The organism is Streptomyces sp. NPDC028331, from assembly GCF_055565775.1.
In genome coordinates this window covers 220999-277650 of the sequence record NZ_JBVHTR010000002.1, presented here as the reverse complement: position 1 = coordinate 277650, position 56652 = coordinate 220999, and the positions used below count along the sequence as shown (strand labels likewise).

Sequence of the window (56652 nt, the reverse complement as noted above, 5' to 3'; positions counted from 1 at the left end):
CTCATACCCCCACTGTTCGGGGGACGGCCCGGCGCGGATACGGCGCCCGGAGCGCTCCCCGGATTCTCACCTGGGACGGGTAACGCAGCGGCACGGCCGCCGCCGTGCCGGAACAGCTACCCCCACCCCGGGCGTCGTACCCGACTGTCTCGCCCCCTGATCAGCACCGGCCCCCACCGGTGCTGTTCACAGGGTAGGGCCGCCGGCCTGGAGCGGAAGGGCATTTGCAGAACTGGTCGGCCGACGCGTTTATGGTGAGCCGCATGTTTCGTATCGAGACAGAAGTCGACAAGGGGCGGCGGGATCAGCTCCGGGCTCGGCTGCGCGAGACGAACACGGCGGCGTCCCCGGTGCTGCGCGCCCTGCGCGGAACCCCCGCGGAGCGTGATGTCCCACTCCATGTGTGGGCGCTGGACGGGGCGGGGGACCTGGCGGGCGGCCTGGTCGGGCACACCTGGACCACGTGGCTGCACGTGGCGTACCTGTGGGTGGACGGCCGGCACCGCGGTGCGGGCCTCGGTACGCGGCTGCTGGCACAGGCGGAGCGGACGGCTCTGGTGGACCGCGGCTGCACGGCGTGCCGCCTGGAGACGTGGGACTTCCAGGCCCCGGTGTTCTACCGGAAGCAGGGCTACGAGGTGGTGTGCGTGATCCCCGACTATCCGCCGGGGATCACGGAGTACACGCTGACGAAGCGACTGCGCTGACCATGCGCGCGGTCCGATCCGCATCGCGCGCGTGTCGCCCGTCGGCCGCGCCGGCGGCGGGGTCCGAGCCGCCGGCGGCCACGGGTCAGCTCAGCCGGCGTGCGCCGGCGGCGGGGTCCGAGCCGCCGGCGGCCACGGGTCAGCTCAGCCGGCGTGCGCCGGCCGACGGTACCGCCGGGAAGACCCGGGGCGCCGCATAGCCGGCGGAGCCGAACGCCTCCTCGATCGCCTTCGTGATCGTGTCCGCATCGGAGGCCTCCGTCAGGACGATCGCCGAGCCGCCGAAGCCGCCGCCCGTCATCCGGGCGCCCAGCGCGCCGGCGGCGTTCGCCGTGTCCACCACCAGGTCCAGCTCCGGGCAGGAGATCCGCAGGTCGTCGCGGAGGGAGACATGGCCCTCGGTCAGCACGGGGCCGATCGCCCGGACCTCCCCCGCGTCCAGCAGCCGCACGACCTGCTCGACCCGGTGGTCGTCGGAGACGACATGGCGCACATAGCGGCGCACCCGCTCGTCCGACAGGCGCGCGAGCGCGGAGTCCAGCTCCTCGTACGCCACGTCCCGCAGGTGCGAGACCCCGAGCTGCCGTGCGCCCTCCTCGCAGCCCTCGCGCCGTTCGGCGTACGCCCCGTCGCCCAGCGCGTGCTTCACGCGGGTGTCGACGACCAGCAGCGTCAGGCCCTTCGAGGCCAGATCGAAGGGGATCTGCCGGACGGACAGGTCACGGCAGTCCAGGTGCAGCGCGTAGCCGTCCGTGGCGCACGCCGACGCCATCTGGTCCATGATCCCGCAGGGCACGCCCACGAAGTCGTTCTCGGCGCGCTGGGCGATCCTGGCCAGCTCGGGACCGGTCAGACCGAGCTCGTACAGGTCGTTGAGCGCGAGGGCGACGACCACCTCCAGCGCCGCCGAGGAGGACAGACCGGCGCCCGTCGGCACCGTGGAGGACAGGTGGACGTCCGCGCCGGTGATCGGGTGGCCGTCCTGGCGCAGCACCCAGGCCACACCCGCCGGGTACGCGGCCCAGCTCGTGTTGGTCAGCGGCTGCAGTTCGTCGACGCGCAGTTCGACGACCGGGCCCTCGATGTCCGCGGAGTGCAGCCGCAGCACACCGTCGCCGCGCCGCGAGACCGCCGCGACCGCCGTGTGCGGCAGCGCCAGCGGCATCACGAAACCCTCGTTGAAGTCCGTGTACTCGCCGATCAGGTTGACCCGGCCCGGTGCCGCCCAGACGCCCTCGGGAGCCGTCCCGAAGATCTCCCCGAAGCCCTCGCGTACGCCCACCTACTGCTCCCTTGAGATGTTCTGTGCGAACTGCCACGCGTCCGCGACGATCCCCGCGAGGTCCGCGCGGGACGGGTTCCAGCCGAGCTTCTCGCGGGCCGTGGCCGCGGAGGCGACCAGGACCGCCGGGTCGCCGCCCCGGCGCGGGGCCACGACCTCGGGGATCGGGTGCCCGGTGACCTGGCGCACCGTCTCGATGACCTCGCGCACCGAGAAGCCGTTGCCGTTGCCGAGGTTGCAGATCAGGTGTTCGCCGGTGGTGGCGGCGGCCAGGGCGAGCAGGTGCGCCTCGGCGAGGTCGGCGACGTGGATGTAGTCGCGGACGCAGGTGCCGTCCGGCGTCGGGTAGTCGTCGCCGAAGACCGAGATGGCGTCCCGCTTCCCCTGCGCGACCTGGAGGACCAGCGGGATGAGGTGGGACTCGGGGTCGTGGCGCTCGCCGTAGGCGCCGTAGGCGCCGGCGACGTTGAAGTAGCGCAGGGAGACGGCGCCCAGGCCGTGCGCGGCCGCCTCACCGGTGATCATGTGGTCGACGGCGAGCTTGGAGGCGCCGTAGGGGGAGGTCGGCGCGGTGGGGTCGGTCTCGGTGATCGGGGTGCTGACCGGCTCGCCGTAGGTGGCGGCGGTGGAGGAGAAGACGAGCTTGCGCACGCCCGCCTCGCGCATGGCGCCGAGCAGGGCCATGGTGCCGCCGACGTTGTTGTCCCAGTACTTCTCGGGCTTCACGACCGACTCGCCGACCTGCGAGAACGCGGCGAAGTGCAGCACCGCGTCGAAGGAGGGGTCGAGCCACTTGGCGGCGTCGCGGATGTCGCCCTCGATGAAGGAAGCACCGCCCGGCACGCCCTCGCGGAAGCCGGTGGAGAGGTTGTCCAGGACGACGACCTCGTGGCCGGCCTCCAGCAGGTGCTGCGCGACCACGCTGCCGACATAGCCGGCGCCGCCGGTGACCAGGTACTTCCCGCTCATGAACTCGCTACCTCTCTCAGTCGCCGGGCCGCGGCCTCCGGCGGCACGTCGTTGATGAACACGTTCATGCCGGACTCGGAACCCGCGAGGAACTTCAGCTTGCCGGAAGTGCGGCGAATGGTGAAAAGCTCGAGGTGGAGCGCGAAGTCGTCCCTGGTCACGCCGTCGAACTCGTCCAGCGTGCCGAACGGCGCCTGGTGCCAGGCGGCGATGTACGGCGTCGGAGGCTCACCCTCGCCGAAGATCCGGTCGAAGCGCCTCAAGAGTTCCAGGTAGACCTTGGGAAACTCTGTGCGCGCCGCCTCGTCCAGCGCGAGCAGGTCGGGGACGCGGCGGCGGGGGTAGAGGTGGACCTCGTAGGGCCAGTGCGCGGCGTACGGCACGAAGGCCACCCAGTGGTCGCTCTCCAGGACGATCCGCTCGTCGGCGAGTTCCCGCTCCAGGACCGCGTCGAACAGGTTCTCCCCGCCGGTCGCCTCCTTGTGGGCGGCGAGCGAACGGAGCATCAGGGCGGTGCGGGGGGTGGTGAAGGGGTACGCGTAAATCTGCCCGTGCGGGTGGCCGAGGGTCACGCCGATCTCCGCGCCGCGGTTCTCGAAGCAGAAGACCTGCTCGACGGCCGGCAGGTGGGACAGCTCGGCGGTGCGGTCGGTCCAGGCGTCCAGGACCAGGCCCGCCTGCTCCTCGGTCAGGTCGGCGAAGGAGGCGTTGTGGTCGGAGGTGAAGCAGACGACCTCACAGCGCCCGGAGTCGCCGGCGAGCGAGGGGAAACGGTTCTCGAAGACGACGACGTCGTACGTCGAGTCCGGGATCTCGCTCAGCCTGCCGTCCCGGGAGGGGCACAGCGGGCACTCGTCGGCCGGCGGGTGGTAGGTGCGGCCCTGCCGGTGCGAGGCGATGGCGACACGGTCGCCGAGCAGCACGTCGTGGCGGATCTCGGAGGTCGTGACGGTCCGCTCCAGCGGCCGGTGGTCGACCGCGTCCCGCACCACGTCGTCACGCAGGTCGTAGTAGATGAGCTCACGACCGTCGGCCAGCCGGGTCGAGGTCTTCTTCACGTTGGACTCTCCATTCGAGCCACTCACCCTTCAAACATAACCCAACACACCAAAACACAAGTCATCACCAGCGTCAACGTCACAATCGAACAAAGACCACCATCAGAAGTGTTCAAATATCGAACGCGGAGGCGTAGGTTTCCGAACTGATTGGTACACGCAACGAAGCGAGCACTCATGGAAACCCCCACATATCTGGCAGCCGGGCTACGACTCCCCACGAACGGGCTCGACTACACGATCCTCGGGATCTACTTCGCGGTCGTCCTGGGCATCGGGTTCGCGGCCCGCCGCTCGGTGAAGACCAGCCTCGACTTCTTCCTGTCAGGGCGCTCCCTGCCCGCCTGGATCACCGGCCTGGCGTTCATCTCGGCCAACCTGGCCGCCACCGAGATCCTCGGCATGGCCGCCAACAGTGCCCAGTACGGCGCCTACACCGTGCACTGGTACTGGATCGGCGCCATCCCGGCCATGGTCTTCCTGGGCCTGGTGATGATGCCGTTCTACTACGGCTCCAAGGTCCGCTCGGTGCCCGAGTTCCTGCTGCTCCGCTTCGACAAGGGGGCGCACCTGCTGAGCTCGGTCCTCTTCGCGTTCGCCGCGATCCTCATCGCGGGCGTGAACCTGTACGCCCTCGCGATCGTCGTGGAGGCGCTGCTGGGCTGGCCGCAGTGGGTGGCGATCGTGGTCGCCGGCTTCTTCGTGCTCGCGTACATCACCCTCGGCGGCCTGTCGTCCGCGATCTACAACGAGGTGCTGCAGTTCTTCGTGATCCTCGCGGCCCTCATCCCGATCACCGTGCTCGGCCTGAAGAAGGTCGGCGGCTGGGGCGGTCTGACCGACAAGCTCACCAAGACCCACGGCCACGACTTCGTCACCGCGTGGGGCGGCACCGGGATCGGGCACGCCAACCCGCTGGGCGCCAACTGGCTCACCATCGTCCTCGGCCTCGGCTTCGTGCTGTCCTTCGGCTACTGGACCACCAACTTCGCCGAGGTGCAGCGCGCCCTGTCCGCGAAGAATCTCTCCGCCGCCCAGCGCACCCCGCTGATCGCCGCGTTCCCGAAGATCTTCATCGTGTTCCTGGTGATGATCCCGGGCCTGGTGGCCGCCGTCCTGGTCCCGAAGATCGGCACGCCCGGCTCGTCCCTCCAGTACAACGACGCGATCCCCTACCTGATGCAGGAGCTGCTGCCCAACGGCGTCCTCGGCATCGCGGTGACCGGTCTGCTGGCGGCCTTCATGGCGGGCATGGCGGCCAACGTGTCGTCCTTCAACACGGTGTTCACCAACGACATCTGGGCGAAGTACGTCGTCAAGGACCGCGAGGACGGCTACTACGTCCGCTTCGGCCGCCTCATCACGGCGATCGGCGTCCTCGCGTCGATCGGCACGGCGTTCCTGGCGTCGTCGTTCTCCAACATCATGAGCTACCTGCAGACGCTGTTCTCCTTCTTCAACGTGCCGATGTTCGTGGTGTTCATCGTCGGCATGTTCTGGAAGCGCGCGTCCGCGAAGTCCGGCTTCTGGGGCCTGCTCGCCGGCACGGTGACGGCGATGGTCAACTACTTCGTCGTCTACAAGCACGGCATCATCTCCATCCCCTCCGACCAGGGCGCCAACTTCGTCTCCGCGATCGCCGGTTTCGTGGCCGGCGCGGTCGTGATGGTCGCGGTCTCGCTGTTCACCAGGCCCAAGCCGGAGGACCAGCTCCAGGGCCTCGTCTACGGCACCCGGTCGCCGGGCATGGCGGAGCCGCCCGCCGCGGGCGACGACGCCTGGTACCGCAGGCCCGCCCTGCTCGGCTGGGGCGCGGTCGTCCTCGCCGCCGCCTGCTACATCCCGTTCTCGCTCTGACCGCGGAGGATTGACCGACCATGTCCGAGTACTCCGAACACGACGTCCAGCGCAAAGTCACCGAGCTGGAGGGCAAGTCCGCGACCGCGGCCCGCATCTTCGACCTGCGCCGCATCATCGGCGGCCTGTTCGTGATCTACGGCGTCATCGTGATGATCGCGGGCTTCACGGCCTCCGACGCGGCGATCCGCAAGGCGGAGGGCGTCAACATCAACCTGTGGACGGGCCTCGGGATGCTGATCCTCGGCCTGCTGTTCCTGCTGTGGCTGAAGCTGCGGCCGATAGCTCCGCCGTCCGTTGACGCGGGGGCGGAGGAGAGGCCGGAGTAGCGCGGCCACGCTTCGGCGAGCACCGGGGAACCGTGCGTCGTACATCGGCCGCGGGTGGGCCGTGGCCGGCCGCACGGTTCCCCGCGCCGCTCGGTCACTCGCTTCCGGGACGGACGGGCCCCGCCCGGTCCAGCAGGCCCGTTCGTGCGGCCAGGGCGGCGGCCTCCAGGCGGGAGCCCACGCCCAGTTTCATCAGGACGCGCTGGACGTGGGTGCGGGCCGTGGACGGGGCGATGCCCATACCCGCCGCGATCAGTCGGGTGTCCTCACCGTCGGCCACCCGGACCAGGACCTCGACCTCCCTCGGGGTCAGCATCTGCAACAACCGCTGACCCTCGTCGTCCGGCTGCGCGGCCGGGTTGAGCAGTTCGCCGAACGCCCCCTGGAGCAACTGCGGCGCCACGGCCGCCTCCCCCGCCCGCGCCTTCATGATGGCCCGCTCGACGCCCTCGATGCGCTCGTCATGGCGTACGTAGCCCGAGGCGCCGGCGGCGAACGCGGCCGCTATCCCGCGCGGGCTCGGCACCGGGCCGAGGACCAGCACCGCCACCTGCGGGCGCTCCCGCTTGATCCGCACCACCGGGTCGAAGGCGCCCGGCTCCGCGGGTGCCGCCGTGCCCAGCAGGCACACCTCCGGCGCCCTGCTGATCACCAGGTCCGCCGCCCCCGCGGCGGGCGCCGCGGCGGCGAGCACCCGGTGCCCCCTCAGCTTCAGAGCCGAGGCCAGCGCCTCGGCGAGCAGTCGGTGGTCGTCGACCACCATGAGCCGCACTCCCATCGAGCAACCCCCCAGTCCCCCCCATGGATGCCCACTATGGATGCCCACTGGCCCATAGGGACAGAAGCCCCCCGGCGCACCCCCCGTCCTTCATGCCCCCGGAAGCTACACGCTTGTTCGACATTGCGCTTCCCCTACCGCCCAGAAGTGCCCCGGATTACCGAAATCCAGCCCATTGGCGCCTGATGAGAGGTACGTGAAAGGCCCCGCCCCCGAACAGGTGCGAGGCCTTCGCCGTGCGCCGCGTACGCGCTACTTCGCGCCGAAGCCGAGCGCCGTGTACGACTTCTGGTCCGCCGTGAACGGCTTGCCGACCAGATCCTTGCCGAGGAACAGCCGGCCGTCGGTGTAGAGCAGCTCGGACGTCTTCGGGACCATGCTCATGATCGCGCTCAGCACGTCCCGGGTGGCCGGGGTCTCCAGCAGCCTGGTCTGCTTCAGGGAGCGGCCGTCGACCGAGAGCACCTGGGCGCCCTTGTCGTACGGGCCGCTCTTGTACGCCAGCACGTTCCCGCCGTCCATGCGGATCGGGAAGATGTCGTAGCCGTCACCGGCGTCGATCCGGTCGCCGGTGGTCTTCCCGGTGGCCAGCGAGAACGCGATGATCTCGTTGGTCCGGGCGCCCTCGGCGGAGCCGTCGTGGTCGTTGGTCGGCACGTACAGCTTGTCGTTGCCGACCGTGATCGCGTGGCAGTCGTGCACCTTGCCGACGCCGCAGTGGTGCTCGTATCTGCCGTCCTCCAGCGTGATCTTCGTCCGCAGCTTTCCGGTGTCGTCCAGCGAGAAGACGTCCGTGGCGCCGGAGGCGGTGATCCCACCCGAGTCCACGCCGAACACGACCGGCCTGGTGGAGATCACCTTGGCGTTGTCGATGCCCTGGGGGAGCTTGTAGCTCCACCTGGCGCCGCCCGTCCTCGGGTCGAGCAGCCGTACCTCGTACACCTCACTGCCGAAGGGGCCGCACTTGCGCACCGCGACGAGCTGCTCGCCGCCCGCGTAGCCGACGTCCGTGCAGGAGCCCCTCTCGTGCTGCCACAGCACCTTGCCGGTGGTCAGGTCGAAGGCGGCGCCGCCGTAGAGGCCCGCGCCGGCGGCGACCGTCGTGCCGCTGATCGACACCTCACCGAACATGACCGGCGCGCCCTCCGTGCCGACCGATCGGGTCCACAGCTTCTTCCCGGTGGCGACCTCGAACGCGGTGACGTCGCTGCACGGCTTGCGGTCCCGCACGTTCGTCCGTTTGCCGGACTCGGTCACCACCGCGGCGATCCCCGAGGAGCTGATCTCGGGTGAGCCCGCGCACGTCTGGCCGTTCAGCGGCAGCGTCCACCTGGTGGCGCCGGTGTCCGGGTCGTAGCCGACGATCTTGTCGATGCCGGCCTTGGCGTAGACGGAGCCGGTGAGCCAGGAGCCTGCGACGTTGTCGAGCTCCTGTCGGTCCTCGATCTGGGGCGCCGGGATCCGGAAGAGGACCTTGGCGCGGGCGTCGGCCGGGGCCTTCTCCTCGCCGGAACCGGAACCGGAACCGGAGCCGCCGCTGCCCTGGCCGCCGTCGGCCCCCGACGCGGTGTCGCCGCCCGTACCGGTGCCGGCGGAGCTGCCCGCGTACCAGGCCCCGACGCCGACGATCAGCGCGATGGCCGCGACCGCCGCGACGACGATCCACACCGTGGCGCCCGGTCCCTTGCGACCGCCGCCTGGGGTGAACTGCGGCGGTACGGGAGCCGTGGGCGGCTGCTGATAACCGTGGCCGGTGTGCGGGTTCGGGTAGCCGTATCCGGGCTGCTGGCTCGGGTAGCCGAATCCGGGCTGCTGGTTCGCGTAGCCGTGACCGAGCTGCTGCGGATACCCGTACCCCGGTTGCTGCGGGGGCGCCGGCTGCGGGTAGCCGTAGCCCGGCCCCTGGGCGGGCGGCGGTTGGGGTGCGCCGAAACCGCCCGGCGGCGGAGGCTGCGGGGCGCCGAAGCCTCCTGGCGGTGGCTGGTCGGGTGGCGGGGGCGGCTGGTGGGGAGGGGGCGGCGGCTGGCTCATGACGGGGGCACCTCGAAGGACACGTGGACAGCGGGCGGGGACGGGTGGCTCAGGGGCCGCTCACCTGCCGTAGGCCAGCATCAGCTTCTCCTTGGACCGGGTACCGCCCGTCAGCCGCGTCGTGGAGATGTAGAGGCGCCCGTCCACGTAGTCGATCGCTTTGGCGAAGAAGCCGCTCTCGACCTGCGCGGCACCGGCCGGGTTCCGCAGGAGCCTCGTCGCGGTGTGGCTCCCGCCGCCCGTCGCGATGGACACGACCTGCCCGCCCGCGTCGTACGACGGCTCGACGTACGCGATCAGGTGGCCGCCGTCCATCTTGAGCGGCAGCATCGGCTGGTCCGCAGGGGACTTCACCCGCCACTTCTCCTTGCCGGTGTCCAGGCTGATCGCAACGATCTCGTTCGGGCCGCTCTTCGCGTCGGTCGGCAGGTACAGGGTGCCCGCGTCGGCCACCGCGCCCGTGCAGTCCTGCAGGTCACGGTCGAGAACGGCCCAGCCGCACCGGGGTGCGAAGGCCTCGTCGACCTTGAGCTGGGAGCGCAGGGTGCCGTCGTTCCTCAGCGTGGAGACGTTCCAGTGGGTCTTGTCCTCGTCGGTGAGGTAGAGGACGACCGGGTCGACGGAGTAGGCGTGGGCGACCGACCAGCCCTTGGGGATCTTCTTGGTCCACCTGGCCCTGCCGGTCGTGGGGTCGAGCTCCTGCACCTCGTCGTGCGCGTCGGAACCGCCGGCGCCGCAGGAGGCGACCGAGACGAGCTTGGCGCCGCCCGCGAACGCGGTCGGGAAGCAGGCCGCGCCGTACCGCTGCTTCTCCCACAGCTTCCTGCCGGTGGCCACGTCGTACGCCAGGCCGGACTGCGCGCGGGCGACCAGCAGGGTCCTGCCCGTGATGGTCAGGTCGACGGCGAGCGCGCTGTCGAACAGGGCACCGTCGGCGATCTCCGCGCTCCAGCCCTTCTTGCCGGTGTCGAGGTCGATCTCCTGGATGTGGTTGCACTTGGCGCTGTTGCTCACGCCGCTCATGTAGGCGACGACGACCTTGTCGTCGGCCGTCTTCTCCTCAGTGGCCGCGCAGATCTTCTGCGGGAAGGAGATCGGGCTCCAGGCGGGGCCGCCGCCCGCGACGTCGTAGGCGAAGACCTGCTTGTACGCGGCCTTCACCGCCGCCTTGCCGGTGATCCACATACCGGGGGCGTCGGCGCCGTGACCGGGCGCGTCGGGCGCCTGCTCGGCCCACAGGACCCTGTCCTCGCCCGGCTTGCGGCCCTGGTTGAGGCTCTGGGAGTCGTCGCCGCCGCCATCCCCCGGGGCGCCCGGGGCCGAAGCGGTGGAAGACGGCCCGGAGTTGTGGTTCCCGTCCGCGGTGGGCCTCTTGTCCCCGCCGTCGCTGCTGACCGCGTACACGGTGCCGCCTATGAGGAGCAGCGCGGCCACGGCGGCCCCCACGATCAGCGCGGGCCTGCCCTTGAAGGGGTTCCCGGGGCCGCCTCCTCGGGGCGGGGCGGGCACGCCCGGGAAGGGGGGCGGCGGCTGCTGCGGGTAGCCGTGGCCGGGGTGGGGGGTGGCGTAGGGGCCGGGGTGACCGTAAGGGCCCGGCTGCTGGTACGGACTCGGCTGCTGGTACGGGCCGGGGTGAGGCCGGGACTGCGGGTAGCCGTATCCCGGCGGCGCCTGCGGGGAACCGTACCCCGGCTGCGGCGGGGCCGCCGGGGGCTGGACGGGGCGCGGCGGGGTCGCCTGCCGGGGATCCTGAGGGGGGCCGAAACCACCCTGCGGCGGCGGATTCTGCGGTGCCCCGTAACCGCCGCCCCCGGGCGGCTGGTCGGGCGGCTGAGTCATCAGCGCGTTCCCCCTCTTTACTGATGTGTCCCCACGCCCGTGGTGCTGGTTTTCCGCCACGCCGGTGGTGCTCAGGCTGTTCTCGGACGGACCTTTCTATCACCGGGACGTCCTCGAACACGGGGCCGGTCCTGCCCCTGTTCCCAAGGGAGGACCGGCCCGTGATGCCCTCGTTACGCGCCCTGACGCGCCCTCACGCGCTCTTCGCCGCGCCGCCGCGCCCGTGCGGCGCCCGGCGAACGCCTAGGCGTCCTCGGCCAGTTCCAGCCAGCGCAGTTCGAGCTCCTCCCGCTGAGCGGTCAACTCGCGCAGTTCCGCGTCGAGTTCGGCAACCTTCTCGAAGTCGGTGGCGTTGTCGGCGATGTGCTGGTGGAGCTTGCCCTCACGCTCGGCGATCTTGTCCAACTGCCGTTCGATCCGCTGGAGTTCCTTCTTCGTCGCGCGGGCGTCGGCGGCGGAGGCGGCGGCGGGTCTGGCAGCCGAGGGCGCGGGGGCCGCGGCCGCGGCGGCCTCCTCCATGCGGTGGCGCCGCTCCAGGTACTCGTCGATGCCGCGGGGCAGCATCCGCAGCGTGGCGTCGCCGAGGAGGGCGTAGACCTTGTCGGTGGTGCGCTCGATGAAGAACCGGTCGTGGGAGATCACGATCATCGAGCCGGGCCAGCCGTCGAGGAGGTCCTCGAGCTGGGTGAGGGTCTCGATGTCGAGGTCGTTGGTGGGCTCGTCGAGGAAGAGGACGTTGGGCTCGTCCATGAGGAGGCGCAGCAGTTGCAGCCGTCGCCGCTCACCGCCGGACAGGTCGCCGACCGGCGTCCACTGCTTCTCCTTGGTGAAGCCGAACGTCTCGCACAGCTGCCCGGCGGTCATCTCCCGCCCCTTTCCGAGGTCGACGCGCTCCCGGACCCGCTGCACGGCCTCCAGGACCCGCCAGGTGGGGTCGAGTTCGGCGACCTCCTGGGAGAGGTAGGCGAGCTTGACGGTCCTGCCGACGGCGATCCGGCCGCCCGCGGGCTGCTGCTCACCCTCGCTGCGGGCGGCGTCGGCCATGGCGCGCAGCAGGGAGGTCTTCCCGGCGCCGTTCACCCCGACCAGGCCGATGCGGTCGCCGGGGCCGAGCTGCCAGGTGACGTGCTTGAGCAGCACCTTCGGGCCGGCCTGGACGGTGACGTCCTCCAGGTCGAAGACCGTCTTGCCGAGCCGGGAGCTCGCGAACTTCATCAGCTCGCTGCTGTCGCGGGGCGGCGGCACGTCCTGGATCAGCTCGTTGGCGGCCTCGACGCGGAAGCGCGGCTTGGAGGTGCGGGCGGGGGCGCCGCGCCGCAGCCATGCCAGCTCCTTCCTGATCAGGTTCTGCCGCTTGGCCTCCTCGGAGGCGGCGATGCGCTCGCGCTCGGCGCGGGCGAAGACGTAGTCGGAGTAGCCGCCCTCGTACTCGTGGACCGTGCCGCGCTGCACGTCCCACATGCGGGTGCAGACCTGGTCGAGGAACCAGCGGTCGTGGGTGACGCACACGAGCGCCGAGCGGCGCTCCCGCAGGTGCTTCGCCAGCCAGGCGATGCCCTCGACGTCGAGGTGGTTGGTGGGCTCGTCGAGGACGATCAGGTCCTGCTCGGCGATCAGCAGCTTGGCGAGCGCGATCCGGCGCCGCTCGCCGCCGGAGAGGGGGCCGATGACGGTGTCGAGCCCCTGCGGGAACCCGGGCAGGTCGAGCCCGCCGAACAGTCCGGTGAGCACGTCGCGGATCTTGGCGTTGCCCGCCCACTCGTGGTCGGCCATGTCCCGGATGACCTCGTGGCGGACGGTGGCGGCCGGGTCGAGGGAGTCGTGCTGGGTGAGCACGCCGAGGCGGAGGCCTCCGGAGTGGGTGACGCGGCCGGTGTCGGCCTCCTCCAGCTTGGCGAGCATCCGGATCAGGGTGGTCTTGCCGTCGCCGTTGCGCCCGACGACCCCGATCCGGTCCCCCTCGGACACGCCCAGCGAGACGCCGTCGAGCAGGGCACGGGTGCCGTACACCTTGCTGACGTTCTCGACATTGACCAGGTTGACGGCCATTTCACTCCTGACGCGGGGATCGATCAGCCTTCAAGCGTAGAGCCTCCGGGGGAAGGGCCGGGGCGCGTGCGGATCGTCACTCTTTGTGGGGACGTGGTTCGTGATCGACGGCTACGGTGGGAAGACAGGCCGCAGGATCCCGTCCATGGGAGGAACCATGACTGCCGAGTCCGTAGAGCACCGCCACCACTGGCCGGTGCCGCCCCCGGACGGCTACACCGTGGACGACCTGTTCACACTGCCGGATCTCCCGCCGCACACCGAGCTGATCGACGGGAGCCTGGTTTTCGTGAGTCCGCAACGCCGCTTCCACTTCCTTGCGATCGACCTGCTGGTCAACGGGTTGCGCAGGTGCCTCACGTCCCAGTTCAGTGTCGAACGGGAGATGACGGTCGTACTGGATCGGCGCAACGGCCCCGAACCGGACATCTCCGTGGTCCGTGCCGAAGCGGTCACCGACAGGCGTCAGACCCACTTCAAGGCGGCCGACGTCCTGCTCGCCGTCGAGGTGGTGTCACCGGACTCCGAGGCCCGAGACCGCGATTACAAGCCGCACAAGTACGCCGCGGCGGGCATTCCCCACTTCTGGCTGGTCGAGATGGCGGGACAGGACGACCACCCTGCGGTCCAGGTGTACGAACTCGGCGAAGCCACCGGCACCTACGCACTGACCGGCATCCACCACGACCACGTCAAGGTCAGCGTGCCGTACGACATCGACATCGACCTGACCGCCATCGACAACCTCTGAGCCCTGTCCTCAGACGACCGTCGCCCCCGCCACCGGTCCTGCCGCCGTCCGCACCGACCTGCACGTGCCGGACGCTCGCAGGGCCGCTGCCACCTCCTCCGCCGCCCCGGCGTCGCGCGCCAGGAAGGCCGTCGTCGGGCCGGACCCGGACACCAGCGTCGCCAGCGCACCGGCCCCGCGCCCCGCCTCCAGCGTGTCCGCCAGTTCCGGGAACAGGGACAGCGCCGCCGGCTGCAGGTCGTTCGAGACCGTCGCCGCCAGCGCGCCCGCATCGCCCTTCGCCAGCGCTTCCAGCAGGTCCTGGCAGGCGATCGGCTCGGGGATCCGTACGCCCTCGTTCAGTCGGTCGAACTCGCGGAAGACGGCCGGCGTGGACAGCCCCCGGTCCGCCGTCGCGAACACCCAGTGGAAGGTGCCCCCCACCTCCAGCGCCGTCAGCCGCTCGCCCCGCCCGGTGCCCAGGGCCGCCCCGCCCACCAGGCTGAACGGCACGTCGCTGCCCAACTCGGCGCAGATCTTCAGCAGTTCCTCGCGGGACGCCCCGGTGCCCCACAGCGCGTCGCACGCCACCAGCGCGCCCGCCCCGTCCGCGCTGCCGCCCGCCATGCCCCCGGCGACCGGGATGTCCTTGGCGATGTGGATGTGCACGGCCGGATCCAGCCCGCGGCGTTCGGCGAGCGTCAGCGCCGCCCGCGCCGCCAGGTTCGTACGGTCGAGCGGCACCTGCGCGGCGTACGGCCCCGAGCAGGTGACGCGCAGCTCGTCGGCCGGGGTCACCGTGATCTCGTCGTACAGGCCGACGGCGAGGAAGACGTTCGCCAGGTCGTGGAAGCCGTCGGGGCGGGCACCGCCCACCGCGAGCTGCACGTTCACCTTGGCCGGGACACGGACCGTGACACTCACTTACTCGGACTCCCTGTGCTCGGCGATACGCGCGAACTCCTCCACCGTCAGCGACTCGCCCCTCGCCTGCGGTGAGATCCCGGCGGCCACCAGCGCCGCCTCGGCCGCCGCGGCCGAGCCCGCCCATCCGGCGAGCGCGGCCCGCAGCGTCTTGCGCCGCTGGGCGAACGCCGCGTCCACGACCGCGAACACCTGTTCCTTCGACGCGGCGGTCTTGACCGGCTCGGTGCGCCGCACCAGCGAGACGAGCCCGCTGTCGACGTTGGGCGCGGGCCAGAAGACGTTGCGCCCGATGGCCCCGGCGCGCTTGACCTCGGCGTACCAGTTGGCCTTCACGGACGGCACCCCGTACACCTTCGACCCGGGCGCGGCGGCGAGCCGGTCGGCGACCTCGGACTGCACCATCACCAGCGTCCGCTCGATGCTCGGGAAGGTGTCGAGCATGTGGAGCAGGACGGGGACGGCGACGTTGTAGGGGAGGTTCGCGACCAGCGCGGTGGGCGCGGGGCCCGGCAGCTCGCGGACGTGCAGCGCGTCGGAGTGCACCAGCGCGAACCGCTCGGCGCGCTCCGGCATGCGCGCGGCGATGGTCGCGGGCAGCGCCGCCGCCAGCACGTCGTCGATCTCGACGGCGGTGACGCGCTCGGCGACCTCGAGGAGCGCCAGCGTCAGCGAGCCGAGTCCCGGTCCCACCTCCACGACGACGTCGTCGGGCCGCACCTCGGCGGTGCGCACGATGCGCCGTACGGTGTTGGCGTCGATGACGAAGTTCTGGCCGCGCTGTTTGGTGGGGCGCACACCGAGGGCCGCCGCCAGCTCACGGACGTCGGCGGGGCCCAGCAGGGCGTCGGGGGTGGGGCTGCTCACGGGGCAAGCCTACGGGGCGGGGCCGAGCCCTCCGGCCGGTGGCACCGTCACCGGTACAGCCGCGGCCCGCAGTGCGGCCACGGGCTGGTCCCCTGGCGTGCGAACAGCTTCTTCGCCCGGAACGTCTGCTCCGCCGCGGAGGCGTCCTGCGGTCGGCCGGAGCCGCCGAGGCTGCGCCAGGTGCGCCGGTCGAACTGGTAGAGGCCGCCGTACGTGCCCGACGGGTCCACCGCGCCGGCCCGGCCGCCGGACTCGCAGGCCGCGAGCCCCCTCCAGTTCAGGCCCTCCGCGCCGTTCACCGTCTCCGGGCGCGATTTGGTGCCGACCCGTACGAGCTGGGTCTGCGGCTCCCGCACCACCTCGTCCCTGATCCGCCGTGGTCGCTCCCTGACTCCGTTGACGGTGCGCACGGCGTACGTGACCCGGCGCGCGCCCGCCTGCCCGGGGCGCGCGATCACCTCCGTGCCCTTGAGCAGGGTCGGGTCCTTGGTGCGGCGTACGTCGAACGGGATCGGCTCCTCGTGCACCTCCTGGGAGCCGCTCACCCGCAGCACGGTCACCGTCTGCCCGTCGCGCGGGAAGGTGTCCGGTGCCACGGACGTCGTGTCCTGCCGGTACAGGACGACCCCGGCCTGTGCGACGGCCTCGCGGACGGTCGCCGCGTTGGTCCGGATGGTGCGGGGCCGCCCGTCCGCGAGGACCGTCACGGTGCGCTCGGTGCGGACGTCCAGCTCGAGCCCGTCGCGGCCGATCTCCTGGGAGCGGGAGGTCGACACATAGGCGCCTTCGGGCCGCACCCCGAGCTGCTGGAGCGCGCTCTCCACCGTGGGCGCCGTCGTCCACACCTCGCGCCGGATGCCGTCGACGGTGAGCCACACCGGGCGGCCGTACCGCACGGCGATTTCCGCGCCGCTCGTGAGCGGTGTCCCGGGCGCGGGGGCGACCAGATCGTGCTCGCCCACCTTGACGCCCTGCTGGTCGAGCAGTTCGCCGACGTCGGCAGCGAAGGTGTGCAGGGTGCGGGTGCGGCCCTCCACGGTCAGCTCGACGGCCTTGTCGTTGGCGACGAACGCGGTGGTGCCGCCGGCCAGGAACGCCACGACGAGCACCTGGGGGATCAGACGGCGCACGGAGTCGGGGCGGGCGCCGCCCTTCCTGCCGCGCGCCGCGTGGCGTGCCTGGGTGCGCCCGGAGGGGCGCGGGACGGCCTCCGGCGGACGGCGCGGGCCGCTCTCCCGCGGCCGGCGCGGGGCGCTCTCCGGCTGCCGCCGGGGCGGGCGGACGGTCGTCTCCACGGCGAGCGCCGTCGCGGCGCTGCGCCCCTGCGCCCAGGCGCGCGCCTCGTACGCGGGCCGGTACGTGTCCGGGTGGGGCTGACCGGGGGCCTCACGGTCCTCGTACGCCCCGTACGGCGAGTACTGCCGGTTGCTCACGACGACACGCTCCAGAGAGGTTCCGACACGGGCGACCAGAACCTAGCGGCTGGCCGTCACTCTCCAAAGCAACGCCGTGACGCGGTGTCGCGACACGGGCCCTGTCGCGGCCCCCGGCGGACCGGGCCGGTCAGTAGGCGAAAGCCCGGGCCGTGTTGCGCGCGAGGGCCGCCGCCAGCACGTCCTCGTCGACGCCCTTCACCGCGGCCATGGCACGGACCGTGACCGGAATGAGATAGGGCGCGTTGGGCCGTCCGCGGTACGGCGCGGGCGTCAGGAACGGCGCGTCGGTCTCCACCAGGACGAGGTCGAGGGGCGCCACGGCGAGCGCGTCGCGCAGCGGCTGGGCGTTCTTGAACGTCACGTTGCCGGCGAACGACATGAAGTACCCGTTCCGCGCACAGACCTCGGCCATCTCGGCGTCACCCGAGTAGCAGTGGAAGACGGTCCGCTCCGGCGCGCCCTCCTCCTTGAGGATGCGCAGCACGTCGGCGTGGGCCTCCCGGTCGTGGATCACCAGCGCCTTGCCGTGCCGCTTGGCGATCTCGATGTGGGCACGGAAGGAGCGCTCCTGGGCGGCCTTGCCCTCGGGCCCGGTGCGGAAGTAGTCGAGCCCGGTCTCGCCCACGCCTCTGACCTGCGGCAGGGCAGCGAGACGGTCGATCTCGGCGAGCGCCTCGTCCAGCGCCGCGTCCCCGCCCGGCTCCCGGGCGCCCTGCCGGGACCAGCCGTCGGGATCCCCGTGCACGATGCGCGGGGCCTCGTTCGGGTGCAGGGCCACCGCCGCGTGCACGGAGTCGTGGGCGGCGGCCGTCTCGGCGGCCCAGCGCGAGCCCCGCACATCGCAGCCGACCTGCACGACCGTGGTCACGCCGACCGACGCGGCCTTGGCGAGGCCCTCCTCGACCGTGCCGGACTGCATGTCGAGGTGGGTGTGCGAGTCGGCGACGGGCACGCCGAGGGGCGCGGGAAGCGGCGGCGGCGCGTGCTTGTCGGACGTGCCTGACGTGTCGGACGCTCGGGAAGGCATGCCCCGATCCTACGAAAGGGGCATGCCGCCCCCAGGGCCCGCCTTGTGGCAGGAGCCGTCAGCCCGCCTTGCGGTGGTTCTGGAACGGGTGGAGCAGGTCCGAGAGGTGCCAGTGGTGGTGGCCCTCGGTCTCCTCCGGCTGCGTGCGCGGCGCCTCACGGTCCTCGCCGCCGGTCTCCGGGACCGGGGCGTGGTGCCGGTGCAGGGAGTTCTGCACGGAGGACACCTGGCCCGGGCGCATGATGCGCACCACGTGGCTGTCGCAGTTCTGGCAGGCCGGGCGGCTCAGCGGCGAGGGGACCACGCGGTCGTTCGCCACGTACAGCACGAACTCGTTGCCGTCCGCGTCGAGGTGGTGCTCTATCTCGTACGACTGCTCCCAGCCGTGCCCGCAGCGCATGCACGCGAAGGAATAGGACTCGTGGACGACGGCGGTCGCCGCGCCGCGGTGGGGTTGCCCTGTGACCTGGCCGGCCGCTGTGGCCTGGCCGGTCCGCCCTGATATCTCACTCATTCCAGCTCCTCTTGTCCGCTGGACAAGCGCCCCCGCGGTGCGGGCTTCCCCCCGGAACCCCGCGCGGTCCCACGGTGGGCGAGGGACGGGTACGTCCCTGTCCCCCAGTGGACGCCTTCACCGGCGGGAGCGGGAGCGCACCTGTCGAGTGTTGGAGGCGATTTGGACTTTGCTTGCCAAACTCACCCGATCGCCCCGCTGCGGCTTTGCCTTCGACGACAGCCCTTTGCCGCCCTATGGGGCGCACGCTCAGGAGAGATGCGCCCTGCTCAGAGGCGGTATGAGCCCCATCACAGGGGGCCGGCGATCACGGCAGCGCGCCCGCCGGAGACACCCGGCCGAAGCCCCGCCCGCCGCACGGCGGGCGTGCGGGCCGCCGTCCGGGCGCCGCGTCGCACAGCGGCGCCGCTCAGCGCGCCGCGTCCGCGTTCGCGTTCTTCGCCGCCACCACCGCGTCGAAGACCTCGCGCTTCGGCAGGCCCGCCTCCGCCGCGACCGCAGCGATGGCCTCCTTGCGGCGCTCCCCGGCCTCCTCCCGGACGCGCACCCGCCGCACCAGCTCCGCCGCGTCCAGTTCCCCGGGGGCCTTCTCGCCGGCGCCCTCCACCACGACGGTGATCTCGCCGCGTACGCCCTCGGCCGCCCACGCCGCCAGCTCCCCCAGCGGGCCGCGCCTGACCTCCTCGTACGTCTTGGTCAGCTCGCGGCACACCGCCGCCCGCCGGTCGGGGCCGAACACCTCGGCCATCGCCGCGAGCGTGTCGTCCAGCCGGTGCGGCGCCTCGAAGTACACCAGCGTGCGCCGCTCCTCGGCGACCTCCCGCAGCCGCGACAGCCGCTCGCCCGCCTTGCGCGGCAGGAACCCCTCGAAGCAGAACCGGTCCACCGGCAACCCGGACAGCGCCAGCGCCGTGAGCACGGCGGACGGCCCCGGCACCGCCGTCACCCGGATGTCCTTCTCCACGGCGGCGGCCACCAGCCGGTACCCGGGGTCCGACACCGACGGCATGCCCGCGTCGGTGACGAGCAGCACCCGCGCCCCGCCCGTCAGCGCCTCGACCAGTTCGGGCGTGCGGGCGGACTCGTTGCCCTCGAAGTACGACACGACACGCCCGGCCGGCTGGACGTCCAGCGCCTGGGTGAGCCGGCGCAGCCGGCGCGTGTCCTCGGCGGCGATCACATCGGCGGTGGCCAGCTCCTCGGCGAGCCGCGGCGGCGCGTCCGCGATGTCCCCGATGGGAGTACCGGCGAGAACCAGGGTTCCGGTCGTGGTCCCGGGTGCGACTGTCACGTCCCCATCCTCGCAGGCGCCGGGCCCTGCCCGATCGGCCGGGCCGACATCGGCGGCCGCCGCCGCGGGCGGGCGACGGCAGGGCGGCGAGGCGGCCGTGCGGGGTGCCGTAGCCCGGCACGGCCGATCGGGCGGGGCCAAGCACGGGACTCACACAGAGGTGTTCCCTACGATGGCGCGGTGACCAGTACCGCGTCCTCCACGGACACCCGGCAGGGCCAGGCCACCGATGACCAGGGGCCGTCGTGGCAGCAGCGGCTGCGCCGCTTCGGATACGCGGCGCGCCCGAGAAGCGACGTCCGCGATCGGCTGGTGCCGCCGTACACCCGGCCGAGCCCGCGCATCTGGGCGGCGATCGGCCTGCACCCGGACGTCGCCGACCGGATCACACGCTGGTCGGCGTGGGGCGGCCCGCTGCTCGTGACGCTGATCGCCGGGCTGATGCGGTTCTGGAACCTGGGCAGCCCCAGGGCGGTGATATTCGATGAGACGTACTACGCGAAGGACGCGTGGGCGCTCGTCCACAACGGGTACGAGGCGAACTGGGCCAAGGACGCCAACGACCTCATCCTTCAGCGGGGCGGCCACGTGCCGGTCCCGACGGACGCCGCGTACGTGGTGCATCCGCCGGTCGGCAAGTACGTCATCGGCCTGGGCGAGCTGATCTTCGGCTTCGACCCGTTCGGCTGGCGCTTCATGACAGCGCTGCTCGGCACGCTGGCCGTGCTGCTGCTGTGCCGGATCGGCCGCCGCCTGTTCCGGTCCACCTTCCTGGGCTGTCTGGCGGGCGGGCTGCTCGCGGTGGACGGGCTGCAGTTCGTGATGAGCCGCACCTCGCTGCTCGACGGCGTTCTGGAGTTCTTCGTGCTCGCGGCCTTCGGCTGCCTGCTCGTCGACCGGGACAGAGCGCGCGCCAAGCTGGCGGCGGCGCTCCCGGTGGACGCGGACGGCCGGGTGCGCCCGGACGCGTCCACGGCGGAGACCGTCCGCTTCGGACCGCGGCCCTGGCGCTGGCTGGCGGGCCTGATGCTCGGCCTCGCGATCGGCACCAAGTGGAACGGCCTGTACTTCCTGGCCGCGTTCTGTGTGATGGCCCTGCTGTGGGACGTGGGCGCGCGCCGGGTCGCGGGCGCCCGCCGCCCGTACCTCACCGTCCTCAAGCGGGACACGGGCCTCGCCTTCCTGGCGACGGTGCCGGTCGCGCTCGCCGTGTACCTGGCCTCCTGGACCGGCTGGATCCTGTCCCCGGCCGACGGCACCGGCGGCTACTTCCGCAACTGGGCGGCCACCGAGGGCAAGGGCGGCGACTGGACCTTCCTGCCCGACTGGCTGCGCAGCCTGTGGCACTACGAGCACGAGGTCTACCTGTTCCACGTGGGCCTGACGTCCCCGCACACGTACCAGTCGAACCCGTGGAGCTGGATCGTGGTGGGCCGCCCGGTCTCGTACTTCTACGAGTCCCCGAACCCGGGCGAGGCGGGCTGCCCCACGGACGCGGGCGGCAAGTGCGCCCGCGAGGTCCTCGCGCTGGGCACTCCGCTGCTGTGGTGGGCGGCCTGCTTCGCGCTCGTGTACGTGCTGTGGCGCTGGGCGTTCCGCCGCGACTGGCGGGCCGGCGCCATCGCCTGCGGTGTCGCGGCCGGCTGGCTGCCGTGGTTCCTGTACCAGGAGCGCACGATCTTCTACTTCTACGCGGTCGTCTTCGTGCCGTTCCTGTGCCTGGCGGTCGCGATGATGATCGGCGCCCTCCTCGGCCCGCCCGGCTCGGACGAACGCCGCCGGATCGCGGGAGCGGCGGGCGCGGGCGTCCTGGTCCTGCTGATCGCCTGGAACTTCATCTACTTCTGGCCCCTGTACACCGGCACCGCCATCCCGATGGACCAGTGGCGGGCGCGGATGTGGCTGGACACCTGGGTCTAGCCGGGTAACACAACGAGGGCGCGGCGGTCGGCCGCGCCCTCGTCGTCGTTGTGCCGCCGCTTCCGGCACCCACCCAGTGTTCACGGATGTGGCTGAATGTCGGGGTTCCGGTCATGTCTCTGATCACTCTTGGACAACGAACGACCACAGTTCTCACAACCGCCGCTCCGGTCCGCCTACAGTGCGAGATCTACGGGGAGGGGGCTGTCTGTCATGCGCAAGGGGGCCAAGGCCGTCATCGTGGGCGGGGTGTTCGCGGTGATGGTGGGCGGCGCGGGATACGGCGCGTACGACGTGCTGTCCGCGCTGAACGAGAGTTCGGGGGGCGGCGCGGGGGCCGCGCAGGTGAAGACCGGGCCGCCGTCGGCCGGTGAGGTCAAGGAGACGACCGGCAGGTTCTTCGCCGCCTGGGAGAAGGGCGACGCCGCCACCGCGGCCTCGTACACGAACAACGCCGAGGCCGCGGGGCAGTTGCTGAGCGCCTACGGGTCCAGTGCGCACATCACCGGCGTACACATCTCGCCGGGCGCGCCCAGCGGGGACACGGTGCCGTTCTCCGTGAAGGCGACCGTGTCCTACGCGGGGAAGTCCAAGCCGCTCGCCTACGACAGCAGGCTGACCGTGGTGCGCGGCACGACCACCGGCCGGGCGCTGGTCGACTGGCAGGCGTCCGTCGTCCATCCGGCGCTGCAGAAGGGCGACACGCTCGTCACGGGGGAGGCCAAGGCCCCGCCGATCGAGGCGGTGGACCGGGACGGCAAGGTCCTGACGAAGGAGAAGTACCCGTCCCTGGGTCCGATCCTGGACGCCCTGCGCGAGAAGTACGGCGACACGGCGGGCGGCAGGCCCGGCATCGAGCTGTCCGTCCAGCGCGCCGACGCGAACGCGCCCGGCAAGACCCTGGTGACCCTCGCCGAGGGGACGCCCGGCAAGCTGCACACCACGCTCAGCGCCACCGCGCAGGCCGCCGCCGAGCGGGCCGTCCAGAACTACGCGGAGTCCTCGGTGGTGGCGGTCAAGCCGAGCACCGGTGAAGTGCTCGCGGTCGCCAACCACCGCCGGGACGAGTTCAACGCGGCGTTCGAGGGGCGGCTGGCCCCCGGCTCCACCATGAAGATCATCACGTCGGCGATGCTGATCGACAACGGCGTCACCACGATGAACGGCCCCGCGCCCTGCCCCCCGACGGCCACCTGGCAGAGCCAGACCTTCCACAACCTGCAGGGCATGGAGCCCAACGAGAAGGCGACGCTGGCGAACAGCTTCATGCGGTCGTGCAACACGGCGTTCGTCAAGCTGGTCGACGAGAAGCCCCTCACGGACGAGTCGTTGACCGACGAGGCCCAGGAGCGGTTCGGGCTCGGGCAGGACAACTGGAAGACGGGCATCGTCTCCTTCGACGGCAGCGTTCCCGCCTCCACCGGCCCCGACCGCGCCGCCAACGCCATCGGCCAGGGCCAGGTCCAGATGAGCCCGCTGAACATGGCGTCGGTCACGGCGACCGCGATGACGGGAACGTTCCGGCAGCCGTACCTGGTCTCCCCCGACCTCGACCACCGCGAACTGGCCACCGCCAAGGGGCTGTCCGCGAGCACGGTCGCGCAACTGCGGGCGATGATGCACCTGACGGCGACCCAGGGCACCGCCGCGCGGGTGATGGCGGGGCTCGGCGGGGACATCGGCGCGAAGACCGGGTCCGCGGAGGTCGACGGGCAGACGAAGTCGAACAGCTGGTTCACCGGCTACCGGGGTGACATGGCGGCGGCGGCCATGACCCAGGAGGGCGGGCACGGCGGCGACGCGGCCGGTCCGATTGTCGCAGCTGTGCTACGAACGGGCGGCTGAAGTCACCCGTGTCACCGCGGGACTCTAGTGTGTTGTTCTCGTTGAGGACTGTGAGGGCACTGGGGGACCTGGGTACTGCGGAGGACCGGGAGCTGTGGGCAAGAGAAGGCGCGTCGCCGGGCGCAACAAGAGCCGGCCGCTGATGATCGGCGGCCTGATCGCCCTGGTCGGGCTGGGCGGCGCCGTCGGCGCCTACAGCCTGCTGGGCGGCGGCGCTGCGGCCGACGACCGCGACGCGGCTGCGGGCCACCGCAAGCTGGTGCGGGTGGGCCCGCCGTCCGCGTCCGAGGTCCGTACGACGGCCACGGCGTTCCTGACGGCGTGGCAGCGGGGCGACGCGGCCAAGGCGGCGGGCGTCACGGACGACTCGGCCGCCGCGACCGCGGCCCTGACCGGCTACCGCAAGGACGCGCACATCACGGGCGTCACGCTGACCCCCGGCACCCCCGCCGGGGCGACGGTCCCGTTCTCCGTCAAGGCGACGGTGTCGTACCAGGGCCTGAGCAAGCCGTGGACGTACGCCTCGAAGCTGACCGTGGTGCGGCGGGCCGCCGACGGTGTGCCGGTGGTGCGGTGGCAGCCGTCGGTGGTGCACCCGGACCTCACGGACGGCGACCGCCTGGTGACCGGTGAGGCGGGCACGCCCCCGGTCAAGGCGCTGGACCGCGACGGCGGCGAGATCACCGCGGCCAAGTACCCCTCGCTGGGCCCGGTGCTGGACGGTCTGCGCGAGAAGTACGGCAAGAAGGCCGGCGGCAAGGCGGGCGTCGAGCTGCGGATCGTGCGCAAGGCGGCGGGGAAGGGCAAGGAGAAGACGCCCGACAAGACGCTGGTGACGCTGAGCGAGGGCACGCCGGGCAAGCTGAAGACGACGCTGAGCCCCACCCTCCAGGCGGTCGCCGAGCAGCAGGTCACCAAGCAGGCGAACGCCTCGGTCGTCGTGATGCGCCCGTCGACCGGCGAGATCCTCGCCGTCGCCAACACCGGCCACGGCTTCAACGTCGCCTTCCAGGGCTCGCTGGCCCCCGGCTCGACGATGAAGATCATCACGTCGACGATGCTGTTCGAGAAGGGTCTCGTCACCCCGGCCGCGTCGCACCCGTGCCCCAAGACGTACAAGCTGGCCGGCTGGACGTTCCACAACGACGACGACTCCGAGATCAAGCAGGGCTCGTTCAAGCAGAGCTTCGCGGCGTCCTGCAACAACGCCTTCATCGACTTCGCGCCGAAGCTGTCCAACAGCGACCTGACCGAGGAGGCCCAGCAGGTCTACGGCCTCGGCTTGGACAACTGGGCCATCGGCGTCCCCACCTTCGACGGCTCGGTCCCCGTGCAGAGCGGCGCACAGATGGGCGCCTCGCTGATCGGGCAGGGCGGGGTCCGCATGAACCCGCTGAACATGGCGTCGGTGGCCTCCACGGTGCAGACCGGCGTCTTCCACCAGCCGTACCTGGTGTCCCCGACGGTGGACGGCCGGACGCTGGCGAAGGCCTCGCGCACCATGTCCGCGAAGACGCAGGCCGAGCTGAAGGAGGTCATGCAGGCCACGGCGGCGTACGGCACGGCCGCCAAGGCGATGGCGGGCCTCGGCCCCGACTACGGCGCGAAGACGGGTTCGGCGGAGGTCGACGGCCAGAAGAAGCCGAACGGCTGGTTCACGGCCTACAAGGGCGACCTCGCGGCCGCGGGCGTGGTGCAGGCGGGCGGCCACGGCGGCGACACGGCGGGCCCGATCGTGGCGGCGCTGCTGCGCGCGGGGAGCTGACCGGGGCCGCGCGGGGGCCAACCCCGGGGCCGGTCCCTACCGCGCCGGTGCCGCTCCCACCGTGTACGTGCGCCGCAGGAACCGCATCAGGGCCTTCGACTCGAACTGCACGACTTCCACGCCCTGCGCCGAGTGGAACTCCATCACGGCCTGGACCCGGCCGCACGGCCAGATACGGACCTCTCCCGTGCCCGCGGGAGCGCTCAGGCCCTGTTCCAGGAGGTCCCGGGAGAAGGCCCACTCGTGCGGGCCGGGCAGGCCGATGCTGACCGAGCGGGGGTCGGTGTCCGGGTCGTAGCGCAGGACGACGGGGACGGCGTCAGGAGTTTCCGGGGAGTCGGTGACGACATGGGCTCGCGCATACTGTTCCACCACGGACATCGGATCACTCCTCACGCTGCGTCACCCGAGCAGAAGCTGTGAATCCGCTACCCATCCAGAGTCGCACATATGGGCGTCACCGGCCTCCGATGCGAGTGCCGCTCGCCACATTGCGCGTTCCGGGCGCGCCGGTTTCCGGCTCCGCGGCCGCGAGGAACCGCTGCGCCCACCCGCCGGGAACCGCCCTTCGGCCTCCACCCGCGGTCCGTGACAATGGGCGCGTGACGAACGAGGAGACCGACGGCTCACTACTCCTGGACGACCAGCTCTGCTTCGCGCTGTACGCCGCCCAGCGCGCCGTGACGGCCGCCTACCGCCCGCTCCTCGAGGACCTCGGTCTCACCTACCCGCAGTACCTCGTGCTGCTGGTCCTGTGGGAGCGCGGCGAGACGACGGTCAAGGACCTGGCGGCCGCCCTGCGCCTCGACTACGGCACCGTCTCGCCGCTGCTGAAGCGGCTTCAGGCGGCGGGCCTGGTGCGGCGCGAGCGGTCGGCGCGGGACGAGCGGTCGGTGCTCGTCGCGGCCACCGGGCGCGCGGAGGAACTGCGGGAGCGCGCGGCGCGCGTGCCCGGCACCCTGCTCAGGGCGACGGGGCTCGGCGGCGAGGAGACGGCCCGGCTGCGCGAGGAGCTGTGGCGCCTGGCGGAGAAGGCGGAGGCCGCGGCGGCCCGTACCCGCTGATCTCGGGTTACCCGGAGTTTCTACCCCCTGGTAACACCGAGGGACCTACCAGCCGGTACCTTGTGCGCGATGTACTTGCGCACACTTGTTCTGGGGGAGGCCGACCATGTCTGACGGCACCGCTGTCGACACCCGTCCGACGAAGATCATGTACGTTGCCGAGGCCACCGCGCACGGCGGCCGGGACGGGCATGTGACCAGCCAGGACGGCCATATCGCGCTGAAGGTGGCGATGCCGCCGGAGCTGGGCGGCGACGGCAGCGGCACCAACCCCGAGCAGCTCTTCGCGGCCGGCTACAGCTCCTGCTTCCACAACGCGCTGATCCTGGTCGGCAACCGCGAGGGCTACGACCTGACCGGCTCCACCGTCGCCGCGAAGGTCGGCATCGGCCCCAACAAACAGCGCGGCTACGGCCTCGCGGTGGCCCTGAGCGTCTCCCTGCCCGTCCTCGACCAGGAGGTCGCCGCCCGGCTCGTGGACGCCGCCCACGAGGTGTGCCCGTACTCGAACGCCACCCGTGGGAACATCGATGTAACGATTGTGCTGGGCTGAGGAAACCCAGGAATCGCAGGCCCGAAGCGCGCGTTACGCCCATTGTCGCAGGCGGTCGACGATCGGGACGGGAGTGCGGACGTGAACGTGAACGGCGTTGTGGCCGAGGGCTTCGAGCCGGTCGAGGAGGCGTTCGTACGGAACTTCGAGGCGCTCGGCGAGCGCGGCGCGGCGGTCGTCGTGTACCGGGACGGGCGCAAGGTCGTGGACCTGTGGGGCGGCACCAAGGACGTCGACGGTACGGCGCCCTGGCAGCGGGAGACGGCGCAGATCGTGCGCTCGGCGACCAAGGGCGTCGCGGCGGCCGTGCTGCTGATGCTGGCCGAGCGCGGCGAGCTGGACCTGGACGCGCCGGTCGGCCACTACTGGCCCGAGTACAAGGCGCAGGGCAAGGAGCACACGACGGTCCGGCAGGTTCTGGCGCACCGGGCGGGCGTACCGGTCCTGGACCGCCCGCTCACCCCGGCCGAGGCCGCGGACCCCGATCTGGCGGCCACCGTGCTGGCCGCGCAGGCCCCCGCCTGGGAGCCCGGCACGGACCACGGCTACCACGCGCAGACTTATAGCTGGCTGACGGGGGAGCTGGTGCGGCGGGCCACGGGCCGGTCGATCGGCGAGTGGATCGCCACCGGGATCGCCGGGCCACTGGGCCTGGACCTGTGGGTGGGCCTGCCCCCGGCGGAGGCGCACCGGGTCGGCCGGGTCGGCCCGGTCGAGGCCCCGGCCCAGGAGGGCGCCCTGCGCATCCGCCCCAAGCGCGCGGTCGCCGACGCGTACGCGGACCCGGCGAGCCTGACCCGCCGCGCCTTCGCGGCGATCACCCCGCAGCCCGACGAGAACGACCCCGGGTACCGGGCGGCGGTCCTGCCCGCGTCGAACGGCATCGCGACGGCCGACGCGCTGGCCCGCTTCTACGCGGCGCTGATCGGCGAGGTGGACGGCGTCCGCCTCTTCTCCCCCGCCACGGTGGAGTCGGCCCGGCGGGAAGCCTCGGCGGGTCCGGACCGCGTGCTGGTGGTCCCCACCCGCTTCGGCCTCGGCTACATGCTCCACGGCAGCGCGTCCCCGCTGCTGGCCCCGGGCTCCTTCGGCCACCCCGGCCGCGGCGGCCCACTGGGCTTCGCGGACCCGGAGTCCGGCATCGCCTTCGGCTATGTGACGAACGGCTTCCACAAGAGCGTGACGGCGGACCCCCGGGCACAGGCGCTGGTGCGGGCGGTACGGGCGGCGTTGGCCTAGCCCTGGTACGGCGTGGCGGTGCCGCACGGCGTGGCGCGGTGCCCGCACGGCGGTGCCCGCACGCGTCGGCGTGCGGGCATCGCCACGATCCGGGTACTCCTCCGTCTCCTCGCTGCCTCTGTGGGGGTCGGCACCTGTCCGGGAGCCGGTACTTCCCGGTGTCAGTGGAACGTCAGCGGATGCGACGTCCTCCCCGACGCCTCGTCGATCTCGTCGTGCGCCTTGGTGAGCAGCTCCATCGCCAGCTCGTTGAGCGCACGCGCCCCGGCGATCTCCTCACCGACGCGCGGCTGATTCGAGTCGGAGCGGTGGCGGCTGGCGTACCCGCGTGCCCGGACCTCCTGACCGTCGGGGAGCCGGACGAGCGCCGCCGCCCGCGTCCGCTGATCGTCCTCCTCGAATTCGAGTTCCACATGCCATCCGACTGCGGTGTGCATAGCCATGGCGATCACCTCCGGAACCACTGATTCCAGGGTGCTCCTCCTGGTGCCCCGACGCACGGCGCGGGCGCCCTCGGAGCCCTTGGGATTCCTCAAGAACCGGACTTCTCGTCGAAGCTGGCGAAGTACGCCGCCGCCATGTCCTCGTCGGCGTGCCCCTGGGCGGCGGCGCGGGCGAGGCGTTCGGCGGTCGCGGCGGCCACGTCGAGGCGGACGCCGTTCTCCTCCCCGGCCCGGACGATCAGCCGGGCGTCCTTCTCGGCGGTCGTGACGGCGAAACTCGCCGGGGTCAGCGTGCCGTTCAGCAGGAGGCCGGCCTTGGCGTGCAGGTAGCCCATGTCCAGCGGGCCGCCCGAGATGATGTCGAAGAACTTCTGCGGATCCACGTCGAGGGCCTTGGCCAGGGCCAGTACCTCGCCGGTCGCGGCGGTGGCGGCGAGGACCCAGCTGTTGGCGACCAGCTTCAGCCGGCTGGCGCTGCCCGCCGCGCCGTCCTCCCCGGTCCACACGGTGCGGGCGCCCACGGCGTCGAACACGGGCGTCACCGTCTCCCGCCCTTCGGCCGGCCCGGCGGCGAGGACGGTGAGCTGCCCAGCCTCCGCGGGCTGGCGGGTGCCGAGCACGGGGGCGTCGTAGAAGATCAGGCCGTGCTCCCGCGCGAAGGCGGCCAGCTCGCCGACGGCCTCGGTCCCGGCGGTGGTCGACTGGACCCAGGCGGTGCCCGGGCGCAGGGCGCCGGCGGCCTCCCGCATGACCTGAAGGACGGTGGCGCCGTCGTACAGCATGGTCAGGACGACGTCGGCGTCCCGCACCGCCTCGGCGGGGGTGCCGGCGATCTGCGCGCCGTCGGCGGCGAGCGGCTCGGCCTTGTCCCGGGTGCGGTTCCAGGCGCGGACGGTGTGTCCGGCGCGGGCGATGTTGCGGGCCATCGCGGCCCCCATGATGCCGGTACCGAGGACGCTCACGGTGAGCTTGTCTGTCATGACGCCAACTCCTGATCCCACGGTGACTGTTGCGTCTCCCATGCTCCCTCAGCGGGCGGGCGTTGCGTCGGGCCCACCCTGCGTGCGCGGGACGGAACACGGCAGGGCCCCCCGACCGGCGGTGACGCCGGCCAGGGGGCCCTTGACGCGGTCGGTTCGGATCAGCCGTCGGACTCCGACGACGGGATGTAGGCGCCCGGCACGTCGTTCGGCGCGTAGATCTTGCTGTCTCCCGGGTACGGCTTCGACCAGTTGTGCGTCTCGTACCACGTGAGGCGGTTCATCTGCTCGGGGTTCGCGAAGTCGGGCACCGCCTTGGTGCCGGTCAGCCGCTGCTGCGACTCCCAGGCCTTCCACTGCGCCGCGACCTTCTGCTCGGCCGGCGGCACCGTCACCGACGTCTGCGCGGGCGCCGCCTTGGCGTCCTGCGGGGCCGGGGTGTCCGGGCCGCAGGAGGGCTGGGTGCTCAGGCCGAGGGTCAGCGAGGTCCGGTTCGGCTGCGCCTTGAACGGCGTGTAGTTCGGCTTCCGGGTGAACGCACCGAACATCGGGGTGGCCGCGCTGTCCATCTGGTTCATCGGGTGGATCCCGAGGATCTGCTCGATGGTGCGGACCATCGTGATCTGCGAGTAGTAGTGGTTGTCGACGGTGCCGTGCTTGGCCCAGGGGCTGATGACCTGGACCGGGGCACGGTGGCCGTCGACGTGGTCGAGGCCGGCCTGGGAGTCGTCCTCGACGACGAAGATCGCCGAGTCCTTCCAGTACTTGCTGTGCGTGATCTCGTCGACCATCTTGCCGACCGCGAGGTCGTTGTCCGCGACCTCGGCGGCCGGGCTAGCCGGACCACCGGTGTGATCGTTGGAGAACCAGAACATGTTCAGGTTCGCCGGACCGTTCTTCTCGAAGTCCTGCTTCCAGATCTGTTCCTTGTAGACGTCCGGGACGTTGAGGTCGAACAGCGGGAAGCCGGGCACCGACACCTTGTTGAGCGAGGGGATCGCCGAACCCGTCTGAATGGGGTAGGCGGTCTTCTGCCCGGTCGCCTCCATGTTCTTGGCGTCGCAGTACAGGTTCTGCCAGGTGGCGCCGGCCGGCTTGCTCTCGATCGACTGGAACTCGCCGTAGTCCTTGACGGACTTGCCGGCCGCCTGGGCACCGGTCCAGATGAAGCCGGTCTTCTGGTGGCCGAGAACGTCGTCCTCGGTGTCGTAGCTGCGCGTGTACTCACCGGCCGACGACTCGGTGTACTCCGGGTTGTCGGACTGCATCAGCCAGTTGTGGCCCTCGGCGGAGTTGGTGCCGACGTCGTAGAAGTTGTCGTACAGACCGAACTGCTGCGCGAGCGCGTGCTGGTTCGGCGTCACGTTCTCGCCGAACTGCGTGAGCGTCGGGTCGCCGTTGCCCTGCTTCAGGTCGCCGAAGACCTGGTCGTAGGTCCGGTTCTCCTTGACGAGCAGGAAGACGTGCTTGATCGTCGAGGGGTCGCCGAGCCGCGCCGGCACGGGCACCGGCTTCGCCTTGCTCCTGCCCTCGGCCGACTTGACCGAGCCGGCGGTCCAGCCGTTCTGCCTGAAGACCTTGGCCGTTTCGGACCTGATGACGCTGTCGTCCGGCAGCGTGAACTGCGTCAGGCTGGAGGTCGTGTCGTGGGTGCCGTGGCCGGCGGCGGTGGTGGGGCGGCGGGCGTCGATGCCACGGGTGTTGGAGACGACCACGTTCTTGCCCACGGTGGTGATCCCCGCGGGGAAGTAGTCCGTCGGGAGCAGGCCGACGTAGGCGGCCGGCTGCTGCGGGGAGGTGTACCGGTAGACGGCGACCGCGTTGGCGCGGCCGAGCGTCACGAGCAGGTGACCGTCGTCGGTGAGCGTCACCGCGTTGGGCTCGTAGCCGACCGACGCCTCCGGCCACGGCTGGGTGGCGATGGTCTGGACGACCTTGTCGTTGCGGGTGCTGATGACCGACACGTTGTTGTCGGCGGTGTTGGTGACGAACACCGCGCCCTTCTTGGCGTACACCGCGGTCGGGTGCAGACCGACGTCGACGGACCCGACGGCGGCGGACGGGTCGGCCACGTTGATGACGCTGACCGTGCCGGTGGTGGCGGCACCGGTGTTCGGGTTGGCCGGCACCTGGGTGCCGTAGGAGTTCATCGTGGTGTCGCCGGCCTTGGCCGGACGTCCGCCCTCGTTGCTGACGTAGAGCTTGTCGCCGACCAGGGCGATGCCACGGGGGGCGTTGCCGACGGCCCAGCTCTGCTTGATGGTTCCGGCCGCCGCGTCGATGGCGACCACCCGGTTCTGGCCGTTGACCGCGGAGTACACGGTGGAGCCGTCGGCCGAGAACACCGCCGCACCCACGAGCGCGTGCTTCGAACCGTCGGCCGGGATCGAGACGGCCGTCGGGTTGGAGAGGGTACCGTCGGCGTTCACGGTGAACTTGGTGTAGCCGTCGCTCTGGCCCAGCCAGAGCTGCTTGCCGTCGGGCGAGTACGTCGGGCCCTCCTGGCCGACGGAACCGCTCGAGATGCGCAGGTCGTCCGCCTTGTTGGTGCCGACGCGCTGCTTCACCTGCCCGGTCTTGAGGTCCATGATGACCAGCGCCGCGTCGCCGTCGGCGACCGCGGCCGCGAGGTGGGTGCCGTCCGGGCTGACCGAGGACGACATGATCTTGCCGTCGTTGATGACGGTGCGGCTTCCGTAGGGGGCGATGTACTGGTCGGCGGCGACGACCTGGCCCTTGTCGGTGACCTGGCCGACCTGCTGGGTGCCGAACTGGTGGGTGGAAGCAACGGCGGTGCCCGTGACGGCGAGGGCGACAGCGATGCCCGACGTCACCAGCACGGCCCGCCGGCCGACACGTCTACCGAAAAGGCTGACCTGCTCCTTCTCGCTGTTTCGACGCTGACGTGTTACCTGCATGGAACTATCCCTTCGAGGAGGTGTCGAGCAGCTCGACGTTGCCGTCGAACTGCCACAAGGGGTTCGGGGCGTCCCCGGTGGGGGTACGGACGAGGAAGTAGCCGTTCACTTCCTTCGGTCCGTCGCCGTCGGCCACGAACCGCCCGTCTGAGGTGACGTCGAGTTGGTAGATGGCCGTCCCTGCGGCCTCGACGCCAGGGAGGTGCCAGGTGACGACGCAACGCCAGTCGTTGCCCGCCCCCTGGGGGGCGACCTGGCCGTCGCCCTTGTTGCACGCCGCCGTGGCCTTCAGTTGCGCTTCGGTGACGGCGGGGCGGTGGAGCTGCCGGGTCTGCATGCGGTAGAGGTGGGCGAACGCCGTGGCGACCGACCGCTGGACCTTGTCCTGCTCGATCCCGGACCCCGTCGCCCCCATCGCGGCGGCGACCACCGCGACCGTCACGGCGAACAACCCGGCGAGCGGCACCAGCCCCGCGGTGATCGCGCGGCGCCCCGAGCCGTCGTAGGCCGGGTTGGTGAAGTCGCGCCGCAGGAAGAGCAGGTAGGCCAGCGCCGTGGCGAGCACGGCCCACGCCAGGCTGACCGCGATGCCGATCAGGAGCGGGCCGAGCTGTTCCGGGGCGGTGAACAGGCCGTTCCAGGAGATGAAGGCGTAGCCGGGCAGGGCGAGGCGTACGGCGACGGGCAGCGGCAGCATCTGGGCGACCTGCATCCCGAGCGCGACGATCGGGGGCAGCAGGAGCCCCATCGGGGACCGCCCGAGCGCCACCGACCCGAGCAGGCCGATCCCGGCGAGGGCCAGGGTCGGGGCGAGGGCGCAGACCCAGGCGAGCAGGACCTTGACGGCAGCGTCCCCCGGCGCGAGCAGGTGGCCGTCGAGGCCGACCAGCGGCTGGTCGCCGACCGACACGAGCCCTCCGACCACGCTGGAACAGGCCAGCCCGGCCACGAGCAGCACGATGACGGTGAGGCTGGCCAGTACCTTCGCCGCGAAGATCCGCCGGGGCGACCGGACGGCCACCAGCAGGTGGCGCCAGGTGCCGAGCCGGTCCTCGGAGGCGAACACGTCGCCGGCGACCAGCGAGGTCAGCAGCGGCAGCGCCCAGGTGCCCGCGAAACCGAGGATCACCAGCGGTCCGGCCCAGCCCGTGGCGTGCATCCAGCGGCCGAAGAGCGTGTCGGCGGGGAGCGTGCTCTGCTGACTCACCCCGGCGACGAAGAGCGCCGGCGCGATCCAGCAGGCGAGGACCAGCAAGCGGATCCGCCACTGCGAGACGAGCTTGACCAGTTCGAAGCGGTAGCCGCGCGGCACGGAAACGCGGGGGGCACGGACAACGCTGTCGACGGCGACGGTCGCGGTCATCGGCCGGCCTCCTGCTGCTCGGTGAGGGCGAGGAACGCGGCCTCCAGCGGCGAGACCACGGGGGCGAGTTCGCGCACCGCGATGCCCGACTGCACGAGGGCCGTCACCAGTTCGTCCAGGGCCGGAACCAGGCCGCGCACGACGAGCACCTCGGCGTCGTGCCGTGCCCCGCCGCCGTCGACGACCTGGATCCCGGCCGTGTCGACCGCCGCTCGGCGGGCGGCCTGCGGGTCGGAGGTCCGCAGCCGGTAGTCGAGTTCACGGTTCTCGGCGGCCAGCTTGCTCAACGGCCCTGAGAACACGACCCGTCCGGTGGCGAGGATGGTGACCTCGGAGCACAACGCTTCCAGGTCGTCCATGCGGTGGCTGGAGAGCACGACGGCGGTTCCGTCGGCCGCGAGCCGGGCGAGGACACCGTGGACGTGCTTCTTGCCCGCCGGGTCGAGGCCGTTGGACGGCTCGTCGAGGACGAGCAGCCGGGGCTTGAGGAGGAGGGCGGCGGCGAGCCCGAGCCGCTGGCGCATGCCGAGGGAGAAGCCGCGGGCCCGGTCGTCGGCGACGTCGGTGAGCCCGACCTGGTCGAGCACGTCGTCGATCCCCGCCGTCCGCGCGTCGTGACCGCGCAGAGCGGCCAGCGCGGCGAGGTTCTGCCGGGCAGTGAGCGAGGGGTAGAGGCCGGGCCCGTCCACGAAGCCGGCGACACCGTCGGGAGCGGCGAACGCCCTCCCGACCGGCGTACCCAGGACTTCCAGGCTGCCGTTGTCGGCGACCGCCAGGCCCAGCAGCAGGCCGAGCAAAGTCGTCTTGCCGGCGCCGTTCGGTCCGACCAGGCCATGGATCTGACCCTGCGTCACATCCAGGTCGATGCCGTCGAGTGCGACGACGTCACCGAAACACTTGGTGATCCCGCGAGCCCGGACTGCGAGGAGTGTGTCCATGAGTCCCTTCTTTCGAAGTCCGCAGGGACCCTAGGGACGACACACAACCCGGACACAGAAGGCCGGCTGAACGTACGCCGAACGAATCGTCAAGGCGTCGGCAAGTCGCGTGCACGAACCGCCCCCGACGCTCCGGAAATGGCCAACACTTGGCCGCGTCCGGTCCGTACGACGTACTGTGGCCGAAATTCAATGCACACCAGCACCCGACGGACACGATCGCTCACCCGCGGACGGCTACCCGGCGTGCAGCATCAACCCGATCCCGACCACCACGAGCCCGGCCGCGGCGATCCGCGAAACGCCGAACCGTTCCTTGAAGAAGACGGCGCCGATGGCCGCGCCGACGATGATCGACGACTCCCGCAGGGCGGCGATGGGGGCCAGTTCGGCCCGGGTCTGGGCCCACAGTACGAGGGCGTACGCCGCCACGGACAGGGCGGAACCGAGCAGCCCGAGCGCCGCGAAGGGCCGCAGCTCGGCGGCGAATTCGCCCCGCCACCGGCACCAGGCGTACGCGGGGATGACAACCCCCTGCACGGCCATCAGCCAGGCGATGTACCCGAACGGCGTCCCCGACGCCCGTACGCCCAGCCCGTCCACCACGGTGTACGCGGCGATGGTCAGGCCCGTGGCGAGTGCGGCGCCTATGGCCGCCCAGTTCGGCCTGCGCCCGCGCAGCCCCCACAGCGCGACCCCGGTCAGTCCCGCACACGACACGGCGACGCCCGCCGCGGCCCAGCCGTCCGGCACCTCGTGGGCGAACACCGCCGCCAGCACGGTGACCACGAGGGGCGCGGTACCGCGGGCGATCGGGTACGCCTGGCCGAAGTCGCCGAGCCGGAACGACTGCATGAGCAGCGCGTAGTAAGCGATGTGGATGGTCGCGGAGACCAGGAGGTACGGCCACGCCCGCGCCGCCGGGAACGCCGCGAACAGGGCGATCGCCAGTCCGATGAGCACCCCGCCGCCCGAGATCAGCGTGAAGCCGACCAGCTTGTCGGTGATGCGGTGGGCGATGGCGTTCCAGCTCGCGTGGGTGACCGCGGCGAGCAGGACGGCCGCGGTGACGGCCGGCGTCACGCGGACTGCTCGCGCACGTCCACGAGGGTGCCGCCCGCGTGGGCGATCAGTGACTTCGGCTCCATGGGGAACACGGTGTGCGGGGTTCCGGCGGCCGCCCACACGGTGTCGTGATCGAGCAGCGAACGGTCGGCGAGCACGCGCATCCTCGTGCGGTGCCCGAAGGGCGGCACGCCGCCGATCGCGTACCCGGTGGTCTCCCTTACGACGTCGGGTTCGGCCCGGGTGACCTTCTCCGCACCGAGCTCCTCGCGGACGCGCTCCACGTCCACCCGCGATGCCCCGTCCATCAGCACGAGCACCGGCACGCCTCCCCCAAGCTCTCGGCTCCGCTCGAGCAGGGGGGACCCCCATGCCGCGAAGACGAGCGACTTGCAGATCTGGCTCAGCTCGCACCCGATCGCGGCGGCGGCCTCGGCGGCGGTACGGGTCGCGTCCGGGAAGCGGCGGATGCGGGTGCGGAGGTCGCCGAGCCCCAGCTCATCGAGGGCCGCGGCGAAACGGGGGTGGGCTCCGGATTCTTCTGCGGGGGTCGTCGTCATGAACGGCAGGTTAGCTGCCGGATACAAAGGCCACGAACGAATTCCAGGTCGGGTGAGTCACGGCGAGGCGGGAGGTGTCCGGAGTTTTGGAGTCACGGATGTGGATGGTGGTGGGGGTTGCGGCTATCTCGACGCAGTCGTTGCCGTTGCTGCTGTCGCTGTAGCTGCTCTTGAACCAGTGGAGTTCCGGGGTGCTCATAGCTCTCCCAGCGCTTTTTCGATGAAGGCCAGAGACTCCTCTGGCGTGAGTGCCTGAGCCCGGATGATGCCATACCGGAGTTCGAGCACCCGGAGCTGTCGCGGATCGGAGACAGGACGGCCTCCGAAGTCGCCGTCGGTGCGCCCAACCCCACTGCCGTCTCCGAACTTCAGTACCTGAATCCGTCCGCCCGTCCCGGGGTGGTTCGCACGGTCGGTCGGCATCACCTGAAGCTCCACGAACGGCAACCGGGCCACCTCCAGCACGTGTTCGAGCTGCCGACGCAACACCATTGTGTCGCCGATCGGACGCCGCAGTGTCACCTCTTCCTGGACGAAGCTGAACTCGGGCGCCGGAGACCGCTCGAAAATCGACTTTCGTGCCATACGTGCAGCCACCATGCGCTCCAGCTCGTCCGGCGAATAGACGGGACGCCACGTGGCCAGCAACGCCCTCGCATACTCCTCCGTCTGCAACAACCCATGGATGTTGTGGTTGCCGTACAGCTGGAGCTCGACGGCCCGCTCCTCCAACTGCGCCAGCTCCCGGACCTTCTTCGGGTACCGCGCCCTCTCCATGTCCCCCTTGAAGGCCTTGAGGTGCCCCTGTGCCTTCAGGATCTCGTCCGCCTTGTCCAGGAAGTCCACCCGCGGGATCCGGGACCCTCGTTCGACCTTCCGGATCAGGTCCTCGCCGTACCCCATGGCATCGGCGAACTCGACGACCCGCATCCCCGCGGCCTCACGGCAGAACTTGAGGAGCCGGCCGACCGCCTCCACCAACGGCGCGATCTCGTCGCCGGGTTCGACTCCCCACCCCGCTTCGTCCGCACCCTCGCTCACGCCACCCCACCTCCAGACAGCCGAGACAGCCCCGGACGAACGCCGGACAGTCACCGCACGAGCACGTCAAGTAACGTCCCAGCCTAGGCGCATCCCGCCCCGCCGAGTGACATGAATCAGGAAACGACCCTCATCCGCGACAGTGAGCGTCGGCCACGGCATACACGAAGGGCGCCCCACCCCCGGTGAGGCGCCCTGCCCGTGTTCGGGCCCGGTCGGTCAGACCCCGACGAGCTCCCGGTCCTGGTCCGGATCGGCGTCCGGGTCCCTGCGGCCGTCGGCGTCCGCGGACGTCCGCAGGGCCTCGCCCTCCACGTCCACGTTCGGCAGTGCGCGGTCCAGCCACTTCGGCAGCCACCACGCCCGGCGGCCCAGCAGCGCCAGTACCGCCGGAACCAGTGCCATCCGGACCACGAACGCGTCGAAGAACACCGCGATCGCCAGGCCGAAGCCGATCATCTTGATCATGGACTCGCTGGAGCCGATGAAGCCGGAGAACACCGCGATCATGATGACGGCCGCCGCCGTCACCACCCGCGCCCCGTGCCGGAAGCCGGTCACGATCGCCTGGCCGGGGGTCTCCCCGTGGACGTACGCCTCACGCATACGGGTGACGAGGAAGACCTCGTAGTCCATCGCCAGGCCGAACACCACGCCCACCATGAAGATCGGCATCATCGACATGATCGGGCCGGTCTGCTCGACGCCCAGCAGGCCGGACAGCCAGCCCCACTGGAACACCGCGACCACCGCACCGAGCGCCGCCGTCACCGAGAGCAGGAAGCCGAGCGCCGCCTTCAGCGGGACGAGGATCGAGCGGAAGACCACGATCAGCAGCAGGAACGCCAGGCCGACCACCAGCGCCAGGTAGGGCAGCAGTGCGTCGTTCAGCTTCTGCGAGAAGTCGATGTTCATCGCCGTCGTGCCGGTGACCAGCAGCCTGGCGTCCGTCTTCCCGGCCGGCCCGGCCCCGGTGTCCCGGATGCCGTGCACCAGGTCCTCGGTGGTCGTGGAGGACGGCTGGGAGCCGGGGACGACCGTGATCATCGCCGTGTCGCCCGCCTTGTTGAACGTCGCGGGCGTGACCGTCGTGACGTCCTTCAGGCCCTTGATGTCGTCGGTCACCGTCGCGACCGCCGCCTTCGGGTCGTGGCTCTGCTTCGCGTCGACCACCACCACCAGCGGCCCGTTGAAGCCGGGCCCGAAGCCCTCCGACAGCAGGTCGTAGGCCCGGCGCTGCGTCGTGGACGTCGGCTGCGAACCGTCGTCCGGCAGACCCAGCTCCAGCTTCGACGCCGGAAGGGCCGCCGCGCCCAGACCGATCACGCCGAGCAGCAGGACGGCGACCGGGCGGCGCACGACGAAGCTCGCCCAGCGCGTGCCCATGTTCGGCCTGTCCTTCGCACCGGCGGTGGCCCGGCCGCCGCCCAGCAGCCTGCTCTTCTCGCCCGCCGGCTTGACCCTGCGGCCCGCATAGCCGAGCAGCGCCGGGACCATCGTCAGCGCGATCAGCACCGCGACGGCCACGGTGCCGGCCGCCGCGACGCCCATCTTCGTCAGCATCGGGATGTTCACGACCGCCAGGCCCACCAGCGCGATGACCACGGTCAGGCCGGCGAAGACCACCGCCGAGCCCGCGGTGCCGACCGCCCGGCCCGCCGCCTCCTCGCGCTCCCGGCCCTCGGCCAGCTCGGCCCGGTAGCGGGAGACGATGAACAGCGCGTAGTCGATGCCGACCGCGAGGCCGATCATCATGGCCAGCGTGGAGGTCGTGGTGCCGAGGTCCAGCGCGTTCGCCAGCGCCGTGATCGTGGAGACGCCGATACCGACGCCGATCAGGGCCGTGAGCAGCGGCAGCCCGGCCGCCACCAGCGAGCCGAAGGTGATGACGAGGACGACCGCGGCGACCGCGATGCCGATGACCTCGGTCGCGCCCGTCTCCGGTGCGGCCGACAGCGCGTCGCCGCCGACCTCGACGGTCAGCCCGGCGTCCCGCGCGTGCTGCGCCGCGTGCTGCAGGGCGTCCTTCGAGGAGTCCTTCAGCTCCATCCCGGAGACCTTGTACTTCACCTGCGCGTACGCGATCGTGCCGCTCTTGCTGACGGCGTGCGCGGTGAACGGGTCGGCCACGGAGACGACTTCGGAGCCGGAGCGCAGCTCACCGACGGTCTTCTCGACGACCGCCTTGTTGTCCTTGGCCGTCACCTTCTCGCCGGCGGGCGCCTTGAAGACGACGCGGGCGGTCGCGCCGTCGGCGCTCATGCCCGGGTAGCGCTGTTCCAGCAGGTCGAAGGCCTTCTGGGCCTCGGTGCCGGGGATGGAGAAGGAGGAGGATCCCGCCGCCGGTGCGCCGGCGGCGCCGACGCCCGCGAGCGTCAGCAGCGCCACCCAGATCAGGGCGACGAAGTGCCGTCGCCGGAAGGCTAGACGGCCGAGTCTGTGCAGAAACGTGGCCACGAGGGCGTACTCCCGGTCAGTCGTGGGTTTTCAGGGCAGGGGTGATCAGCCCGACGACGTGAGCGGAGACGTCAGGTAGGGGGCCGGCTGGGGGGACGTGTCAGATGGTGGGCGCGCCGAGGGCGGGGAGGACCACGGCGTCGATGTACGAACGCAGGAAGGCCTGGGTCGGCGGCTGGTCGTCGATGAGGGCGCGCGTGGCGAACGCGCCGATCATCATGTGCACCACGTAGGGCAGTGCGGGGTTGTCGGCGCGGATCTCCCCGCGGTCGACGGCCCGCTGCAGCACGCGCCCGAACTCCTCCATCTCCGGTTGCACGATGTGTTCCCGGAACGCCTTGAGGAGGTCGGGGTTGGTGTGCGTCGCCATGGCAAGACCCCGCATCAGGGCGTGGTTCTGCTCCATGGTGCAGTCGTCCTGGTGTGTCGCGAGGGCGTGGAAATCGCCCCGCAGGGACCCGGTGTCGGCGTCCTGGAAGCGGCTCGGCTTGCCGTGCCGGATCGCTCGTGCCACCAGCTCGGCCTTGCCGCCCCACTGGCGGTAGAGCGTCGCCTTGCTGGACCGGGTGCGGGCGGCGACGGCGTCCATGGTCAGGGCGTCGTAACCGACTTCGCGGAGCAGGTCGAGCACGGCCTCGTACAACTCGGCCTCACGCTCGGGGGTGATCCGACTACGACGCCCTGTCGCGACATCGGTCATGCGACTCACCTCTCCTGCTCGGCGGTTCCCGCTGCCCGCCCGGAGCGGCAGGGCTCCGAACGAGACTGTTTCGTACATCCATGACGATACCCCGCCCCCGAGCGAAACGAAACAGTTTCGTACGTGTCTTGGGTCACGCGGCTGCGGGCCTCCTCGCCGACACACCCCCCGTACGAGTTGCCGCGCCCCGCCCCCCGTCAAAGCATGGGTAGGTGAACGAAGCGCGCGACGCGTACGAGAACGCACCCGGCTACCTCCGGTTCCCGCACCTGCACGGCGACCGCCTGTGCTTCGCCGCAGAGGACGACCTGTGGACGGCCCCGCTGGACGGGTCGGTCCGTGCCTGGCGGCTCACCGTGGACCGTACGAAGATCGGACACCCCCGCTTCTCGCCGGACGGACGGTTCATCGCGTACACGAGCTGGCGCAGCCTGTTCCCGGAGATCCATCTGACGCCGGTGGACGGCGGCCCCGGCCGGCGGCTGACCTACTGGGGCAGCGTGGACACCCGGGTGTGCGGCTGGACACCGGAGGGCGACCTCCTCGCCGTCGCCTCGCACGGCGAGCCCTTCTCGCACTACACCTTCGCCTACAAGGTCCCCACCGACGGCGACCCCGGCGGCAAGCTGCCCTGGGGCCCGGTCTCCGACATCGCGGTGGCCGACATCGACGGCGAACACAAGACGTTGCTGCTCACCGGCACGCCCCCGCACGAACCGGCCTCCTGGAAGCGCTACCGGGGCGGCGCCACGGGCCGGCTGTGGCTGCACGGGCAGCGGCTGCTCGCCGGCCTCGAGGGGCACCTCGCCTCGCCGATGTTCGTCGGCGGGCGGATCGCGTTCCTCTCCGACCACGAGGGCATCGGCAACCTGTACTCGTGCGCGTACGACGGCTCCGACCTGCGCCGCCACACCGACCACGACGGCTTCTACGCCCGGCACGCCGCGAGCGACGGCACGCGGGTGGTGTACCAGTGCGCGGGCGACCTGTGGATCGTCGACGACCTGTCCCCCGACTCGGTCCCGCGCCGCCTGGACGTGCGCCTGGGCGGACCGCGCGCCGGACGCCGCACGTACCAGGTGCCGGCCGCGCAGCACGTGGACGGGATCTCCGTGGACGAGACCGGCCGGGCCAGCGCCGTGGTCGTCCGCGGCAGCCTGTACTGGCTCACGCACCGGGACGGCCCCGCCCGCACGATCACGGACACCCCCGGCGTGCGCATCCGGCTGCCGGAGATGCTGGGCGTCGGCGGGCAGATCGCGTACGTCACGGACGCCGAGGGCGACGACGCGATCGAGATCGCCTACCTGCCGCGGGCCTCGGGCGACCGCGGGCCGCGCCGGCTGGCCTCCGGGCATCTGGGACGCGTCCTGGAGATGGTGGCGGACCCCCAGGGCGAACGGCTCGCGATCGCCTCCAACGACGGACGGCTGCTGCTCGTCACCGTGGCCGACGAGGAGTCCGCCGGCGAAGAGCCACCGGGCGTGGTCACGGAGCTGGCCCGCTCGGACAACGGGCCGGTACGGGACCTGGCGTTCTCCCCCGACGGGGCGTGGCTGACGTGGTCGCACCCGGGCATCGGCCGGTCGCTCAGGCACATCAAACTGGCCCGCATAAAGGACCGGTTGATCGTCGACGTCACCGGCGGCCGCTTCGAGGACGAGAACCCGGTGTTCACCCGGGACGGCCGCTTTCTGGCGTTCCTGTCCTGGCGCGGCTTCGACCCGGTGTACGACGTGCACACCGGGGACCTGTCCTTCCCCCTCGGCTGCCGCCCGTACCTGGTCCCGCTGTCCTCCGCGACCCCCTCCCCCTTCGCGCTCAACCCGGAGGGGCGGCCCGCGGCCGGCGGTCTGGACCCGGCGGAGGACGAGGAGGAGGGCGGGGGCGTGGTGACCGTGGAGGTGGAGGGGCTGGAGAACCGGGTGACGCCGTTCCCGGTCACGGCCTCGAAGTACTCCGAGCTGCGTCCGGTCGCGGGCGGCGGCCTGGTGTGGCTGCGCTGGCCGATCTCCGGCGCGCTGGGCGAGACCTTCGTCAACCCGGACGACGTCTCCGGCCGGCCCACCCTGGAGCACTTCAACCTCAGCAAGGCGAAGAAGTCCGAACTGGTCGCCCACCTGGACTGGTTCGCGGTGAGCGGGGACGGCACGCGGCTGGTGGTCGTCGACGAGGGCGACCTGCGGGCGGTGCCGTCGACCGAGTCCGGCGACTCGGACACGACGGTGTGGATCGACGCCCGCCGGATCATGCACGAGGTGGACCCGGGCGCGGAGTGGCGGCAGGCGTACGCGGAGGCGGGCCGGCTCATCCGGGCCTACTTCTGGGAGCCGGACATGTGCGGGATCGACTGGGACGCGGTCCTGGAGCAGTACCGCCCGCTGGTCGAACGGGTCGCCTCCCCGGACGAGTTCGCGGACCTGCTGCGCGAGGTGCTGGGCGAGCTGGGCACCTCGCACGCCTACGTGGCGGCGGCCCGGCGCAACGAGGGCCCGCCGCACTACCAGCGCTACCAGGGCCTGCTGGGCGCCAACTTCGTGCGGCGTGACGGGCGTTGGGTGGTGAAGCGGATCCTGCCCGGGGAGTCGTCGGACTCCAAGGCGCGCTCGCCGCTCGCGGGCACCGGCATCCGCGAGGGCGCCGTGCTGTCCCAGGTGGACGGGCGGCCGGTGGACCCGGTGGCGGGACCGTATCCGCTGCTGGCGGGGGCGGGCGGGACGACGGTGGAGCTGACCTTCCTCCCGGCCGACGGGGAGGGCGGGCCCCGTCGCGTGGCCGTGGTGCCGCTGATCGACGAGCGGCCGCTGCGCTACCAGGACTGGGTCGCCAAACGCCGCGCCGTGGTACGGGAGTTGAGCGGCGGCCGCTGCGGATACCTGCACATCCCGGACATGGGGGGCTCGGGCTGGGCGCAGTTCAACCGGGATCTCAGGATGGAGGTCTCGCGTCCGGCGCTGATCGTGGACGTGCGGGGCAACGCGGGCGGCCACATCAGCGAACTCGTGATCGAGAAGCTGACCCGCACCATCCTGGGCTGGGACCTGACGCGCAACGCCCAGCCGGTGTCGTACGCCTCGAACGCCCCGCGCGGACCGATCGTGGCGCTGGCCGACGAGGCGACATCCTCCGACGGCGACATGATCACCGCCGCGTTCAAGCTGCTGAAGCTCGGTCCGGTGGTGGGCCAGCGCACCTGGGGCGGCGTGGTCGGCATGACGGGCCGTCACCGCCTGGGCGACGGCACGGTGATCACGGTGCCGATGAACGCCGCGTGGTTCGACGCCTACGGCTGGTCGGTGGAGAACCGGGGTGTCACCCCCGACGTGGAGATCGAACGCACCCCCGTGGACTGGGCCGAGGGCCGCCACAGGCAACTGTCGGACGCGGTGGAACTGGCCCTGGACCTCCTGGAGACCCAGCCCCCGGCCACCCCGCCGGACTACAGCCGGGTCCCGGACAGAACCCGCCCGAAACTCCCCCCGAGGCCGTGACCGGCTGAACGGCTGTGAAAAGTGGGGCGCCCTCAAAGCAGGGCGCCCCACTCACCGCGGTCGAAGCCGCCGGCAGGTTACCGCTCGCGGTCCCGGTCGAAGCGGTCCTCCGCTTCCTCCTGCATCCGCTGCGCCTCTTCCCGCGACTGCTGGCCCCGCTGCTGACCGCGCTGCTGGGCCTGCTGGCCGCGCTGCTGCGCCTGCTGCTTGGCCTGCTCCATCTTCTGCTTGGCCTGCTGCTTGATCTGCTCGGACTTGTCCTTCATGCCCATGTGGGTTCACTCCCGAAGTGGGTGAGGGGATCGGGCTCGACCAGACTGACATGCAGGAACAAAGCACGCATTTCGATCAGTTACGCACGGTACTCCGCTGCTGCTCATCGGCCTCGCCACCGGCCCCGACGAGCCCCGTGCGCACTCCCTTGAGCCGCGGCTCGAACCGCCGCATCTCCCGCTGCCCCACGGTCGCGACGATGCCCGGCAGATACCCGCGCACGGCCTGCATCCCGCGCAGCCACGCCTGCCCGTACACATGACCCGCCCGCCGCTCGATCCCGGCCACGAGCCGGTCCACCGCGGGCCCCAGCGGATACGTCTTGTTGGACGGCCACGGCAGCCGCTGCCGCAACTCCCGCATCACCTCGTCCCGGTCGGCGCCCCGCACCATGTCCGTGTCGGTCCAGGACAGATAGCCGATCCCGACACGCACGCCCCGGTGCGCGACCTCGGCGCGCAGACTGTGCGCGTACGCCTCCACACCCGACTTGGACGCGCAGTACGCCGTCATCATCGGCGCGGGCGTGATCGCCGCGAGCGAGGCGATCTGGAGGAGGTAGCCCCGGCTCTCGATCAGCGCCGGCAGGAAGGCGCGCGCCGTCACCGCCGAGCCGATCAGGTTGACCTCGATCACCCGCCGCCACGCCTCGGGGTCGGAGTCGGCGAACGGTCCCCCGTTCGCCACACCGGCGTTGGCGACCACGATGTCGACCTTCCCGAACCGCTGCCGCACCTCCCGCGCGACCCGCGCCATCGCCTCGTGGTCGGTGACGTCGGCGTACCAGTGCCCGCCGTCCCCGTACAACTGCTCCGCGACCCCCTTGAGGGCGTCCGCCTCCAGGCCGACCAGCGCGACCGTGGCCCCGCGGGCCGACAGCTTCCGGGCCAGCAGTTCGCCGACACCCCGCGCGGCACCGGTGACGACCGCGACCTGCCCGTTGAGGCTCACCCTGCTCATGCGCCCTCCTTGACCGGCTCGTTCGGCGTGTGCGCCGCGTACGCGGCGACGAGTTCGCGGATCTTCCCGGTGACCAGGTCCGGTGCCTCCACGGGGGTCATGTGGCCGAGCCCCGGCAGCTCCGTGCCACCCACGCAGTGCGGCAGCGCGGCGACCAGCGCCCGCGCGTGCACCGGCGGGGTGAGCCGGTCGGCGGTGCCCACCACGACGGCCGTCGGCACGGTCAACTCCCGTACGGCGTCCTCGAGATCGAGCCCTTCCAGCACGCGCGACCAGGCGTGACGCACCGCGCGTGGGCAGGCGTGCACCACCCGCGCGCACGCCTCCACCATGTCCGGCGTCGCGGCGGCGCCCAGGGTGGCGTACTTGAGGATGCGCCGGGCCACCGGCGTGACCGGACCGAGCGGGGCGCGCGAGCCCAGGATGCGCGCCGTGAGCCGGGTGCGCAGACGCCCGGCGCGCATCGGCACCACCAGCGACTCGGCCACCAGGCGCGCACTGCCCGTACTGCACAACAGGACGGCCGCCGTGTGCGCCCGGAAGCGGGGGCGCGCCGCGGCGGCCAGCACCGTCATCCCGCCCATGGAGTGCCCCACGACCACGGCCCTCTCACCCGGCTCGAGCGTGGCGGCGAGCACCGCTTCCAGATCGTCGGCGAGCGCCTCGGTGGAGCAGGTGGGGCTCGCGGGGCTGCGCCCGTGTCCCCGCTGGTCGTAGGCGATCACCCGGTGGTCGGCGGCTAGGTCCCGGATCTGCGCGGCCCAGAAGGCGGTCGAGCAGGTCCAGCCGTGCACGAGGACCACCGGGGGCGCGCCTTCGGGTCCGTGCACCTCGGCGTGCAGCCTGGCGCCGTCGGCGGACAGGACGGTCAGCTCACGGTCCGGGGCCGGGGGTGCGTAGGGCCCGGTGGCCACCGGTGCCGGGCGCCTCATGCGCCGGCCTCCACGGGCTCCGCGGCCTGCGTGCTCTGCCGGGCGGGCGCCCGCAGCACCTCGTACTCCGCGAGGTTCACGCGCCGCGTCGCCGCCCGGAACTCCGTCGTCGTACCGGGCCAGACGGTGGTGTTGCGGCCGTTCGCGTCGAGGTACCAGCTCGTGCAGCCGCCGGTGCTCCACACCGTGCGGCGCATGCGCTCCTGCACCTTGTGGTTCCAGGCGGCGACGGCGCTCGGGCGGGCGTCGAGCGCGACCCGGCCGCCGAGGACGCGCAACTGCCGCAGGTAGTCGGCCATGTAGTTCAACTGGGACTCGATCACCAGGATCATCGAGGAGTTCCCGAGCCCGGTGTTGGGGCCGATGATCGTCATCCAGTTGGGGAACCCGGTGGCCGAGGCCCCGCGCAGGGCCTGCATCCCGCCCTTCCAGGTCTCCGCGAGCGTCCTGCCGTCGACGCCGACCACCCGCTCGGCGATCGGCATGTCCGTCACGTGGAACCCCGTACCGAAGACAATGGCGTCGACCTCGGCCTCGGTGCCGTCCGCTGCGACGACCGTCCGGCCGCGGACCTCGGCGAGCCCGCTCGCGACGACGTCCACATTCGGCTGCGCGAGCGCCGGATAGTAGTCGCTGGAGAGCAGGATCCGCTTGCAGCCGATGCGGTAGTCGGGGGTCAGTCGGGCGCGCAGGGCCGGGTCCTTGATGGCGCGGGCCATGTTGGCCTTGGCCAGCTTCTCGACCAGGCCCAGCTCGTTCGGGTGCTTGGTGAACGCCTGGATCTGCAACTCCCGTATGCCCCACAGCAGTCCGCGCCGCAGCCGCGCCGTGGCGGGCAGCGCGCGGTGCAGTGCCCGCTCCGGCCCGCTGATGGCGCGGTCGACGCGGGGCAGCACCCACGGCGGGGTGCGCTGGAAGAGGACGAGTTTCGCGACGCCGGGCTGGATGGCCGGCACGATCTGGATCGCGGAGGCCCCGGTGCCGACCATGGCGACCCGCTTGCCGCGCAGGTCCTGGCCGTGGTCCCAGCGGGCGGAGTGGAAGACCGCGCCGGGGAAGGAGTCGAGGCCGGGGATGTCCGGGATCTTCGGGTCGGAGAGCGGGCCGGTGGCGGAGACGACGACGTCAGCGCTGAGCGACCCGCTGCTGGTCTCGATGTCCCAGCGCAGCTTCTGCGCGTCCCAGGTCATCAGCTTCACCTCGCTGTGGAAGCGGATGTGCGGCCGCAGCCCGAAGACGTCCGCCACATGCTCCAGGTACGCGCGGATGTGTTCCTGGCCGGAGAAGGTGCGCGGCCAGTCGGGGTGGGGAGCGAACGAGAACGAGTAGAGGTGGGAGGGGACGTCGCAGGCGCAGCCCGGGTAGGTGTTGTCGCGCCAGGTGCCGCCCACCGCGTCCGCCCGTTCCAGGACCACGAAGTCGGTGATCCCCTCCCGGCGCAGTCGCACGGCGGCACCGAGCCCGCCGAACCCCGTCCCGATCACCGCCACCCGTACATGCTCGTGCTCGGCCATCCCGCAGCCTCCCGCCGCTCCGCATGAATCTGCCAGTAATCACTGGCGCAGTGGGAGCGTAGGGCAGCGGCGTACCGATGGGTAGGGGTCGGAACAAGGAAGTTACCGACGGTACGACGTAGGGTGCGGGCGTGGCAGGCAACGGGGAGCGACGCGAGTACCGCATGGAGGAGCTGGCCGGAAAGGCCGGCATCACGGTGCGCACCCTGCGCTTCTACCGCGAACGCAAACTGATCCACCCGCCGCGCCGCGAGGGCCGTATCGCCTGGTACGACGACACCCACCTGGCCCGGCTGCGCACGATCTCCGCGCTGCTGGAACGCGGTCACACCCTCAGCGGCATCGCGGAGCTCGCGGAGGCCTTCGACCACGGCCGCAACGTCGGCGAGTTGCTCGGCCTGGGCACGCCCACCGAGGAGACCCCGGTCCGGCTCACCCCGGAGGCGCTGGCCGACGTCTTCGGCGACCAGGCCACACCGGAGAACCTCTCCGCCGCACTCGAACTGGGGTACCTCGGCACGGACGGCGGCGAGATCGTGCACGTCAGCCGCCGACTGCTGGACGTCTCGGCGGCCCTGGTCCGCGAGGGCATCCCGCTGGCGGACGTCCTGGCCGCCGCCCGCCGCGTCCGCGAGCACGCGGAGGCGCTGGCGGAGGTCTTCGCGGACCTGATGACCGCCCACGACCGCACGCCGGAGGACGCCCGGCGCCTGCGCCCCCTGGCGAAGAGCGTGGCGGAGGCGGAACTGTCACTGGCGCTGGACCGGCGGCTGCGGGGCGATCAGAGGTCGTAGACCACCGTCACCGGGGCGTGGTCCGACCAGCGCGCGGTGTGCGTCGCCGCCCGCTCCACATACGCCTTGACCGCCCTGGCGGCGAGATTCGGCGTCGTGACCTGGTAGTCGATGCGCCAACCGGTGTCGTTGTCGAAGGCGCGCCCGCGGTACGACCACCACGTGTACGGCCCCTCCGCATCGGGATGCAGCGACCGCACGACGTCGACGTACCCGCCGTCCTCGGGGTCGAAGACCCGCCCCAGCCACTCCCGTTCCTCGGGCAGGAAGCCGGAGTTCTTCCGGTTGCCGCGCCAGTTCTTCAGGTCGGCCTCGCGGTGGGCGATGTTCCAGTCACCGCAGACGACGACCTCGCGCCCGTCGGCGGCGGCCCGCTCCCGCGACTCCTTGAGATGGCCGAGGAACTCGGCCATGAACCGGACCTTCTCGTCCTGCCGTTCGGTGCCGACCTCGCCCGAGGGCAGGTACAGGCTGGCGACGGTGACACCGGGCAGATCGGCCTCGACGTACCGCCCGCTGCCGTCGAACTCGGCCGACCCGAACCCGATCCGCACCCGGTCGGGCTCGCGCCGCGTGTACAGCGCCACCCCGGCGCGGCCCTTCGCGGCGGCGGGGGCGTGGACGACGTGCCAGCCGTCGGGCGCCCCGGCGGCCTCGGGGATCTGCCCGGGCTCGGCACGCACCTCCTGGAGGCACAGCACATCGGCGGAGGTACCGTCGAGCCACTCCACGAAGCCCTTCTTCGCGGCGGCACGGATCCCGTTGACGTTCACGGAGGTCACAGTGAGCACCCGCGAACGATACCGGCAGCCCGACACGGCCCCCGACGGTATTCGCATAGTTGTACGCTTTCCGGCGTGATTATTCGCCGTGCCTCCTTCGACCACCCCGACGCCGTCAGGCTCAACGACCTGGTTCAGGCCGAGTACCACGTGCGCTACGGCGACGGTGGCGACGCCACGTACCTGGATCCGGCGATGTTCGTGCCGCCGGCCGGCCTCTACCTGATCGCGTACGACGAACAGGGCCGTCCCGTGGCCACCGGCGGCTGGCGCTCCCAGGAGAAGAACGAGGAGGGGTACGCGGACGGGGACGCGGAACTCAAGCGGATGTTCGTCGTGGAGGAGATGCGCGGCCGGGGTCTGGCGCGCCGGATCCTCGCCGCCCTGGAGGACGACGCCCGCGCGGCCGGCCGTACCCGGATGGTTCTGGAGACGGGCACGAAGCAGCCGGAGGCGGTGGCCCTGTACACCTCCAGCGGCTACGAGCCGTGCGCCAAGTTCGGCTACTACCGCTTCCACGAAGAGAGCCTGTGCTTCGCGAAGCCGCTGTAGGCGCCGGGCGGCCCACCTCACTCGCCTCCCAGCATCACTGAGGGCGGGCGGAGTTGGCGCCGCATGCTTGCGAAAGCAGGACGGCATGGCAGGAGGCCCGCCCCCCCTTACGGGGAGCGGGCCCCCATGCTGCGTGGACCTGAGGGGATTTGAACCCCTGGCCCCCTCGATGCGAACGAGGTGCGCTACCGGACTGCGCCACAGGCCCTTGCAACGAGTGAAACTCTAGCACCCCCATCGCCCGCTCAGGAAATCCGTTCCCCAGCCCCCCCGAGCTGCGGGCATTCATGCCGCCGCAGCCACGCCGGCTGCGCCTCCCCCGAGTGCCTCGACGGCCTGGGGAACCCCCAGGGGCGGCACGGGTGGGCGCCAGGGACGCCCCGGCTCGCAGAGCTTGGGGGAGGCACTCCGTCTGCGCCGGGCCGCGCGCCCCGCCCCCGAACACGGCACAGCTCCGGGCAACCGCACCACGCGCCCGGAGCTCGCTCACTCGTTCGCGGCCCGAGGCCGCTCGCCCTCCTCGTACTGGTCGAACAGCGGCGTCCGTCCCCGCTCCCGCGACCGCCGAGCCGAGGCCGCCCGCCGGGCATCACTCCGGCCGGAGGGATCCGCGTCCGACGTGTCCGCCGTCTCCGGGCGCTCCCCCGCTTCCGGGTCCGCGCCGCCCGCCGAGGGCACCGCCTCCGCCGTACTCGACCGTGCCGAGCTCCACGCGTCCGGCGCCCCGAGATCGACGCTCGGCGTCGCCCGCGGAGCGACCGGCGCGGTCACATACGTCGGCAGCGGCACCGGCACCGGGTCCCAGCTCTCCCCGTGCCCCGGCCTGCGCTGCCGTTCCCGCTGCTGGTCCACCCACTCGGCGTGGTCCGTCTGTTCCACGAGTGCGCGGCGGTCGGCGGCCAGCTCGGACAGTCCGGGGTCGTGCTCCGGCTCGTGGCCGTCCTCCGGCTCGTCCGCGTCGGCAGGGTCGGCCGGGGGCCGCCGCCTCGGCTGCCGCTCCCGCAGCCGCTGCGCCGCCGCCTCGGCCCGCCGCCGGTCCATCGTGTACGTGAACCGCTTCCGCTCCTGCGCCCGCAGATACGCGATGTACGCGCTCAGCAGCACGGCCGGCACACCCGGCGCCCACAGGAACGCGAGCCCTCCGACCGCGGCCACGACCGCGCCGAGCGTGAAGGCGAGGAAGAGCACCACGGTCGTACGCCGTCGGCGTGCGAGCACCTTCGAGCGCCGGGCGCGCGCCATGGCCTCCGCCGAGGAGACCTTCCGCGCCCGGGGCCCACGTCCGCCGGCACCCGGCTCGGCCGCCCGCGACTCTTCCGGCTCGGCCCGCTCCCCCGGCTCCCGCCGGGCCTGGCCCTCCGGCTCCACCCGCGCCCGAGGCTGCCGCTCGGTCGGGGGCATGGCGAAGGCCCGGACGTCCACCGAGCCGGTGACACCGTCCGGCTGCGCGCCGGGCTCCCCCTCTTCGGCGGAGCGCGCTCGCAGGTCCCTGGCGTATCGGCGCTCCATGCCCGCCCGTCCGGACAGCAGCCGGATGGCGGTACTGAAGCGTTCCGTCGGACGAGACTCGTTCAGCTCGTCCTGCCTACGGAGCCACATCGGCACCAAGTAGGCGGCCCAGGCCCCGACAATGACTGCGTAGATGAGGCCGCTGCTGCTCACGTCTCACACGGTAGAGGGGTTTGCGTGAGGCCATCTGCCAATTGGGCCGGTGTGTCGCACGATCTGGCTGATATTTCGAACTTTTTTTGGGATCGATGCGATCAACAGGCCGACCGGGCCGCTAATTCATTGCCCCGAGACGAACACGAGACGATCGCATCCCGATCAAATTCGAACAGACTTTTTATTTTCCGCGGTGGGCCTGCTGAGAGCGTGCCCGGTGCCAGCGTGCCAGCAACCCCTCGGGCACCTCTTCCGCGGTGAGCGCGAAGACCAGATGGTCCCGCCAGGCCCCGTCGATGTGCAGATAACGCGGCCGGAGCCCTTCCTCGCGGAATCCGAGTTTCTCCACGACCCGGCGGCTCGGACCGTTCTCGGGGCGAATGCAGACCTCGATGCGGTGCAGCCCGACGGTGCGGAAGCAGTGGTCGGCTACGAGCGCCACGGCCGTCGGCATCACCCCGCGGCCCGCGACCGCCTCGTCCACCCAGTAGCCGACGTGCCCCGAGCACATGGAGCCCCAGGTGATCCCGGCCACCGTCAACTGCCCCACCAGGCCGCCCTGGTACTCGATGACGAACGGCAGCATCCGGCCCGCCCTGGCCTCACCGCGCAGATGCCGGACCATCTGGCGGTAGGTCGGCCGGTGCGCTGTCGGACCGCCGGGTCCGGGCGGCGGAATGGTCGCCTCCCAGGGCCGCAGCCACTCCCGGTTGCGCCGGTTGACCTCGCGCCAGGCCCGCTGGTCGCGCAGCCGTATCGGCCGGAGGACGACATCGCCGTCCACCAGCTCGACGGGCCAGGATGGGCTGTTCAGCTCGCACCCCCACTCGGTCTGGAGCGGTCCTCGCGGACCGCGGACCCGCCGGCGTCGGTCCGGAGGTGGTCCCCGCCGCGGATCTGGTCGACGGCATGGATCAAAAGGGGCTCCAGGACGGCCAGTCCGTCCCTCACCCCGCCGGTGGACCCCGGCAGATTGACGATCAGCGTCCCGTCGGCGACGCCGGCCAGTCCGCGGGAGAGCGCCGCCGTGGGGACCTTCTCCCTTCCGAACGCCCTGATGGCCTCGGGAATGCCCGGAACCTCGTAGTCGATCACCGCGCGGGTCGCCTCGGGTGTGCGGTCGGTCGGCGACATGCCGGTGCCTCCGGTCGTCACGATCACGTCGTAGCCGGCGCGGGAGCCCTCTTGCAGCGCGTTCTCCACCGGATCGCCGTCCGGGACGACCCTCGGGCCGTCGACCGCGAAGCCGAAGCGGCGAAGCGCCTCGGCGATCAGGGGTCCGCCCTTGTCCTCGTAGACGCCCGCGGCGGCGCGGTTCGACGCGGTCACCACCAGGGCCGAGTACGGCGCCGACAGGGCCCGTCCGGCCGGCGGACCGCCCGGTGCCGTCATGCCCGGCTCCAGTCGCCCGACTTCCCGCCCGTCTTCTCCTCCACACGCACGTCCGTGATCACGGCCCCCTTGTCGACCGCCTTGACCATGTCGATCACGGTGAGCGCCGCGACGCTGACGGCGGTGAGCGCCTCCATCTCGACGCCCGTGCGGTCGGTCGTCTTCACGACGGCCGTGATCTCCACGGCGTCGTCCGCGACCGACAGGTCCAGCTTCACACCCGACACCGCCAGCGGGTGGCACAGGGGGATGAGGTCGGGGGTGCGCTTGGCGCCCATGATGCCCGCGATGCGCGCGGTGGCCAGCGCGTCCCCCTTGGGGACGCCCTCGCCGCGCAGCAGTTCGATCACGCGCGGCGAGACCAGCACACGGCCGCTGGCGCGCGCGGTGCGCTCGGTGACGTCCTTACCGGAGACGTCGACCATGCGGGCCGCCCCCGCGTCATCGATATGGGTCAGTCTGTCCTGCGAACTCATGTGCTGCGGCACTCCCGGTCCGGGCCCGGCGCGCGGGCCTGCTGTGCGCGACACGGTACCGCCAAGTCGCCCCGGGCATCCGGCCCAGGTCCACGGACCGGACGTCTGGAGGGGCGAGGACGCCGTCAGCCGAGCAGGACCACCTCGACCTCCGTGCCGGGCTCGACCGATGTGACGTCCTCGGGCACCACGATGAGGGCGTCCGCCTGGGCGAGGGCCGCGATCAGGTGGGAGCCCGCGCCGCCCACCGGGGTCACCGTGCCGTGGGCGCAGGTGCCGCGCAGGAACTGCCGGCGGCCCGCGGGCGACGTCAGCGCCTTGTCCGCCTCGAGGACCGCTCGGGTCCGGGGGCGGTGCACGTCCGTCAGGCCCATCAGGGTGCGGATCGCCGGGCGTACGAACAGCTCGAAGGAGACGTACGACGACACGGGGTTGCCCGGCAGCGCCAGCAGCGGCGTGTGCTCGGGGCCGATCGAGCCGAAGCCCTGGGGCTTGCCGGGCTGCATCGCGAGCTTGCGGAACTCGACGCCGCCGCCCGCCTCGTCCGCGTCGCCCACGGAGGACAGCGCCTCCTTGACCACGTCGTACGCCCCGACGCTCACTCCCCCGGTGGTGACCATGAGGTCGGCCCGGACGAGCTGGTCTTCGATGGTGGAGCGCAGGGTGTCCGGGTCGTCCGCGACGGCGCCGACCCGGTAGGCGATGGCGCCGGCGTCCCGGGCGGCGGCGGTGAGGGCGAAGCTGTTGGAGTCGTAGATCTGGCCGGCCGCCAGTTCCTCGCCGGGCTGGACGAGTTCGCTGCCGGTGGACAGGATGACCACGCGCGGGCGCGGGCGCACGCGTACGGTGCCGCGGCCGATCGCGGCGAGCAGCGCGATCTGCGGCGGCCCGAGGACGGTCCCGGCCGCGAGGGCGAGGTCGCCGGCCTGTACGTCGCTGCCCTTCGCGCGCACGTGCGCGCGTGCCTCGGCCGCGCGGTGGACCCGCACCTGCCCGGTGGCTCCCTCGGGGCCGAGGCTGCGGGCGCGCATCCCGGAGACGGGGCCGCCGCCCAGCCCGCCGTCGGTCCACTCCACGGGGACGACGGCCTCGGCGCCCGGCGGCAGCGGGGCGCCGGTCATGATGCGCGCGGCCTGGCCGGGCCCTACGTGCAGCAGGTCGGCGGCGCCCGCCGCGACGTCGCCGATCACCGTGAGGACGGCCGGGAACTCCTCGCTCGCGCCCGCGACGTCCGTGACCCGCACCGCGTACCCGTCCATCGAGCTGTTGTCGAACGGCGGCAGGGACAGGGGCACCGTGACGTCGTCGACCAGGACGCAGGCCTGGGCGTCGAGCAGGTTCAGCTCGATCGGCTCCAGGGGGCGGACGGTGGCGAGGATGTCCTCCAGGTGTTCGTCCACCGACCACAGGCGGTCCCGGCCGGTGGTGCGGGTCGCGGCGGCGCTCAAATCGCTACATCTCCTCGGCTACGAAGCTGCGAAGCCAGGTCCGGAAGCCCGGGCCCAGGTCTTCACGTTCGCATGCGAGTCTGACAATGGCACGCAGATAGTCGCCACGGTCGCCGGTGTCATAGCGGCGGCCCTTGAAGACCACGCCGTGCACCGGGCCGCCGACCTTCTCGTCCGCCGCGAGCTGCTGGAGGGCGTCGGTGAGCTGGATCTCGTTGCCGCGGCCGGGCTCGGTCTTGCGCAGGATGTCGAAGATGCGCGGGTCGAGGACGTAGCGGCCGATGACGGCGTAGTTCGACGGGGCGTCCGTCGGGTCCGGCTTCTCGACCAGGCCGGTCACCTGGACGACGTCGCTGTCCTCGGTGGTCTCCACGGCCGCGCAGCCGTAGAGGTGGATCTGCTCGGGCGCGACCTCCATCAGCGCGATGACACTGCCGCCGTGCTGCTCCTGGACCTCGATCATGCGCTTGAGCAGCGGGTCGCGCGGGTCGATCAGGTCGTCGCCGAGGAGGACGGCGAAGGGCTCGCGGCCGACGTGCGGGGCGGCGCACAGGACGGCGTGGCCGAGGCCCTTGGGGTCGCCCTGGCGGACGTAGTGCATGGTGGCGAGGTCGCTGGACTCCCGGACCTTGGCGAGCCGCTCGGCGTCGCCCTTCTTCTCCAGGGCCGACTCGAGCTCGTAGTTGCGGTCGAAGTGGTCCTCGAGCGGGCGCTTGTTGCGACCGGTGACCATCAGTACGTCGTCGAGCCCCGCGGACACGGCCTCCTCGACCACGTACTGGATCGCGGGCTTGTCGACGACCGGCAGCATCTCCTTGGGCGTGGCCTTCGTGGCCGGCAGGAACCGGGTGCCGAGGCCGGCAGCGGGAATGACAGCCTTGGTGATCCTGGGGTGCGACTGAGTCATGTCCGCAACGATATCCGGTGGGTATGTGCGGTAACTGTGGCTCCGCTTAATCCGCTCTCATATGAGCGCATTGTGAACGAGGAGGCCACTGACCTGTGGGTCCCATGGAACGCCAGACGGATTCTGGCAAGCGAAAGTTGCGGCGGGATCTCCTCGCGGTGAGGAACGGATTGACCGCCGGTGACGTGCGGGAAGCCGCGGCCGCGCTGGCCGGGCGGGCACTGGAGCTGCCCGAGTTGGCGCACGCGCGCACGGTGGCCGCGTACGTCTCCGTGGGGAGCGAACCCGGAACGCTCGCGCTCCTGGACGCGCTGCGCACGCGGGGGGTGCGGGTGCTGCTCCCGGTGCTCCTGCCGGACAACGACCTCGACTGGGGGACGTACGCCGGGCCGGAATCCCTGGTGAGCGTGCGGCACGGCGGGCGGATGGCCCTGCTGGAACCGGCGGGCGGACGCCTGGGTCCGGAGGCCGTCCGGGAGGCCGACGCGGTCCTGCTGCCCGGGCTCGCCGTCGACGCCCGCGGCATGCGCCTCGGGCGCGGTGGCGGCTCCTACGACCGTGTGCTGGCCCGCCTGGAGCGTGCGGGGGCCGATCCCGCCCTGGTGGTGCTGCTGTACGACCGGGAGGTCGTCGAGCGCGTCCCCGAGGAGGCGCACGACCGCCCGGTGCACGCCGTGGTGACCCCCTCGGGCGTCCACCGCTTCCCCCGCCGGCCATGAGAGAGCCGCGGACGAGCGAAGGCACGGGTGAGAGCCCATGTGAGAGCGCAGAAGGCGCAGGGGGACATGTGGAAGCGGGGGGGGGGGGGGGGGGGGGGGGGGGGGGGGGGGGGGGGGGGGGGGGGGGGGGGGGGGGGGGGAGGGGGGGGGGGGGGGGTGGTGTGGGGGGGGGGTGGTGGGAGGGGGGGGGGGGAAAGGTGGCGATGGG

General features: G+C 71.8%; 51 protein-coding genes and 1 tRNA gene (1 of these 52 only partly in view). 14 read left to right on the top strand and 38 right to left on the bottom strand.

From position 1 onward, the window contains the following. A protein-coding gene (locus ACZ4SW_RS03390) for a LuxR C-terminal-related transcriptional regulator (RefSeq protein WP_468237278.1) crosses the window boundary here: on the bottom strand, position 1 shows a 1-nt sliver of it. 764 nt of this gene lie to the left of the window's left edge; only 1 of the gene's 765 nt is visible here; the start codon is cut by the window's left edge — 1 of its three bases falls inside, at position 1; its stop codon lies off the left edge, out of view. Positions 2–251: 250 nt separating this feature from the next. Between ACZ4SW_RS03390 and ACZ4SW_RS03385 the strand changes: the two genes are divergently transcribed. Continuing rightward, positions 252–707 (top strand): GNAT family N-acetyltransferase, encoded by a 456-nt coding sequence (locus tag ACZ4SW_RS03385; protein ID WP_468237276.1) that lies wholly within the window; start codon positions 252–254, stop codon positions 705–707. Between the two features lie 139 nt (positions 708–846). Here the strand turns inward: ACZ4SW_RS03385 and galK are convergent, their stop codons facing one another. The 3 genes from galK to galT are packed head-to-tail and all read right to left on the bottom strand — an operon-like array spanning position 847 to position 4016. Continuing rightward, the gene (gene galK, locus ACZ4SW_RS03380; protein ID WP_468237274.1) at positions 847–1989 is read right to left on the bottom strand and encodes a galactokinase; all 1143 of its coding nucleotides are present in this window, start codon (positions 1987–1989) and stop codon (positions 847–849) included. Further along, complete coding sequence (gene galE / locus ACZ4SW_RS03375; protein ID WP_468237272.1) at positions 1990–2958, bottom strand: UDP-glucose 4-epimerase GalE; 969 nt, start codon at positions 2956–2958, stop codon at positions 1990–1992. Continuing rightward, positions 2955–4016, bottom strand: coding sequence for a galactose-1-phosphate uridylyltransferase (gene galT, locus ACZ4SW_RS03370; RefSeq protein ID WP_468237270.1), 1062 nt, complete (start codon positions 4014–4016; stop codon positions 2955–2957). Before galT ends, galE begins: the two co-directional genes overlap by 4 nt. Before the next feature lie 177 nt (positions 4017–4193). On the opposite strand from galT, the gene ACZ4SW_RS03365 reads away from it, so the two are divergent. Next, the gene (locus tag ACZ4SW_RS03365) at positions 4194–5873 is read left to right on the top strand and encodes a sodium:solute symporter family protein (RefSeq protein ID WP_468237267.1); all 1680 of its coding nucleotides are present in this window, start codon (positions 4194–4196) and stop codon (positions 5871–5873) included. Between the two features lie 20 nt (positions 5874–5893). Then, on the top strand, positions 5894–6202 hold the full coding sequence (locus ACZ4SW_RS03360) for a hypothetical protein (protein WP_468237265.1): 309 nt from the start codon (positions 5894–5896) through the stop codon (positions 6200–6202). A 94-nt stretch (positions 6203–6296) separates the two neighbouring features. Here ACZ4SW_RS03360 and ACZ4SW_RS03355 read toward each other — a convergent pair whose 3' ends face one another. The 4 genes from ACZ4SW_RS03355 to ACZ4SW_RS03340 all read right to left on the bottom strand — a co-directional run bounded on the left by ACZ4SW_RS03355 (position 6297) and on the right by ACZ4SW_RS03340 (position 12899). Then, positions 6297–6980 (bottom strand): helix-turn-helix transcriptional regulator, encoded by a 684-nt coding sequence (locus ACZ4SW_RS03355; protein WP_468237263.1) that lies wholly within the window; start codon positions 6978–6980, stop codon positions 6297–6299. 252 nt (positions 6981–7232) lie between these two features. After that, positions 7233–9011 carry an outer membrane protein assembly factor BamB family protein gene (locus ACZ4SW_RS03350; protein WP_468237261.1) on the bottom strand — a complete coding sequence of 593 codons (1779 nt, stop codon included), beginning with the start codon at positions 9009–9011 and terminating at the stop codon, positions 7233–7235. Between the two features lie 60 nt (positions 9012–9071). Next, positions 9072–10850 (bottom strand): outer membrane protein assembly factor BamB family protein, encoded by a 1779-nt coding sequence (locus ACZ4SW_RS03345; RefSeq protein WP_468237260.1) that lies wholly within the window; start codon positions 10848–10850, stop codon positions 9072–9074. A 243-nt stretch (positions 10851–11093) separates the two neighbouring features. Next, on the bottom strand, positions 11094–12899 hold the full coding sequence (locus tag ACZ4SW_RS03340) for an ABC-F family ATP-binding cassette domain-containing protein (RefSeq protein ID WP_468237258.1): 1806 nt from the start codon (positions 12897–12899) through the stop codon (positions 11094–11096). A gap of 157 nt (positions 12900–13056) precedes the next feature. Between ACZ4SW_RS03340 and ACZ4SW_RS03335 the strand changes: the two genes are divergently transcribed. Beyond that, positions 13057–13650 carry a Uma2 family endonuclease gene (locus ACZ4SW_RS03335; protein ID WP_468237256.1) on the top strand — a complete coding sequence of 198 codons (594 nt, stop codon included), beginning with the start codon at positions 13057–13059 and terminating at the stop codon, positions 13648–13650. A 9-nt stretch (positions 13651–13659) separates the two neighbouring features. Here ACZ4SW_RS03335 and ACZ4SW_RS03330 read toward each other — a convergent pair whose 3' ends face one another. From ACZ4SW_RS03330 to rsmI, 6 genes are all read right to left on the bottom strand, one after another. After that, positions 13660–14553 (bottom strand): 4-(cytidine 5'-diphospho)-2-C-methyl-D-erythritol kinase, encoded by an 894-nt coding sequence (locus tag ACZ4SW_RS03330; RefSeq protein ID WP_468237254.1) that lies wholly within the window; start codon positions 14551–14553, stop codon positions 13660–13662. Continuing rightward, a complete protein-coding gene (gene rsmA, locus ACZ4SW_RS03325) occupies positions 14554–15420 on the bottom strand; it encodes a 16S rRNA (adenine(1518)-N(6)/adenine(1519)-N(6))-dimethyltransferase RsmA (RefSeq protein WP_468237251.1) in 867 nt (288 codons plus the stop codon). Positions 15421–15467: 47 nt separating this feature from the next. After that, positions 15468–16853 carry a ubiquitin-like domain-containing protein gene (locus ACZ4SW_RS03320; protein WP_468237248.1) on the bottom strand — a complete coding sequence of 462 codons (1386 nt, stop codon included), beginning with the start codon at positions 16851–16853 and terminating at the stop codon, positions 15468–15470. A 130-nt stretch (positions 16854–16983) separates the two neighbouring features. Beyond that, the gene (locus ACZ4SW_RS03315) at positions 16984–17883 is read right to left on the bottom strand and encodes a TatD family hydrolase (protein ID WP_468237246.1); all 900 of its coding nucleotides are present in this window, start codon (positions 17881–17883) and stop codon (positions 16984–16986) included. Positions 17884–17941: 58 nt separating this feature from the next. After that, positions 17942–18397: a hypothetical protein gene (locus ACZ4SW_RS03310; protein WP_468237243.1), complete on the bottom strand. Its 456-nt coding sequence runs from the start codon at positions 18395–18397 to the stop codon at positions 17942–17944. A 409-nt stretch (positions 18398–18806) separates the two neighbouring features. After that, positions 18807–19688 (bottom strand): 16S rRNA (cytidine(1402)-2'-O)-methyltransferase, encoded by an 882-nt coding sequence (gene rsmI, locus ACZ4SW_RS03305; RefSeq protein WP_468237240.1) that lies wholly within the window; start codon positions 19686–19688, stop codon positions 18807–18809. A 180-nt stretch (positions 19689–19868) separates the two neighbouring features. On the opposite strand from rsmI, the gene ACZ4SW_RS03300 reads away from it, so the two are divergent. The 3 genes from ACZ4SW_RS03300 (at position 19869) to ACZ4SW_RS03290 (ending at position 25218) form a co-directional block, all read left to right on the top strand. After that, on the top strand, positions 19869–21608 hold the full coding sequence (locus ACZ4SW_RS03300) for a dolichyl-phosphate-mannose--protein mannosyltransferase (protein ID WP_468237237.1): 1740 nt from the start codon (positions 19869–19871) through the stop codon (positions 21606–21608). 213 nt (positions 21609–21821) lie between these two features. Then, positions 21822–23453, top strand: coding sequence for a penicillin-binding transpeptidase domain-containing protein (locus tag ACZ4SW_RS03295; protein ID WP_468237235.1), 1632 nt, complete (start codon positions 21822–21824; stop codon positions 23451–23453). Between the two features lie 94 nt (positions 23454–23547). Next, a complete protein-coding gene (locus tag ACZ4SW_RS03290) occupies positions 23548–25218 on the top strand; it encodes a penicillin-binding transpeptidase domain-containing protein (protein ID WP_468237233.1) in 1671 nt (556 codons plus the stop codon). Between the two features lie 36 nt (positions 25219–25254). Here ACZ4SW_RS03290 and ACZ4SW_RS03285 read toward each other — a convergent pair whose 3' ends face one another. Then, entirely contained in the window at positions 25255–25599 is a 345-nt protein-coding gene (locus ACZ4SW_RS03285; RefSeq protein WP_468237231.1) for an SsgA family sporulation/cell division regulator, read from the bottom strand. A 221-nt stretch (positions 25600–25820) separates the two neighbouring features. On the opposite strand from ACZ4SW_RS03285, the gene ACZ4SW_RS03280 reads away from it, so the two are divergent. The 3 genes from ACZ4SW_RS03280 (at position 25821) to ACZ4SW_RS03270 (ending at position 28074) form a co-directional block, all read left to right on the top strand. Further along, the gene (locus ACZ4SW_RS03280; protein WP_468237229.1) at positions 25821–26282 is read left to right on the top strand and encodes a MarR family winged helix-turn-helix transcriptional regulator; all 462 of its coding nucleotides are present in this window, start codon (positions 25821–25823) and stop codon (positions 26280–26282) included. Between the two features lie 106 nt (positions 26283–26388). After that, positions 26389–26835, top strand: a complete 447-nt coding sequence (locus tag ACZ4SW_RS03275) for an organic hydroperoxide resistance protein (protein ID WP_468237226.1) — start codon at positions 26389–26391, stop codon at positions 26833–26835. Positions 26836–26916: 81 nt separating this feature from the next. Continuing rightward, positions 26917–28074, top strand: a complete 1158-nt coding sequence (locus tag ACZ4SW_RS03270) for a serine hydrolase domain-containing protein (protein WP_468237224.1) — start codon at positions 26917–26919, stop codon at positions 28072–28074. 161 nt (positions 28075–28235) lie between these two features. Here the strand turns inward: ACZ4SW_RS03270 and ACZ4SW_RS03265 are convergent, their stop codons facing one another. From ACZ4SW_RS03265 to ACZ4SW_RS03215, 11 genes are all read right to left on the bottom strand, one after another. Beyond that, a complete protein-coding gene (locus tag ACZ4SW_RS03265) occupies positions 28236–28517 on the bottom strand; it encodes a DUF1876 domain-containing protein (RefSeq protein WP_468237222.1) in 282 nt (93 codons plus the stop codon). 89 nt (positions 28518–28606) lie between these two features. Beyond that, on the bottom strand, positions 28607–29497 hold the full coding sequence (locus ACZ4SW_RS03260; RefSeq protein ID WP_468237219.1) for an NAD(P)-dependent oxidoreductase: 891 nt from the start codon (positions 29495–29497) through the stop codon (positions 28607–28609). A gap of 161 nt (positions 29498–29658) precedes the next feature. Continuing rightward, positions 29659–32415 (bottom strand): alkaline phosphatase family protein, encoded by a 2757-nt coding sequence (locus ACZ4SW_RS03255; protein ID WP_468237217.1) that lies wholly within the window; start codon positions 32413–32415, stop codon positions 29659–29661. A 4-nt stretch (positions 32416–32419) separates the two neighbouring features. Beyond that, complete coding sequence (locus ACZ4SW_RS03250; protein ID WP_468237214.1) at positions 32420–33778, bottom strand: ABC transporter permease; 1359 nt, start codon at positions 33776–33778, stop codon at positions 32420–32422. Then, positions 33775–34716, bottom strand: coding sequence for an ABC transporter ATP-binding protein (locus ACZ4SW_RS03245; RefSeq protein ID WP_468237211.1), 942 nt, complete (start codon positions 34714–34716; stop codon positions 33775–33777). Before ACZ4SW_RS03245 ends, ACZ4SW_RS03250 begins: the two co-directional genes overlap by 4 nt. A gap of 237 nt (positions 34717–34953) precedes the next feature. Next, positions 34954–35799: an EamA family transporter gene (locus tag ACZ4SW_RS03240; RefSeq protein ID WP_468237208.1), complete on the bottom strand. Its 846-nt coding sequence runs from the start codon at positions 35797–35799 to the stop codon at positions 34954–34956. Then, positions 35796–36341: a YbaK/EbsC family protein gene (locus ACZ4SW_RS03235; protein WP_468237205.1), complete on the bottom strand. Its 546-nt coding sequence runs from the start codon at positions 36339–36341 to the stop codon at positions 35796–35798. The genes ACZ4SW_RS03240 and ACZ4SW_RS03235 overlap by 4 nt, the downstream gene beginning before the upstream one ends. A 10-nt stretch (positions 36342–36351) precedes the next feature. Then, on the bottom strand, positions 36352–36540 hold the full coding sequence (locus tag ACZ4SW_RS03230; protein WP_468237203.1) for a DUF397 domain-containing protein: 189 nt from the start codon (positions 36538–36540) through the stop codon (positions 36352–36354). Then, complete coding sequence (locus ACZ4SW_RS03225; RefSeq protein ID WP_468237200.1) at positions 36537–37382, bottom strand: helix-turn-helix domain-containing protein; 846 nt, start codon at positions 37380–37382, stop codon at positions 36537–36539. The genes ACZ4SW_RS03230 and ACZ4SW_RS03225 overlap by 4 nt, the downstream gene beginning before the upstream one ends. Positions 37383–37601: 219 nt before the next feature. Then, a complete protein-coding gene (locus tag ACZ4SW_RS03220; protein ID WP_468237197.1) occupies positions 37602–39839 on the bottom strand; it encodes an MMPL family transporter in 2238 nt (745 codons plus the stop codon). Between the two features lie 100 nt (positions 39840–39939). Next, positions 39940–40539, bottom strand: coding sequence for a TetR/AcrR family transcriptional regulator (locus ACZ4SW_RS03215; protein ID WP_468237194.1), 600 nt, complete (start codon positions 40537–40539; stop codon positions 39940–39942). Positions 40540–40751: 212 nt separating this feature from the next. Here ACZ4SW_RS03215 and ACZ4SW_RS03210 point away from each other — a divergent pair, with 212 nt between their 5' ends. Continuing rightward, entirely contained in the window at positions 40752–44030 is a 3279-nt protein-coding gene (locus ACZ4SW_RS03210; RefSeq protein ID WP_468237192.1) for a S41 family peptidase, read from the top strand. Between the two features lie 77 nt (positions 44031–44107). Here the strand turns inward: ACZ4SW_RS03210 and ACZ4SW_RS03205 are convergent, their stop codons facing one another. The 4 genes from ACZ4SW_RS03205 to ACZ4SW_RS03190 form a co-directional block, all read right to left on the bottom strand. Next, a complete protein-coding gene (locus tag ACZ4SW_RS03205; protein ID WP_388997945.1) occupies positions 44108–44302 on the bottom strand; it encodes a hypothetical protein in 195 nt (64 codons plus the stop codon). 76 nt (positions 44303–44378) lie between these two features. After that, positions 44379–45263, bottom strand: a complete 885-nt coding sequence (locus ACZ4SW_RS03200) for an SDR family oxidoreductase (RefSeq protein ID WP_468237189.1) — start codon at positions 45261–45263, stop codon at positions 44379–44381. Then, complete coding sequence (locus ACZ4SW_RS03195; protein WP_468237187.1) at positions 45260–46195, bottom strand: alpha/beta fold hydrolase; 936 nt, start codon at positions 46193–46195, stop codon at positions 45260–45262. The genes ACZ4SW_RS03200 and ACZ4SW_RS03195 overlap by 4 nt, the downstream gene beginning before the upstream one ends. Further along, positions 46192–47709, bottom strand: a complete 1518-nt coding sequence (locus tag ACZ4SW_RS03190) for a flavin-containing monooxygenase (protein WP_468237185.1) — start codon at positions 47707–47709, stop codon at positions 46192–46194. The genes ACZ4SW_RS03195 and ACZ4SW_RS03190 overlap by 4 nt, the downstream gene beginning before the upstream one ends. Before the next feature lie 164 nt (positions 47710–47873). On the opposite strand from ACZ4SW_RS03190, the gene ACZ4SW_RS03185 reads away from it, so the two are divergent. Continuing rightward, positions 47874–48503 carry a MerR family transcriptional regulator gene (locus tag ACZ4SW_RS03185; protein ID WP_468237594.1) on the top strand — a complete coding sequence of 210 codons (630 nt, stop codon included), beginning with the start codon at positions 47874–47876 and terminating at the stop codon, positions 48501–48503. On the opposite strand, the gene ACZ4SW_RS03180 is transcribed toward ACZ4SW_RS03185, so the two are convergent. After that, positions 48491–49342 (bottom strand): exodeoxyribonuclease III, encoded by an 852-nt coding sequence (locus ACZ4SW_RS03180; RefSeq protein WP_468237182.1) that lies wholly within the window; start codon positions 49340–49342, stop codon positions 48491–48493. The two genes, ACZ4SW_RS03185 and ACZ4SW_RS03180, sit on opposite strands and share 13 nt — an antisense overlap. An 18-nt stretch (positions 49343–49360) precedes the next feature. Here ACZ4SW_RS03180 and ACZ4SW_RS03175 point away from each other — a divergent pair, with 18 nt between their 5' ends. Further along, positions 49361–49837 carry a GNAT family N-acetyltransferase gene (locus ACZ4SW_RS03175; protein ID WP_468237180.1) on the top strand — a complete coding sequence of 159 codons (477 nt, stop codon included), beginning with the start codon at positions 49361–49363 and terminating at the stop codon, positions 49835–49837. Positions 49838–49971: 134 nt separating this feature from the next. On the opposite strand, the gene ACZ4SW_RS03170 is transcribed toward ACZ4SW_RS03175, so the two are convergent. The 7 genes from ACZ4SW_RS03170 to galU form a co-directional block, all read right to left on the bottom strand. Next, positions 49972–50045: transfer RNA gene (locus ACZ4SW_RS03170), tRNA-Ala, on the bottom strand. A gap of 278 nt (positions 50046–50323) precedes the next feature. Beyond that, positions 50324–51499, bottom strand: coding sequence for a divisome protein SepX/GlpR (sepX, locus tag ACZ4SW_RS03165; RefSeq protein WP_468237177.1), 1176 nt, complete (start codon positions 51497–51499; stop codon positions 50324–50326). A 184-nt stretch (positions 51500–51683) separates the two neighbouring features. Next, positions 51684–52286, bottom strand: coding sequence for a GNAT family N-acetyltransferase (locus tag ACZ4SW_RS03160; protein WP_468237174.1), 603 nt, complete (start codon positions 52284–52286; stop codon positions 51684–51686). Positions 52287–52312: 26 nt separating this feature from the next. Continuing rightward, complete coding sequence (locus ACZ4SW_RS03155) at positions 52313–52894, bottom strand: MogA/MoaB family molybdenum cofactor biosynthesis protein (RefSeq protein ID WP_468237171.1); 582 nt, start codon at positions 52892–52894, stop codon at positions 52313–52315. Next, a complete protein-coding gene (gene moaC, locus ACZ4SW_RS03150; RefSeq protein WP_468237169.1) occupies positions 52891–53370 on the bottom strand; it encodes a cyclic pyranopterin monophosphate synthase MoaC in 480 nt (159 codons plus the stop codon). The genes ACZ4SW_RS03155 and moaC overlap by 4 nt, the downstream gene beginning before the upstream one ends. A gap of 125 nt (positions 53371–53495) precedes the next feature. Then, on the bottom strand, positions 53496–54818 hold the full coding sequence (glp, locus tag ACZ4SW_RS03145) for a molybdotransferase-like divisome protein Glp (RefSeq protein WP_468237166.1): 1323 nt from the start codon (positions 54816–54818) through the stop codon (positions 53496–53498). 4 nt (positions 54819–54822) lie between these two features. Further along, positions 54823–55725 (bottom strand): UTP--glucose-1-phosphate uridylyltransferase GalU, encoded by a 903-nt coding sequence (galU, locus tag ACZ4SW_RS03140; RefSeq protein WP_468237164.1) that lies wholly within the window; start codon positions 55723–55725, stop codon positions 54823–54825. 104 nt (positions 55726–55829) lie between these two features. Between galU and ACZ4SW_RS03135 the strand changes: the two genes are divergently transcribed. After that, positions 55830–56444, top strand: coding sequence for a 5-formyltetrahydrofolate cyclo-ligase (locus ACZ4SW_RS03135; RefSeq protein ID WP_468237162.1), 615 nt, complete (start codon positions 55830–55832; stop codon positions 56442–56444). Positions 56445–56652 lie beyond the last annotated feature (208 nt).

Bases quoted from the DNA above. Each gene is read 5' to 3' on its own strand.
- ACZ4SW_RS03385 (WP_468237276.1), top strand. From the start codon at position 252: ATGGTGAGCCGCATGTTTCGTATCGAGACAGAAGTCGACAAGGGGCGG.
- galE (WP_468237272.1), bottom strand. From the start codon at position 2,958: ATGAGCGGGAAGTACCTGGTCACCGGCGGCGCCGGCTATGTCGGCAGC.
- ACZ4SW_RS03365 (WP_468237267.1), top strand. From the start codon at position 4,194: ATGGAAACCCCCACATATCTGGCAGCCGGGCTACGACTCCCCACGAAC.
- ACZ4SW_RS03360 (WP_468237265.1), top strand. From the start codon at position 5,894: ATGTCCGAGTACTCCGAACACGACGTCCAGCGCAAAGTCACCGAGCTG.
- ACZ4SW_RS03355 (WP_468237263.1), bottom strand. From the start codon at position 6,980: ATGGGAGTGCGGCTCATGGTGGTCGACGACCACCGACTGCTCGCCGAG.
- ACZ4SW_RS03350 (WP_468237261.1), bottom strand. From the start codon at position 9,011: ATGAGCCAGCCGCCGCCCCCTCCCCACCAGCCGCCCCCGCCACCCGAC.
- ACZ4SW_RS03345 (WP_468237260.1), bottom strand. From the start codon at position 10,850: ATGACTCAGCCGCCCGACCAGCCGCCCGGGGGCGGCGGTTACGGGGCA.
- ACZ4SW_RS03340 (WP_468237258.1), bottom strand. From the start codon at position 12,899: ATGGCCGTCAACCTGGTCAATGTCGAGAACGTCAGCAAGGTGTACGGC.
- ACZ4SW_RS03335 (WP_468237256.1), top strand. From the start codon at position 13,057: ATGACTGCCGAGTCCGTAGAGCACCGCCACCACTGGCCGGTGCCGCCC.
- ACZ4SW_RS03315 (WP_468237246.1), bottom strand. From the start codon at position 17,883: ATGCCTTCCCGAGCGTCCGACACGTCAGGCACGTCCGACAAGCACGCG.
- ACZ4SW_RS03310 (WP_468237243.1), bottom strand. From the start codon at position 18,397: ATGAGTGAGATATCAGGGCGGACCGGCCAGGCCACAGCGGCCGGCCAG.
- ACZ4SW_RS03295 (WP_468237235.1), top strand. From the start codon at position 21,822: ATGCGCAAGGGGGCCAAGGCCGTCATCGTGGGCGGGGTGTTCGCGGTG.
- ACZ4SW_RS03285 (WP_468237231.1), bottom strand. From the start codon at position 25,599: ATGTCCGTGGTGGAACAGTATGCGCGAGCCCATGTCGTCACCGACTCC.
- ACZ4SW_RS03275 (WP_468237226.1), top strand. From the start codon at position 26,389: ATGTCTGACGGCACCGCTGTCGACACCCGTCCGACGAAGATCATGTAC.
- ACZ4SW_RS03265 (WP_468237222.1), bottom strand. From the start codon at position 28,517: ATGGCTATGCACACCGCAGTCGGATGGCATGTGGAACTCGAATTCGAG.
- ACZ4SW_RS03260 (WP_468237219.1), bottom strand. From the start codon at position 29,497: ATGACAGACAAGCTCACCGTGAGCGTCCTCGGTACCGGCATCATGGGG.
- ACZ4SW_RS03255 (WP_468237217.1), bottom strand. From the start codon at position 32,415: ATGCAGGTAACACGTCAGCGTCGAAACAGCGAGAAGGAGCAGGTCAGC.
- ACZ4SW_RS03250 (WP_468237214.1), bottom strand. From the start codon at position 33,778: ATGACCGCGACCGTCGCCGTCGACAGCGTTGTCCGTGCCCCCCGCGTT.
- ACZ4SW_RS03245 (WP_468237211.1), bottom strand. From the start codon at position 34,716: ATGGACACACTCCTCGCAGTCCGGGCTCGCGGGATCACCAAGTGTTTC.
- ACZ4SW_RS03235 (WP_468237205.1), bottom strand. From the start codon at position 36,341: ATGACGACGACCCCCGCAGAAGAATCCGGAGCCCACCCCCGTTTCGCC.
- ACZ4SW_RS03230 (WP_468237203.1), bottom strand. From the start codon at position 36,540: ATGAGCACCCCGGAACTCCACTGGTTCAAGAGCAGCTACAGCGACAGC.
- ACZ4SW_RS03215 (WP_468237194.1), bottom strand. From the start codon at position 40,539: ATGACCGATGTCGCGACAGGGCGTCGTAGTCGGATCACCCCCGAGCGT.
- ACZ4SW_RS03205 (WP_388997945.1), bottom strand. From the start codon at position 44,302: ATGGGCATGAAGGACAAGTCCGAGCAGATCAAGCAGCAGGCCAAGCAG.
- ACZ4SW_RS03200 (WP_468237189.1), bottom strand. From the start codon at position 45,263: ATGAGCAGGGTGAGCCTCAACGGGCAGGTCGCGGTCGTCACCGGTGCC.
- ACZ4SW_RS03195 (WP_468237187.1), bottom strand. From the start codon at position 46,195: ATGAGGCGCCCGGCACCGGTGGCCACCGGGCCCTACGCACCCCCGGCC.
- ACZ4SW_RS03190 (WP_468237185.1), bottom strand. From the start codon at position 47,709: ATGGCCGAGCACGAGCATGTACGGGTGGCGGTGATCGGGACGGGGTTC.
- ACZ4SW_RS03185 (WP_468237594.1), top strand. From the start codon at position 47,874: ATGGAGGAGCTGGCCGGAAAGGCCGGCATCACGGTGCGCACCCTGCGC.
- ACZ4SW_RS03180 (WP_468237182.1), bottom strand. From the start codon at position 49,342: ATGCGAATACCGTCGGGGGCCGTGTCGGGCTGCCGGTATCGTTCGCGG.
- ACZ4SW_RS03155 (WP_468237171.1), bottom strand. From the start codon at position 52,894: ATGACGGCACCGGGCGGTCCGCCGGCCGGACGGGCCCTGTCGGCGCCG.
- moaC (WP_468237169.1), bottom strand. From the start codon at position 53,370: ATGAGTTCGCAGGACAGACTGACCCATATCGATGACGCGGGGGCGGCC.
- galU (WP_468237164.1), bottom strand. From the start codon at position 55,725: ATGACTCAGTCGCACCCCAGGATCACCAAGGCTGTCATTCCCGCTGCC.
- ACZ4SW_RS03135 (WP_468237162.1), top strand. From the start codon at position 55,830: ATGGAACGCCAGACGGATTCTGGCAAGCGAAAGTTGCGGCGGGATCTC.